33 protein-coding genes, 1 pseudogene and 1 riboswitch are annotated in these 41311 nt (G+C 37.6%); of the genes and pseudogenes, 9 read left to right on the top strand and 25 right to left on the bottom strand.

The window, feature by feature from the left end:
• Positions 1 to 159 precede the first annotated feature (159 nt).
• Together AO843_RS20375 and AO843_RS20370 are read right to left on the bottom strand one after the other, a co-directional pair.
• Positions 160 to 732, bottom strand: coding sequence for a nitroreductase family protein (locus tag AO843_RS20375; protein WP_054612906.1), 573 nt, complete (start codon positions 730 to 732; stop codon positions 160 to 162).
• 97 nt (positions 733 to 829) lie between these two features.
• Positions 830 to 1324 (bottom strand): amidase domain-containing protein, encoded by a 495-nt coding sequence (locus AO843_RS20370; protein ID WP_054612905.1) that lies wholly within the window; start codon positions 1322 to 1324, stop codon positions 830 to 832.
• Positions 1325 to 1506: 182 nt separating this feature from the next.
• Here AO843_RS20370 and AO843_RS20365 point away from each other — a divergent pair, with 182 nt between their 5' ends.
• Entirely contained in the window at positions 1507 to 2529 is a 1023-nt protein-coding gene (locus tag AO843_RS20365) for a DUF2804 domain-containing protein (RefSeq protein WP_054612907.1), read from the top strand.
• Positions 2530 to 2622: 93 nt separating this feature from the next.
• On the opposite strand, the gene AO843_RS20360 is transcribed toward AO843_RS20365, so the two are convergent.
• Complete coding sequence (locus AO843_RS20360) at positions 2623 to 3339, bottom strand: glycerophosphodiester phosphodiesterase (protein WP_054612904.1); 717 nt, start codon at positions 3337 to 3339, stop codon at positions 2623 to 2625.
• A 155-nt stretch (positions 3340 to 3494) separates the two neighbouring features.
• Between AO843_RS20360 and helD the strand changes: the two genes are divergently transcribed.
• Positions 3495 to 5723 (top strand): RNA polymerase recycling motor HelD, encoded by a 2229-nt coding sequence (helD, locus tag AO843_RS20355; protein ID WP_054612903.1) that lies wholly within the window; start codon positions 3495 to 3497, stop codon positions 5721 to 5723.
• A 34-nt stretch (positions 5724 to 5757) separates the two neighbouring features.
• Here the strand turns inward: helD and AO843_RS25440 are convergent, their stop codons facing one another.
• The 5 genes from AO843_RS25440 to AO843_RS20335 form a co-directional block, all read right to left on the bottom strand.
• Positions 5758 to 5880, bottom strand: a complete 123-nt coding sequence (locus AO843_RS25440) for a hypothetical protein (protein ID WP_255350390.1) — start codon at positions 5878 to 5880, stop codon at positions 5758 to 5760.
• A 108-nt stretch (positions 5881 to 5988) separates the two neighbouring features.
• The gene (locus AO843_RS20350; protein ID WP_054612902.1) at positions 5989 to 6855 is read right to left on the bottom strand and encodes a GNAT family N-acetyltransferase; all 867 of its coding nucleotides are present in this window, start codon (positions 6853 to 6855) and stop codon (positions 5989 to 5991) included.
• Between the two features lie 370 nt (positions 6856 to 7225).
• On the bottom strand, positions 7226 to 9058 hold the full coding sequence (locus AO843_RS20345) for an ABC transporter ATP-binding protein (protein ID WP_054612901.1): 1833 nt from the start codon (positions 9056 to 9058) through the stop codon (positions 7226 to 7228).
• Positions 9058 to 10779, bottom strand: coding sequence for an ABC transporter ATP-binding protein (locus AO843_RS20340; RefSeq protein ID WP_054612900.1), 1722 nt, complete (start codon positions 10777 to 10779; stop codon positions 9058 to 9060). The genes AO843_RS20345 and AO843_RS20340 overlap by 1 nt, the downstream gene beginning before the upstream one ends.
• 65 nt (positions 10780 to 10844) lie before the next feature.
• Positions 10845 to 11738: a DMT family transporter gene (locus tag AO843_RS20335; protein WP_054612899.1), complete on the bottom strand. Its 894-nt coding sequence runs from the start codon at positions 11736 to 11738 to the stop codon at positions 10845 to 10847.
• 186 nt (positions 11739 to 11924) lie between these two features.
• Here AO843_RS20335 and AO843_RS20330 point away from each other — a divergent pair, with 186 nt between their 5' ends.
• Positions 11925 to 13952: an EAL domain-containing protein gene (locus AO843_RS20330; RefSeq protein ID WP_054612898.1), complete on the top strand. Its 2028-nt coding sequence runs from the start codon at positions 11925 to 11927 to the stop codon at positions 13950 to 13952.
• 51 nt (positions 13953 to 14003) lie between these two features.
• Here AO843_RS20330 and AO843_RS20325 read toward each other — a convergent pair whose 3' ends face one another.
• Positions 14004 to 14471, bottom strand: coding sequence for a threonine/serine exporter family protein (locus tag AO843_RS20325; RefSeq protein WP_197278970.1), 468 nt, complete (start codon positions 14469 to 14471; stop codon positions 14004 to 14006).
• 21 nt (positions 14472 to 14492) lie between these two features.
• Positions 14493 to 15245: a threonine/serine exporter family protein gene (locus tag AO843_RS20320; RefSeq protein ID WP_054612896.1), complete on the bottom strand. Its 753-nt coding sequence runs from the start codon at positions 15243 to 15245 to the stop codon at positions 14493 to 14495.
• Positions 15246 to 15574: 329 nt separating this feature from the next.
• Between AO843_RS20320 and AO843_RS20315 the strand changes: the two genes are divergently transcribed.
• Positions 15575 to 16981 carry a polysaccharide deacetylase family protein gene (locus tag AO843_RS20315; RefSeq protein ID WP_054612895.1) on the top strand — a complete coding sequence of 469 codons (1407 nt, stop codon included), beginning with the start codon at positions 15575 to 15577 and terminating at the stop codon, positions 16979 to 16981.
• A gap of 64 nt (positions 16982 to 17045) precedes the next feature.
• Here the strand turns inward: AO843_RS20315 and AO843_RS20310 are convergent, their stop codons facing one another.
• The 4 genes from AO843_RS20310 to AO843_RS20295 form a co-directional block, all read right to left on the bottom strand.
• The gene (locus tag AO843_RS20310; protein ID WP_054612894.1) at positions 17046 to 19142 is read right to left on the bottom strand and encodes a beta-propeller domain-containing protein; all 2097 of its coding nucleotides are present in this window, start codon (positions 19140 to 19142) and stop codon (positions 17046 to 17048) included.
• A gap of 129 nt (positions 19143 to 19271) precedes the next feature.
• Positions 19272 to 20465 carry an acyl-CoA dehydrogenase family protein gene (locus AO843_RS20305; RefSeq protein ID WP_054612893.1) on the bottom strand — a complete coding sequence of 398 codons (1194 nt, stop codon included), beginning with the start codon at positions 20463 to 20465 and terminating at the stop codon, positions 19272 to 19274.
• A gap of 9 nt (positions 20466 to 20474) precedes the next feature.
• Positions 20475 to 21647 carry a saccharopine dehydrogenase family protein gene (locus AO843_RS20300; RefSeq protein WP_054612892.1) on the bottom strand — a complete coding sequence of 391 codons (1173 nt, stop codon included), beginning with the start codon at positions 21645 to 21647 and terminating at the stop codon, positions 20475 to 20477.
• Between the two features lie 26 nt (positions 21648 to 21673).
• Positions 21674 to 23152, bottom strand: coding sequence for an aldehyde dehydrogenase family protein (locus tag AO843_RS20295; protein ID WP_054612891.1), 1479 nt, complete (start codon positions 23150 to 23152; stop codon positions 21674 to 21676).
• Between the two features lie 423 nt (positions 23153 to 23575).
• Here AO843_RS20295 and AO843_RS20290 point away from each other — a divergent pair, with 423 nt between their 5' ends.
• A complete protein-coding gene (locus AO843_RS20290; protein ID WP_054612890.1) occupies positions 23576 to 24376 on the top strand; it encodes a TIGR00266 family protein in 801 nt (266 codons plus the stop codon).
• Between the two features lie 39 nt (positions 24377 to 24415).
• Here the strand turns inward: AO843_RS20290 and AO843_RS20285 are convergent, their stop codons facing one another.
• The 4 genes from AO843_RS20285 to AO843_RS20270 form a co-directional block, all read right to left on the bottom strand.
• Positions 24416 to 25378 carry a 2-hydroxyacid dehydrogenase gene (locus AO843_RS20285; RefSeq protein ID WP_054612889.1) on the bottom strand — a complete coding sequence of 321 codons (963 nt, stop codon included), beginning with the start codon at positions 25376 to 25378 and terminating at the stop codon, positions 24416 to 24418.
• 218 nt (positions 25379 to 25596) lie between these two features.
• Complete coding sequence (locus tag AO843_RS20280; protein WP_054612888.1) at positions 25597 to 26889, bottom strand: globin-coupled sensor protein; 1293 nt, start codon at positions 26887 to 26889, stop codon at positions 25597 to 25599.
• A gap of 291 nt (positions 26890 to 27180) precedes the next feature.
• Complete coding sequence (locus tag AO843_RS20275; protein WP_054612887.1) at positions 27181 to 28014, bottom strand: undecaprenyl-diphosphate phosphatase; 834 nt, start codon at positions 28012 to 28014, stop codon at positions 27181 to 27183.
• Positions 28015 to 28117: 103 nt separating this feature from the next.
• Positions 28118 to 29197, bottom strand: coding sequence for a metallophosphoesterase (locus AO843_RS20270; RefSeq protein WP_054612886.1), 1080 nt, complete (start codon positions 29195 to 29197; stop codon positions 28118 to 28120).
• Positions 29198 to 29504: 307 nt separating this feature from the next.
• Between AO843_RS20270 and AO843_RS20265 the strand changes: the two genes are divergently transcribed.
• Complete coding sequence (locus AO843_RS20265; protein ID WP_054612885.1) at positions 29505 to 30653, top strand: acyl-CoA dehydrogenase family protein; 1149 nt, start codon at positions 29505 to 29507, stop codon at positions 30651 to 30653.
• Between the two features lie 44 nt (positions 30654 to 30697).
• Here AO843_RS20265 and AO843_RS20260 read toward each other — a convergent pair whose 3' ends face one another.
• The 4 genes and pseudogenes from AO843_RS20260 to AO843_RS25625 form a co-directional block, all read right to left on the bottom strand.
• Positions 30698 to 32902 (bottom strand): histidine kinase dimerization/phospho-acceptor domain-containing protein, encoded by a 2205-nt coding sequence (locus AO843_RS20260; RefSeq protein WP_054612884.1) that lies wholly within the window; start codon positions 32900 to 32902, stop codon positions 30698 to 30700.
• A gap of 15 nt (positions 32903 to 32917) precedes the next feature.
• Complete coding sequence (locus AO843_RS24650) at positions 32918 to 33073, bottom strand: hypothetical protein (RefSeq protein WP_008176206.1); 156 nt, start codon at positions 33071 to 33073, stop codon at positions 32918 to 32920.
• Positions 33051 to 33743 (bottom strand): response regulator transcription factor, encoded by a 693-nt coding sequence (locus AO843_RS20255; RefSeq protein ID WP_054612883.1) that lies wholly within the window; start codon positions 33741 to 33743, stop codon positions 33051 to 33053. Before AO843_RS20255 ends, AO843_RS24650 begins: the two co-directional genes overlap by 23 nt.
• A 76-nt stretch (positions 33744 to 33819) precedes the next feature.
• Positions 33820 to 34563 (bottom strand): annotated as a pseudogene (locus tag AO843_RS25625) (EamA family transporter); the annotation flags it as partial.
• Between the two features lie 156 nt (positions 34564 to 34719).
• Between AO843_RS25625 and AO843_RS20245 the strand changes: the two are divergent.
• Positions 34720 to 34950 (top strand): MerR family transcriptional regulator, encoded by a 231-nt coding sequence (locus AO843_RS20245; RefSeq protein WP_054612882.1) that lies wholly within the window; start codon positions 34720 to 34722, stop codon positions 34948 to 34950.
• 60 nt (positions 34951 to 35010) lie between these two features.
• Here AO843_RS20245 and AO843_RS20240 read toward each other — a convergent pair whose 3' ends face one another.
• From AO843_RS20240 to AO843_RS20230, 3 genes are all read right to left on the bottom strand, one after another.
• Complete coding sequence (locus tag AO843_RS20240) at positions 35011 to 35997, bottom strand: homoserine dehydrogenase (RefSeq protein WP_054612881.1); 987 nt, start codon at positions 35995 to 35997, stop codon at positions 35011 to 35013.
• A gap of 473 nt (positions 35998 to 36470) precedes the next feature.
• A complete protein-coding gene (locus tag AO843_RS20235; RefSeq protein WP_054612880.1) occupies positions 36471 to 36857 on the bottom strand; it encodes a hypothetical protein in 387 nt (128 codons plus the stop codon).
• A 328-nt stretch (positions 36858 to 37185) separates the two neighbouring features.
• The gene (locus tag AO843_RS20230; protein ID WP_054612879.1) at positions 37186 to 38487 is read right to left on the bottom strand and encodes an O-acetylhomoserine aminocarboxypropyltransferase/cysteine synthase family protein; all 1302 of its coding nucleotides are present in this window, start codon (positions 38485 to 38487) and stop codon (positions 37186 to 37188) included.
• A 117-nt stretch (positions 38488 to 38604) separates the two neighbouring features.
• A riboswitch (SAM riboswitch) is annotated at positions 38605 to 38718 on the bottom strand.
• A gap of 155 nt (positions 38719 to 38873) precedes the next feature.
• Between AO843_RS20230 and AO843_RS20225 the strand changes: the two genes are divergently transcribed.
• Entirely contained in the window at positions 38874 to 39506 is a 633-nt protein-coding gene (locus tag AO843_RS20225) for a glycerol-3-phosphate acyltransferase (RefSeq protein WP_054612878.1), read from the top strand.
• A 197-nt stretch (positions 39507 to 39703) separates the two neighbouring features.
• Positions 39704 to 41185 carry a DASS family sodium-coupled anion symporter gene (locus AO843_RS20220; RefSeq protein WP_054612877.1) on the top strand — a complete coding sequence of 494 codons (1482 nt, stop codon included), beginning with the start codon at positions 39704 to 39706 and terminating at the stop codon, positions 41183 to 41185.
• Positions 41186 to 41311 lie beyond the last annotated feature (126 nt).

Below are 41311 nucleotides of genomic sequence, written 5' to 3'. Positions count from 1 at the left end.
CCCCGCCCGCGGAAAGCGTCCGCCCGTAGTGGAAATCAACGGCTTTACTATATTTCATTGTAAAAGAAAAAAGACTGTAGGCAAACTCTCAAATTTTTTGAGTTTGTCTACAGTCTGAAATCCCCTCACATTTTCAGTGAGGGGATTTTCTTTGTGTGATTATTCGCCAAAAACCGTAACAACTTCGGCTGATTTTTTACGTTCTTTTCCTTTTGGTACTTCATCAAAATAACCAACTTGTAACATTGCAATGACACGCTCACCAGGCTGCACCTTTAAGGCCTCGCGGAACTTTGGATTGTCTAAGAAGGCTGGTGTTTTCCAGCAAGAGCCTATCCCTCTATCCCACGCTAGTAGTTGCATATTTTGAATAAAAATACTTGCTGCTGCGTAATCTTCTAAACGTTCTTTTTGACGAGCATCCTCAGGCACGATAACAAAAGCATAGCCACCAGGTAATGTAAATTTCATCATTTGCTTTGCCAAATCTTCGCTTGAAAATTCCTGCCATTTTGGAATTGTTAGGTCGCGTAATAAATGATGTAGATCTTCTAATTCCTTACCACAGGCTACAACTAAACGCCAAGGCTCACGGTTACCGTGGTTGGGCGCCCAAACTGCATCGTCGATAACAGCCATTAAATCGTCACGATCTACAGGTTGACCATTAAACTTTTTAATGGAACGACGTTGAATAATTGCATCTCTAACAGATAAAAATTGTTCGCTCATATATCCATTCTCCTTCTACCACAAGACAACATATTAGAGTTTATCTCTTCTATCTTCCACATTATCATAAAATGATATGCTTTAACACTATCTCTTATTAAGCAAAGCTGTCATCTATATGATAGAAAAAGTAAGTCATACTCGGCGTATAAGCAGTGGAATCCTCGTAAAAATACGGTCGATTAATACTATCCGAAGTATGAGCATTCACATAAGGAATGCCGTTTTGAATACTTGTGACAATAACAGAGTGATCAATTTTTCCATTTCCTTGGAAATCATAAAAAATAACGTCTCCAAGCTCTAATTCTTCAGCTGTTTGAACACGTGTACCCTTCAATCCAATAGTTGATCCTTCTAAATACCATCTTAAAGAATGAGCAACAGACCAGCTAAAGCTCCAATTTCCCTGTTGAATCCACCAGCCTTTATCTCTACTGGGTGCTCCTCGCATTGGTGCCCCACCCGCAAGTAAACATTGAGATATATAGTTCGTGCAGTCTACATCAAAGTTAGGAAAAGCTGGATTGCGTCTATTCCACCATAAATTGGCGTACTGTACAGCAGCTTGCCTATTATAAATCTTTGCCATACATCCCCTCCTCATGCCATCATATGTCTCTTCAAGTATTTCTATTAGTTAGGTCCTTACTCATATTCTTGTTGAAAATAGTTATACTCAGCGTGTTCCTTTCCATTTTCAAGGACATTTTTGCTACAATAAGAATATAAGAAATGTGTGAATTTATTTTATGACCAGAAGGGATGTTAAATGTGAAGCAGCATGCTGAGAAAGAAATTTTACAGCCTACTCTTTTATGCGATAAAAAAGGTAATTTAAATCCAGCAGCCATTGGATTCGCACGTAAGCCTCTTATTAACAGTAATTTAAGCGGCCATCTCATGCGCAAAAAGAAATGGAACTATTGGTGTGTCTATGGTGACGAAATCTTATTTTCCGCTACGATTAGTCATCTAGATTATGCAGCAGTCTGCTTCGTCTATTTCCTTGAATATGAAACGCAGCGCTATTTCGAAAAAACGATTACCATTCCCTTCGGTGGTAAATTAAAAATGCCTACACAGGTTTTAGAATCCGTATCGTTTAAAAATAGCGAAATGATGATTGATATACTACATGTACAAAGTGAAACCCATCTATCCGTTTCCATTCCAAACTTTGATGGAGATATTTTACGTGCAAAGCTCATCATTCAGCATCCACCAACAGATGAAACCTTAAATGTTGTTATCCCTTGGAATCGTAAAACATTTCAATTTACAGGTAAGCACCATATACTCCCAACTTCAGGTGTTGTCACAATTGGTACTCGTCGTTATAATTTCTCAGCTGAAGAGAATTTCGCTGTCTTAGATTACGGCCGAGGGGTATGGCCACGTGAAGCATTATGGAATTGGGGAATGGCCTCTCAACGGGTCCGTGGAAGACGAATTGGACTTAATTTAGGAGGAAAATGGACAGATGGCACTGGTATGACTGAAAATGCTATTTTTGTTGATGGTAAAATGACAAAAATACATGAGGATTTATTGTTTGATTATAATTCAGAAGATTATATGCAACGCTGGAAAGTAAAAACTAAATTCTCCCATCAAGTTTCATTAACCTTCTCTCCGTTTTTTGAACGTGTAGCCTATACAAATGCTAAACTGGTTAAATCAGAAGTACACCAATTATTTGGTTATTATGACGGTTCCATTTTGCTCGACAATGGTGAAACATTGGTTATTCAACAAATGCTCGGATGTATTGAGGAACATCGGGCAAAATGGTAATGCTAACCTTATAGAAGACGCCGCTTTCCGTGGGTATTACTTAGATAGTCATTCCACGGAAGTCGAGCGCCCTTCACTCACCCTCATGTTGCTCTAACTAAGGGCTACTAACATTTTCTCCGGATCATCAGTAAATATCGCTTGTATCCCAAGCTGCTGTAGATATCGAGCATCTTGCTGCTCATTGACTGTATAAACACGTACAGTTGCTCCTTCGGCGAGCGCTAGTTTAATTGATTTGCGATACGCTGTTGGTAAACTAACATGCATAGCTTTAGAGGGAATGAGAGAAATGTAAGTAGTAAAATCCACTAAAACCTCTGCAAACAATGCAGCACTTTCAATATATGGCGCTATTTGTGAGACTGTTTGCAACGACTCATGATTAAAAGAAGAAATTATGACCCTCTCTGTCATTTGTTGAGCAGCTACTTCCTTAAGTACAAGTGCCTCAATCCCTTCATATGCAAACACATCTGTTTTTAGCTCGATGTTAATACGGTGGTTTGTACCAGCAAAAAGTTCTAATACTTCCCCTAACGTTGGGATCACTTCTCCACTATAATCTAGTGAGTACCATGAACCAAAATCAAATGTACGTAATTGTTGTAATGTAAAATCTTTTATATAGCCTGAACCATTGGAGGTACGATCAATTGTTTCATCATGAATGACAACTACCTCTTTATCTGCTGTTAAATGAACATCTAGCTCAATACCTGCGATAGGAAGCTCAGATGCTGCTTGAAATGCAACAATTGTATTTTCAGGGTAGTTAGCAGAAACACCTCTATGTGCAAAAATATCCAAAATTATTAACCTCCTTTTTAAGGTAACAATATTTCCAAACCTCAATATAATCGTAACATAATCAGCTTTTAAGCTTTCACTTGATGGTAAATATTATATATAGTAGTATGATAATCTACTTTGAAATTGTAAGTACCTAGGAGGTGCTAAAAAAAATGACTGTAAAACATCCTGATTTTCAGGCTGAAGTAGAGCGATTAGCGTATACCCAAAGTTATATGCAACAAATATTAAATGAATCACAAAGAGATTTACAATCCGCTCAAGAAAATATTCGAAAATCGATGGCAGATCTTGATTACTTAGATTCGAGTTTGAGTTATTTAAACATCTTAACAAATGCACGATTCTTTGAAATGGCTCGTCATCAAAAAGAAGGATTAGAAGCTGTTCAAAAGAAGCCTTATTTTGCCAGGATCCATTTTCAAAAAACAGGTGATCCTCAAGAATTTCTTTACATTGGGAAAACCTCGTTGTTTCATCGTGAAACACATGAGCCAATTATTGTTGATTGGCGTTCACCAGTAGCTAATGTCTATTATGACGGTCGCCTTGGTGATATGGAGTACGATGTCCGTGGTGAAATTCATAAAGGGCATCTGTTTGCTAAGAGACAATATAAAATAGAAAATGGCGAGTTACTCGATATACGTGATATTGACTTAACTACGAACGATGAACTCTTGCAAGAAGCATTGGCTGGAAAAGCAGATGTCCGTCTAACCGAAATTGTCTCGACAATCCAAAAAGAGCAAAATGAAATTATTCGCGCACATCTTCGTCAACCAATTATTGTCCAAGGAGCCGCAGGTAGTGGAAAAACCACCATAGCCCTACACCGAATATCCTATTTCCTCTACACAATGGGCGAACATTTTAATCCTGAACAGCTCATGATTTTAGCACCGAATAGGTTATTTATCGATTATATTGGTGATGTCTTACCAGAGCTAGGTGTCGATAAAATATGCCAAACTACTTTTACAGACTACGTCCTTTCCGCCACTAAATTAAAACTAAAACTTCAAAATCCTAATGAGCAATTAGAATCACTTGTTGCTGGAGGAAATCATCAGCCATCAGCCTGGATTGCTGAAATGAAGGGCTCTCTATATTATCGAGATGTTATCGAACGCTACGTTCAGAAGCTAGAGCAAGATATTGCAGAGCAATTTGAAGATGTTTATATTGAAAGATACTGTATTATGAGAGCCTCTCATCTTAAGAAGCTGTTTTTATATGAATTTTCTTATATGCCTATCGAAAAACGGCTTGCACATATAAAAAAAGTGTTAGCAAGCCATGCTCGTCAGAAAAAGCAGGCTGTCTTAGCTACACTGCATAAAAAATATGACGAAGCACTTGGTAAGGCTTTAAATGGTATTAGAGATGATGAGAAACGTCGACGTGTCGTAACAAAATTTATCGATGAACGAGATGAGCGAATTCCTGCCATTGAAAAAGAAGCAAAATCAACCGCAACTGTGTATATGCGCCGCTTTTCCAAACATAACATTAAAACGCTCTATCGTTCGCTTCTCACCAATGCGGAACTCTTAGCCGAGCTGGCTCCTGAATGGCATTACCTAGAACAACAACAATTTTTACTGGTACATCGTAAAGAACAATGGGTACTTGAAGATCTAGCTGCACTTTATTATTTACAGGCACGCATAAAAGGCATTGCGGATGAATGGAAAATGCGCGTTGTCTTTATCGATGAAGTACAAGACTATAGTCTATTTCAGCTTGCTGCTTTAAAAACAGGTCTTGATACAGATATGTTTACAATGGTTGGTGATTTAGCTCAAGGAATTCATAGCTATCGTTCATTAACTGCTTGGGAGCCTGTCCAAAGTTTATTCCCCCGAGCAAGCTTTCGAACTTTGCAAAAAAGCTATCGAACAACCATCGAAATTATGGAAGTTGCCAATCGAATTTTAGCAAAAATGGATGAACAACTTCCTTTAGTAGAGCCAGTTGTTCGTCATGGCAATGTACCAAGCTTTATTCAAGCGGATCAATTTGATGCCTTAAAAATTAAAGAAATATTTGAAACGATTCGTCAGTACGGACATCGATCAATTGCCTTGATATGCAAAACTACCGCTGAAGCAATAACTATGCAACAAGATTTAAAGGCCAACCAACTGCCTTCACAGCTATTAACTGAAAATGAATCTATTAATCAGGAAATGTTGCTGGTTGTTCCAAGCCATCTAGCTAAAGGACTTGAATTTGATGCCGTTATCGTAGCTGCGTTTGATACTCCCTTTTACGACACGGCCATTGATCGAAAGCTACTTTATGTAGCACTCACACGAGCAATGCATGAACTTTACTTAATAGGTCCATCCAAAAATACATTTTTATTAGAAAATTAAAAAGTCGCTATTGGGCGACTTTTTTTATACATCATCAATTTCTTGGTGGTAATCGATAGAACTTCCCTTTTGATAGATAGGCCTTAACCACTTTCCACCATGAACTAGGCGCTTCCTTCGGAGGAGACTTCTTTTTAGGCAATGCTGGCATGCGCATGATCACGACTCCTTTCATAAAGCTTATTAATACTATATGAAGATAGTACGCAATTATGCTAAAAAGGGCGCTGAATTGATTTTAAAATTCACTCCCCCGCCCTTGTTACTATTGTTTTACATAATAATCAATTTGCTGTGCCTTCATGAAACCTGCCTTTTCATAGACAGATATCGCTTTTTTATTGTCTACTTCAACATCTAACATCACGAATGCTGCGCCTGTTTTACTCGCATAATCCTTCGAAAATGAAAGTAATGCCGTTCCAATACCTTGGCCTTCACAATTTGGATGAACAGCAAGTGCGGTCACCCATTGTATTTCATTTTCCTGAGCTGTCGTCACAGTTCCAACAACTCCTCCATCTCGATAAGCAACCCATAGCTTTCGTCCATTAGTGGACGTATTAAAAGCGATAAGTTCTGTTGATTCTTCTGGTAAATCACCAAAAGCCTCACTATAGATAGTAATCAGCTCAGCCTGTTCGCCGTCATAGGGAAGAATGTTAATATCGGTTTGTAATGTTACAGGCTCTGCTTTTGTTTCTAAGGTTGCTTCAGAAAAGCTGTAAACATAATCTTTATTTTCAATAAATGTGTGTCCATATGGGGAACCGTCAATAATAACAGCCAATTGCCCCTCTGCTGCTCGTTCCTTTAGCCCAACTTGTATACCTTCAACTAATGCAGTTCCAATCCCCTTTTGGCGGTATGCAGGTGTCACCACTAGTGACCACTCATATGTATGGAGCCCTATCATATCAATGGCACTTGCAGCCCCAACTAACAAATCCTGCTCATCCTCATACGCTAATACCATAAAGCCTTTCGATTCGAAAGAGCTAGCCATCGGCACATTCATAATAGTCTCGTATACTCGATAATCATGGATTGTCGCTTCTTCACATAATAATTTTACTTCCTTTAATGTTTCTCCATCCAATGGGAAAGACACTGTCATCACTGAAATATTCATTGTTTACTCCGTTCCTGTATCAGACTATTGCCCTATTGTAGCAATAATAAAAATAAGCTGGCAACTAAATAAATTGATACCCTCTATTAATCAGAATTTTACTTCAAATAGTCAAATAATAAAAGGATTTTTACTATAAAAATTCATTAAAACGACTAAAATTTACTATGAATTCTAGATATAAAATAATCTAATAAACACTTTAAATTGTCATTACTTAATCTTTTTACCTAGTTACTTTCAAACTATATACTATTCCCTACTTTTTTATATTAATTATACTATTTATTCAAATTAATAACATTTATTAACGCTACTAAAAAAGAGTAATTTCAAATGAAATTACTCTTTTGATAGTAGTTATTAATCGCTATTCTTCTAGATGATGAGAGGAAGAGTGAAGCATTTGAGCATACAAACCACCTGATTCGATTAGTTTTTGCTGTGAACCAGCTTCCACTAACTCTCCTTTATGCATGACTAAAACCATATCGGCATTATGCACTGTATTTAATCGATGTGCAATAACAAAGCTTGTGCGGCCTTGCATTAGTGTGTCGAGTGCCTCTTGAATCGCCATTTCTGTTACTGTGTCAATACTGCTTGTCGCTTCATCTAACAATAAAATTTTCGGGTCTGCAATTAGTGCACGTGCTATTGATAGTAATTGTTTTTGGCCTTGAGAAATCTCTCGTCCATCTGCAGCGAGAATGGTATCGTATCCATCCTTGAGCTTCATGATAAAGTCGTGTGCATTAGCACGCTTAGCTGCTTCCTCAATCGCTGCATCACTTGCATTCAATTGACCATATCGGATATTATCTCGAACTGATGCCTCAAATAAAAACGGATCCTGTAATACAAAAGCCATTTGGGAACGCAGTGATGGACGATCAATGTCCTGAACATTAATGCCATCAAACAATACTTCGCCCTTTGTCACTTCATAGAATCTTGCAATAAGTTGAAGGATTGTCGTTTTTCCAGCTCCTGTTGCTCCTACGAGCGCTACCGTCTGTCCAGGCTCTACTTTAAAATTAACATTTTTTAATGTGTAAGATTCTTCTTCTTGTTCATATTTAAAATATACTTGCTTAAATGCTACATGTCCCAACAACTGATGCTTTCGTTCTGAGGCAGATTCTACTTCAGGTTGTTCATCCAGTAACGCAAATACTCGCTCAGCACCCGCAATAGCTGATAGCACCGTATTAAATTGATTCGCTAGATCATTTAATGGGCGTGTAAATTGCCGAGCGTATTCAGTGAATATAACAATAACCCCTATCGACACATGCCCATATAAAGCAAGCACGCCCCCTATACCCGCTACAATTGTAAAGCTCATATTATTTAAGAAGTTCATGACCTTCGGAATATAACCTGAATATGTCTGTGCCCAAAACCCTGTTCTTTTTAATCGCAAGCTTTTTTCCTGAAACTCTGCTTTCATTCGTTCTTCTTGAGAAAAAGCTTTTACGATTCTTTGCCCGGAAATGGTTTCTTCTATCATGCCGTTCAGTGCCCCCATAGCAGCTTGTTGTTCCTTAAATAAAGGAGCGGTACGACGCGTAATCCAACGCATCGCCCAAAACATAATGGGAATAATGGTCATCGTTAATATTGTTAACAGTGGACTTAAACTCAGCATAATAATAACTGTTCCCCCAAGCGTTAGTACACTTGAAAACACCTGGATAAAAGAACTATTCAATGTTGAGCTAACAGCTTCAATATCATTTGTCATACGACTCATCAATTCGCCATGCTGACGACGATCAAAGAACGCAATTGGCAGTCGTTGAAAATGCGCAAATATACTTGTTCTTAGCCTATATATCGTTTGCTGAGCAATACCAATCATCCAAAAATTTTGAAGGAACAGTGAAACTGCTAACAGCATATAAATGCCAATCAATAAAACAATCCCCTTACCTAAGCCAGTAAGCTCACCATGCATAACATAGTTATCAATCATTTGGCCGATTAAATATGGGCCAACCAAAGCCAAAATCGAACTAGTCATAACTAGTAAAAGGACTACGATCAGAAGTGCTCGTTGCTCATCGACTATTTTCCATAACCGTAGCAATGTACTTTTCCAATCACTTGCACGTGGCCCTTTCTTTTTCTTCATAACCTGTTGGAGATCGTCCTTAGTCAAAATCGGCTCATAGCCAAAAGGTTTCTGGAAAAATCCCATTATTCCTCGACCTCCTGTTGAGAGATTGCAATTTTTTTATAAAGCGTTGAGGTTTGTAAAAGCTCTTCATGCGTTCCATATGCAACCACTTTTCCAGCATCAATAAGTAAAATACGATCTGCACCTTTAGCTGTACGAATTTTTTGTGTAACTACAAGCATCGTAGCATGCTCTTCGCTCAGTGCCTCCCACAGTGCCTGTTCTGTTTTGACATCTAGTGCACTTGTACTATCATCGAGCATTAAAATATGTCCTCTTCTCAAGAGTGCTCTTGCAATGGATAGCCTTTGCTTTTGCCCCCCTGATAAGTTGACGCCTTTTTGCCCAACCTTTGTAGCATAACCATTTGGGAAGTCCTCGACAGACGCATGTATTTGAGCTTGCATTGTAGCCTGTAGTACTGCATCCATTTCAGCATGTTCATCTCCCCAACGCACATTGTCCGCAATACTGCCTGTAAATAACAAGGACTGTTGAGGGACATAACCAATGACTTCACGTAAATCTTGCAAATCCCACTGTTGAACATCCCGTCCTTCCACTAATATCCTCCCTGCCGTTACTTCATAAAAACGCGGGATAAGCTGTAATAAAGTGGATTTCCCAGCACCTGTCGCCCCCATAATCGCTAATTTTTCACCGGATTTAACTTGGAAATTGACGTCAGACAGGACCGGAGATTCTCCTCCTGGATACGTAAAACTAACATGTTCAAATGTTAACTCACCATATCGCATATCATGGCTAATTTCTTCTGAAAATGAAGTATCCTCAACCTCATTTTCCGTAGAAAGCACTTCTGCCATACGTTCAGCCGAAGCCTTTGCGCGCGCATAAAATATAATTATAAAAGCAAACATTGAAAATGAGCCTGTCATACGCATCGCATAGTTGACAATAGCTACAATATCTCCTAGTGGTGTTGTCCCTGCAGCAATCTGCTTTGTGCCGAACCATATTACGGCGAGCAGGCTCATATTCATAATGAATAAAAGAACTGGCATAATATATTCCATTATGCGTAAAGCCTTTACAGTATCAAATTTCAAACGAGATGCAACTTCATCGAAGCGTGTAGACTCATATGTCCCCCGTAAATAAGCCTTTACCAATCGAATAGCCTGTAAATTCTCCTGCAAAACCCTATTTAAACGGTCGACTCTTTTCTGCACACGTCCAAAATATGACACACCCTTTGCCACCATAAAAATAAGAAAAAGAAATATAATAGGTGCACCTATGACTAAAAACAACGCTAATTTGGCATTCACAAAAAATGCCATTACAATACTCCCTATAACAGCTAGTGGTGCACGAAGCATAATACGTAAACTCATAAATAGCACCGTTTGAACTTGTGTAACATCATTCGTTAATCTCGTAATTAGGGATGCCGTAGAGAATTTTTGATAAGTGGCTAGTGTAAAGGATTGAATCTTATCAAACATGGCATTTCGTAGATCATAAGAAAAGCTCTGGGCTGTATGGGATGAAAAGTATGAATTAATAATGCCTGCCATAAAGGCAACAAATGAAAGTCCAAGTAAAACAGCGCCCCATTGCATAATCATTCCGTGATTTTGAGCCCTTACCCCATCATCAATTATTTTTGCCATAATGAGTGGCTGTACAAGCTCTACAAATAATTCTAATAACATTAAACATAAAGCAAAAATAGCCGTCCATTTATAGGGTCTTACATAGGAAAAAATTTCTTTCATATTCTTTCCCCCTTATCTAGAGATAAATTATAAGCTAGTTAAAAAATCCTAACACTATAGTATATTTATGCTTTTTCACCAGCAATCGATAGCCACGTTACACACACAAGCATAACGAATACCCCAATTAATTGCCAAAAACCTAAAGAAGTACCGAAAACAATAACTGAAATAATCATAGCTGTTAATGGCTCAATGCTGGAGAGAATACTCGTCTCTACAGCTGTTATATATTTCATACTACTTAAAAACAATATGAAAGCTACCGTTCCAAAAAATATTAAAGCAATCATCAACATAAGAATCTTAAAATTCATAAAGACTATCCATTGGTTGGACAGCCAAACACGACTCACTATGCCTAATGTAAGTCCACCTATTAGCATTCCCCAGCCAACTACTAACAGCACACTCCATTCTTTCATTAGGCGTGCAGGATATAATGTGTAAAAGGCAAAGGTTAAGCCCACTGCAATACCCCACAGCAATGCTTTTGGACTAATAAGTAAACTATTAAATGAGGCGTTCGTTAGTAATAGAAACAACCCCATAAGGGTACCAATAATTCCTATTACTTGATATTTTGGTGGCCATTTCTTTAAACTAAGAGAGACATATGCCACAACAAATATTGGCGCTAGAAACTGTAGTAAGGTAGCTAGCACAGCATTACTTTCATGAATCGCTGCTACAAATGCAAATTGAACACCTAGCATACCTGCAATACCGAATACAATGAGCTGTCTACCCCATAGTTTGTGCTGCCAAATACAGAAGATATTTTTTCCCGTTAACAATAAATATGTAAGTAGTATGATACCTGCAACCGATAAACGGATTGTTAACATAAAGGAAACTGTCAATGGTGTGTGGTTAAGTAACCACTCCATCAAGGGACCCGTTGCTCCCCATAACATAGCACCCGAGACGATAAATATTATTCCTTTTAAACGTTGCATACCAATCCTGCTTCCTATATACGTACTAAAAAATGTTATTTTTCTTCAAATCTTTTCTTAAACATCACTAGAAAAGTCCTATTTTTTCTCATTATCAAATATTTACAAATATATTCATAATGACTAATTCCATATAATTATCTATAATATTAGTATATATTGATTACCCAAGGAGATCGAAAACTCATGAGTCATATGCATAAATCATTTACGATTGATGAACATTATTTAAATTCACTTCCTTTTCCTGCAATTATCATAAATCAAGATGGACAAGCCACTATCTGGGGAAAGAGCGCTGAACATCTGATTGGTTTATCAACTAATGATATTACAGGAAATACTACTCCATCTATACACGAAAATCTACTACGTCAGCTTCCAGTAGAAACTTTTCAATCTATCTTACAGAATGAGGACAGTACGTATATAGAAAAAATTCAATTACACACATCTTCAAAAACAGAAATGCCGACAGCACTGCTTGCCAAGCCTTTTACAGAACAAGGAGAACGTTTTATTTTAATGATTTTTATGCTGCCAGAACTAATGACTACTGCTGTCTCTCATTGCAGTACATTTGTAGATCTTAAGCAAGGATTGGATGCTACATTTATGACTGTAACACTCGATCACGATGGTTTTATCTTAGAATGTAATAATGAGTTTCTAAAAACAAGCCAATGGACACCAAAGCGTGTTATTGGCAAAACATTTTGGCAGCTGTTCCCGGATAATGAAACAAGTGAAAAAGTAACAAATACTATCTGGCGTAATTTAAACAACGGTCATACGTGGCAAGGTGAAGTTGAAAAAATGACGAAAGCAGGACAATCCTATTGGGTACTGCTAACGGCTATCCCAACCTTTAATCTGGAAACAAATGAACAACAATTTTTCTTAATTGAAAAGGATATTACTAAATCAAAAACTATCCAACACCAACTTGAGAAAATAGCTTATATCGACACAGAAACTGGGCTGATGAATGCCCATCGACTTGAAAAAGTGATTAGCAATATGATTGAGGATGACAGACACTTTTCTTTTGTCTATCTAAGTATTGATAAATTTTATACTTTAAAAGAACTGCACGACCAACAAATCGATCAAAGTTTGATTATTGAATTTACAAATCGTATAAAGATGTATTTCCAAGACAGCACGATGGCTCGTATTAATGAAAATGATTTTGTTGTCATCACACCTTTAAGTGAATGGTTTATTCAAGGCTTTTTATCATACTTGCAGCAACACCCTATTTATAGTGGCAATATTGCTGTACCCATTTCTATTAGTGGTGGTATCACAAGGTATCCAGAAGATCAAACAACCTTCTCTCAGCTAATGAAAGCTTCTATTGCTACTATTTCAACCGTGCGTGAAGCTGGCGGAGATAAAATTGTGTCACTATCAACAGCAACACATAAGGCTTTAAATCGTAAAGCATTAATTGAAAAGCGGTTACTACAAGCGCTTGATCAAAAGAATTTAAAGGTCCTTTATCAGCCACAAATTGATGTATACTCTGGCAAAATCACAGCTGTTGAGGCACTTGTACGTTGGGAAGATGAAGTAATTGGTGTTGTTTCACCGGATGAATTAATTCCGATTGCTGAAGAAACAGGACTAATTAATAATATTGGATCCTTTATGTTAGAGAGAGCTTGCGAACAGGCGTTAATTTGGAAAAAAGCTGGCCATGATTTAAAGGTATCCATCAACTCTTCTGTACGAGAGTTCCGTGATAAAAATATGGCTAAATCCATTCTTGAAATGATTGCCAAAACAGGTTGTCCAGCAAATCTTTTACAAATTGAGATTACTGAAAAATTTGCTTTAGAGGCCGAAGCAGCCACTTTTATTGCTCAGCAAATGCGCAAACTTGAAAACGAAGGCATCTCCTTTATTTTAGATGACTTCGGCACTGGCTATGGATCCTTTAGATATATGCAAATCTTACCAATAGATACAGTGAAAATCGATCAAACATTCACGAATTCTTTGTTAAAATCCGAAAAGAGCCAAAAGCTTATGAACGGTATGGTACAGCTAGGTAAATCTATGGAGCTTAAAGTCGTAGCTGAAGGTGTCGAAACGGCGGAACAGGCCGATTTGTTAATTACTTATGGTTGCGATGCTATTCAAGGCTACTATATTAGTAAGCCTATTACATCAGATGAAGTTGAAGCATTGCTAGTGAAGAAATTATAATTTAAAGAAGGAGGCAGCGTATAATATCATATACGTTGCCTCCTGTTATTTTTATTTTTTATAGACCTTTTGTATTTTCACTTTACTTGAACGGACTGAACGGAAAATGAGTTGAATAATTACTTCCGCAAAGACAAGTCCAATAACAATAGCCCCTGTTATTAAAAATGCTTTTAAGCCATATTGTAAGCCTTGTAAGTAATCATCCTCTACAACATTTCTCATTGCATTATAAGCCATGCCCCCTGGCACTAACGGAATGATTCCACCAACAATAAAAATAATCATTGGTATTTTAAAACGTCGCGCATATAAATGGGCCACAATTGCAATGACAAACGAGCCAAAGAAAGAGGCCTTTACAACGTCCATCCCTTGCTCTGTTAAAATATAATAAATAATCCAGCCAATTACCCCAACAAGACCACAATGAAGTAGTGTCTTTCTAGGAACATTAAAAATGATGGCAATCCCTGCCGTGGCAAAAAAACTAACAATTAATTGTATGATAATGTCCATTATATGCATGCCAATTGCCTCCTAAAATCCTAGGGTGACGGCAATAGCTGCCCCTATGGCAAAGGCAGTTAAAAAGGCCTCTGCTCCTTTTGCCATCCCTGACATAAAATGACCTGCCATTAAATCACGAACTGCATTCGTAATCAAAATTCCTGGTACGAGCGGCATAACAGAACTAATAATGATTTTATCGAGCTCTGTCCCGTAACCATACTTTACTGCAAAGAAGGCAACAAAGCCGAGGACGAGTGATGCTGTAAATTCAGAGAAAAATTTTACTTTTGTTAAATGATTAGTTAATACAAGCATTAGGAAGCCTAACCCCCCTGCTAAAACAGCGATAGGAAAATCGGACCACCCTCCCTTAAACATAATAAGGAAACAACCACTCGCAAGAGCAGCTGCAAAAATTTGTAAATAGGTTGGTAAAAAATAATTTGTTTTTTGTATCGACTTTAGCTCGTCATAAGCTTGTTCTAATGTTATCATGTGAGATGTGAGTCTCCGAGATACTGAATTTACCAAGGCTATTTTTTGTAAATCTGTAACCCTACTGGAAATTGATGATATTCTCGTCGGCTGTGTCTTGCCTAACGAAAAAATGATTCCAGTCGGTGTGGCATAACATTGAGCATTTGGCATATTTTGAGAATGTGCCATCCTCAGCATTGTATCCTCCACACGGTATGTTTCTGCACCACTTTCAATCATAATACGCCCTGCAAGCAACAAACAGTCAATCGTAAGTTCATTATCCGCTTCTTGTAAGACCATTACTGCTATCTGCCTCCTTCAAAAGGTTCCTTGCCAATAGTATCGAACTGCCAATAAAAACACAACTGAAAATTTCAGCAAAAAATTTGGTTTTCTTTCAATTTTATTTTTACTTAAATTGATCTTGGATTGTTCTATTTTAGTAACGTTTTTATACCCGCTAACAAAGAAGTATAACCACGTTTGATACACCACTTCAAGAAGGAAAGTTGGCTTGCGATAATTTCTATAAATTCACAATAAAAGTTTATAGATATTGTATAACTTTTTTGATGTCTGGCACGTCTGATTGTATAGAAAATAAAAAAGAGGGGAGCGTATCCAACACCATGCAGGAACGCAGAAAAAGACGCGGTCCAATAATAGATTTCTTATTACTTGGCCTCATTGTTACTTTAACAACTATTATACTTGTTATTATCCTATCAAAGGATGAATTTAAGTTTCAAAAAATTAGTGCTTCAAAAGAAACCGACACAGAATCGGTTAATAGCAATTTATCAACAGAAAGTTCTGCGTTTCCAGGGATACGAATTGTGACAGACGTTTCAAATGATAAACGTATACCATTTGCTATTCATTACCCTCAAACAGATAACGAAGTTTTTAATGATGCCGTATTACAATACATAACGGATTCAAAAGAAAACTATATAGCGTCTATGAAAAAAGATAAAGAAGCTATGGGTGAATTAAATATTAGTCTTGAAACGTTCCCATATCGAGAGCATTACTATTCCTTTGTGCTAACAAAAATGCTGTACCTAGGTGGAGCTAACCATGAGGTCACTACAAAAACATTCTTTATTAACAACGAAACTGGCGAGCAAATCACTATTCAAACATTATTACAAAATGACGAGAATAATTTGTCAACATTAGCTGCTAATGTGCGAAAAGATTTGCAGAAGAACCTCCAAATAAAGGATGAGCTTTTAACTGACGAATTATTGAAAGCTACTGAACCAAAATGGTCTAACTTCAATCGCTTTGCTATTGTAGATGATTCATTACAATTCTATTTCGATGAATATGAGATTGCTAGCGGAGCAGCAGGTGCCCCAATAGTGAAATTACCCCTTTCGCTAATTAACCCATTGTTAGCCTCTGATTTTCAAATCGCTATGGAGAATGTAAAACCAACAAATCCACCACCTACAGGTGATCCAAATAAAAAACGAATCGCGCTGACTTTTGATGATGGTCCACATCCAAAAGTGACTGAACAGATATTAAACATTCTCGATAAATATCACGCAAAAGCAACCTTCTTTATGCTTGGTAGTCGTGTACAATATTATCCTGATATTGCAAGAGATGTACTTGCACGTGGCCATGAAATAGGAAATCATTCATGGAATCACCCTGTTTTAACAAAACTTACGCAAGAACAAGTGATGAAAGAGTATAACACTACAGCCTCTGAAATAGAGAAAGCGATTAATCACGGTGCCACTGTTTTTAGACCACCATACGGAGCAACTAATGATACGATTAACGCTGAGATCCCTGTTCCGGTTGTGCTTTGGACGATCGATACATTAGATTGGAAGCATCGCAACGCTCAGCAATTATTGCCGCATGTAAAAAATAATTTACACAACAATGCTATTGTTTTAATGCATGATATCCATCAATCTACTGCAGATGGTCTCGATGCTGTTCTTGCTTATTTACAAGCACAAGGCTATGAATTTGTAACAGTTTCAGAGATTCTGCCCTATCGTCAAAAGTAAGAATTCCTGACGTCATTAATAAAAGTCCAATGAATTTCACATTGAATTCATTGGACTTTTTCTGTTATTTAATGATTAATGTATCCAGAGGCTTGAAGTCTTTTAGCTGATAACTTTTCACTTCATTGCGCGCTACTGTATAGAGAGCATTATCTATATAGACTACTCGTTGCACAACCTGCTCCCAACTTTCATATGGCTCACCATTATTACCATTCACAATATTTCCTTTTAAAACAATTCCTTCATCTGCAGTAATTTCATAAATTTGGGCACCTTGACCTTTGTAAATAACGTTATCCCCTTTGCCCGCGTCGTATAGGACAACTGGGAAGCCAAAGTAGTTGTATTCCTTATTACGGAATAGCGCTTTGGGATTGTATTGTACCTCAGAATATGAACCTTTCCCGCCAATTTTTACTGTGGATTGCTCTTTTGGGTTTTTAAAATCAGATACATCAAACAATGACATCTTCATATTGGTTGTCACTGTAAAGTTACGTTTTGTATACGTATCATAGCGTTGCTCAGTATCATACCCAATGCCAATTAAATGTGTGTCATCTAATGGATGTAAGTAATTACTAAAGCCTGGAATCTTCAACTCCCCTAGGACAGCTGGTTTTTTCGGATTCGCTACATCAATGACAAACAGTGGATCAACTTGTTTAAATGTCACCACATATGCCTTATCTCCCATAAAGCGAGCAGAATATATTTTTTCCCCAGGCGCCATATCTTTCACTGAACCAAGTGCTTTTAAATGTTCATCCAAAACAAAGAGATGGTTATATGAAGTGCTTTTCTCATCCCATGTATTACCCTCTGTTGTAAAGATTCTGAAATTACCCTTATATTCATCCATTGAATACTGATTTAACACAGTCCCTTTTACTTCAGTACTACCAGCGAAATTCAATGTTGTTCCATCTATATTCCACTTGAAAATTTGCGTGTCAGCTGCTCTTGGTATCCATATCATATCCAGAGCACGTTTTTCTGATGAAATGACGTTATTATTATCATAAGTTGGTGACGTTAAATATAGCGCATTTTCTGACATATAAAGTCCGCTGCTACCACCCAAATACCCTTTCGTATTAGCAGTTGTTGTAGCACCATTTTTTAAATCGACGGCTGTAATTAAACTATACATGCCATCCATTGTATTAGGTAAAATTGAGATTTTTTCTAGAGGAAGGCTGTTGAACTCTTTGTCTGTCAAACTATCAAATGTTTTCGGTTTTAAGTCTGCTGTTGGCTCTTGTTGTAGTACCCAATAATTCGGATACATATTACCAATTAAATATAATGTGTCCTTTGTAATCCGGATATCCTTTAAATATCCTTCTTGCCCTACATCGCGTATATGTTTCGGATTACTTGGATTGGAAATATCGTAAAACGAGGCTGTGACCATACTCGTGCCTGCTTTTTCAATATATTCATCCCCAATCACTATTAATAGATTGTCATATAGTGCTAGTTTAGAGATATATTTCGACTCTTTCATTTTAATGTTTGTAGCCATTTTCAAATGCTGAGGGTCTTTAGCATTTACAACTGTAATGCTTTGATCCTTTGCTGTGAAAATAAAGCCATCTTTTACAACAACAATATCACCCTCTTCTACACCTTCAACTTGATTATTAGTTGTAGACTCGTTATTGGCTGTTGCTTTATCTTCACTTTGTGTACTAGCAGCCATCTCTTCCTCTCTAATTTCAACCCTTTGAGTCGTTAACAATTTTTTAAAATATTGTTGTAGTTCTTTTTCAGATTTGACGGCTGTTAACGTTTCAATGATGGTAAATGGAATAACTTGTGAAGCTACATTAAGTCCACCCTGTGCAAAGGCTTCTTTTTTTACATGTAATTGATAACTACCTGGTACAAGCTTCTTTACTACTAATGTTTTCTGATCTTCTAACAATACAATTGTTGCAGATACTTTTTTGCCTTTTTCCGTCGTAACATAGACATGGTCCTCAGTAATTTTATTTTTCTTTAAACTTACGGAGAAAGAAGCTTGCCAACTTTGAGTAGACATACTCATACTAGCAGCCTTGGCAGTCACCTCTGTATTTATTGCCCATGTGAAAATACCAGGCACAATCGCTAAAACGACTATCAGCATTATTGCCAGCCATTTACTTTTCATCATTTTTCCTCTCTTTCATATACTTGTTTATCCATTAGACTATGAAAGTGTCGGAAAGTTACATTTTTCTGAAATTTTTTTAAAGATTGGTTATGACTAAAAAAACGAGAGGGAATAAATCCCTTTCGTTTATTTTTCAAACGTCCATTTTGGTAACATTTTAGCTAATGGTTTATCTTGACGTCTTCCCAATACATAATCCGCCTGCATAATGGTATGAATTTCTCGCGTACCTTCATAGATAACGGGTGCTTTCGAGTTTCTCAGATATCGAGCAACTGGATATTCATCTGAATAGCCATAGGCACCATGAATTTGTACCGCATCATCAGCAGCCTTATTGGCAAAATCACACGCCTGCCATTTTGCTAAAGATGTTTCTCTGGTATTACGAACACCCTTATTTTTCAACTCACCTACACGATAAACCAATAGACGGCTCATCTGGTAACCAGCTTCCATATTAGCAATCATTTGGCCAACAAGCTGATGCTCTCCTATAGGCTTGCCAAAGGTTTCTCGTTCATGACAGTATTTCACACTTGCCTCTAAACAAGCTTGAATTAAGCCTACAGCCCCCGCTGCCACTGTAAAACGTCCATTGTCTAGGGCAGACATAGCGATTTTAAAGCCTTCGCCTTCTTCACCAAGACGATTCTCAGCTGGTACACGTAAATCTTCAAAGAAGAGCTCACCTGTATTGCCAGCACGAATACCATATTTCCCTTTGATAGCCTTTGATGTAAAGCCTGCCATTGAACGTTCAATAATAAATGCACTAATACCATGATGTTTCTTCGACTTATCTGTATATGCAAAAACAATAAAGTGATCTGCTATATCACATAAGGAAATCCATGTTTTCTGCCCATTGATGACATAATCATTGCCATCACGGACAGCTGTAGTAGACATAGCTGCTACATCAGAACCAGCTCCAGGCTCTGTAAGACCAAATGCACCAATTTGTACCCCTTTTGCCTGTGGAACAAGATAGCGCTGCTTTTGCTCTTCAGTACCCCATTGCATTAAGGTCATACTATTTAAACCTGTGTGAACAGATACTGCCGTTCGGAATGCTGTATCTCCTCGCTCAAGCTCCTCACACACGATGGCAAGAGCGTTATAATCCATACCACTCCCACCGTACTGTTCTGGAACACAAACCCCCATTAAGCCAAGCTCCGCTAGTCTCGACCAAATTTTAGCATCAAAGCTACCTTGGGCATCCCACTTTGCAATATAGGGAATAATCTCTTCATCCACAAACTGCCTTACCGTTTTTCGTAGCATCTCCTGCTCAGTGGACATGTCAAAATTCATAGTCAACACCTACCATTTCACAATCATAGCAGACTTATGAGATGTCTCTTTTATCACTACACCACGTTTGGCCATCTCTTCAATATACGTATCGCCAGGCACTATCGATTCAGGTGGGAATACACCACGCTCGGTAATATCGCCTGCACCTATCATCTGCGCTACAACAGAGATTGTGTTAGCTGTAGCACGAGCCATTGCCGTTTCATTAATGGTCATATCCTTACGCACAACCATTTCATATTCATAGGTCACTTGTTGCTGCGCTTTCTCACCAGCTACAATGACACGTAACAGAACCGCATCGGGTTTTGTTCCCAGCTCTAGTTTCTTTTTAAGCGCTTCACGCACTACGGAACGAACTGGCACTTCTTGATTATCCACTTCTACCTTATTCGCTGAATCAAGGAAGCCTAAATCTGCTAATAGCTTAAATTTCTCCGCATGCCCCTTATAACGAATTGTTTTATACTCCAATGTGCGGACATTTGGGAATGTCTTATACAATGTGGAAATGCCTCCAGATGTATAAAATGCCTCAAGCACACCGAAACCGTCAAAATAAATAGGTTCAACACCTGAAAGGGAAGGAACTTCTTGTAATTTGCCCTTTTGAATCGTTTTTGAAGGCTCCGTATAATGATCAAAAACGCCATCTAAAGAAAATACACGTGTATAGTGAAGCGGAGGCTTTGGTTCAGTTGGAATGCCGCCCACAAATAGCTTAATAGACTCAACATCATCTAATTTAGAGGCACCATAGCCCGCTAGAATATTGATCATACCTGGAGCAACACCTAAGTCTGGGATAATTGTGACACCTTTTGCTTTTGCTTCCTCGTGAAGATCTAATATATTCTCAGTAACCCCACCAATATGGCCACCTAAATCTACAGAATGTACACCTGCTTCAATGGCTGCTCTCGCAACTCGCTCGTTGAAGGAATAAAATAGTGCGTTGATAACAACATCACCTTTAGAGATGACCTTCATTAGCGAATCATCGTGTTCTGCATGAAGTTCTACAACTTCAACCTTATTTGTATTTAAAGTATCCACAAATTCCTGTGCCACTTTTACATCGATGTCACCTAAAAATACATGCTCAACTTTATCGTTTTTTATTAAGTCACGAGCTACCTCTTTACCCATCAAACCTGCACCTAATACAACAACTTTCATCAAGAACATCCCCTTTCGTTGATCTGTTACTCTGTATCGATTTGTGCTCTTTGTAATTTACCGCTGTAGTCTACGTAAATGCTCTTCCATTCTGTATATACATCTAAGGCTGCAACACCTGAATCTCGATGTCCATTTCCAGTTCCTTTGGTACCACCAAATGGCAAATGGATTTCAGCACCTGTCGTGCCAGCATTTATATAAACAATACCTGTGTCTAAATCACGCTGTGCGCGGAAAATAGTATTAACATTTTGTGAGAAAATTGAGCTCGATAAGCCAAATTTCACGCCATTATTTACTTCAATTGCTTCCTCTAAACTTGCTACCTCAATTAGAGAAACGACAGGGCCAAAAATCTCTTCTTGGGCAATAATCATGTCAGGCTTCACGTTCGTAAACAATGTAGGCTCGTAATAAAACCCCTTGTCATATGGTGGCTCATTTAAAATTCTGCCGCCTGCTAACAACGTGGCACCTTCCTGCTTGCCTATTTGTACATAGTGATTAATCTTTTCCAATGCAGCTTTATTAATCACTGGTCCAATTTTAACTGCCTCGTCTAATCCGTCCCCAATTGTTAACTGTTGCATTTCATCTAAGAGACGCTGTTCTAATTGTTCTTTTACATCTTTATGCACAATCACTCGACTACATGCTGTACATCTTTGACCAGCTGTACCAAAAGCACTCCATAAAATTCCCTCTGTAGCTAGCTGTAAATCTGCGTCATCCATAACAATGACAGCATTTTTCCCACCCATTTCTAAAGAAATCTTTTTCAAATGCTTACCGCCAAGCTCCGCCACTTTACTGCCCGTTGTTGTTGACCCCGTAAATGAAATCACCTTAACGTCAGGGTGTTCAATTAGTGCAGTCCCTACTGTTGGTCCTGTACCAAATACAATATTTGCGACACCATCCGGTAAACCCACTTCCTCAAAAATTTTCCCCATTTCATAAGCCATCATGGGTGTCTCATTTGATGGTTTCCAAATGAAAGTATTTCCGGCTACCATCGCAGGGAATGATTTCCACGTTGCAATTGCCACAGGAAAATTCCATGGCGTGATAAGCGCCACAACTCCAATAGGTGCCCTAACACTCATAGCAAACTTATTGGCGAGTTCAGACGGTGTTGTTTCACCAAACAACCTACGACCTTCACCTGCCATATAGTAGGCCATGTCAATGCCTTCTTGCACCTCTCCTCTTGCTTCTTCAATTACCTTGCCCATCTCTTTTGTTAAAACGGTCGCCAAATATTCCTTTTTTTCTTTCATTTTTTGACCGATGGCATATAAATATTCTGCACGTTTTGGGGCTGGTACAAGCGCCCAGCTCTTTTGTGCTTGTTTGGCAGCTACTACAGCCTCATCTACCTCATTGGAAGTAGAACGCGGTATGGTAGCAAGCTGCTCACCATTTGCAGGGTTCGTCACTGCTATACTTTGTAAATGCGAATGTGTGATCCATTTACCACCGATATAGTTTTTAATCTCCACTACATACACCCCCTGAAATACTCTATGATGCCTCGGCTATTGTACCAGTCGTATTCCTTAGGTACAGAATCTATGAATCTTAGTAGAATGAAATATGTCAATATTCCGAATTTTCAAGATGTGATATACCCTGTCATACTATTATTCAAATTATTATCGGTGACAACTGCCAGAGGCTTTATTTCCACTTAACTACCTTCCTCCGTATAGAGGATAACTCCAAAAAAGAGGAGTCGCTTAGAGTTATGTATATTCACAACACCCCTAGTTAAATGAAAATAAATAATACACATTCTAGTTTTTTATATTCGACATTTTCTAACTAATTCCCTTTTTTTCTAAATTATTTAATTTCTTATTGAAACCAATGTGATTTATAATCGTATACAATATCATTAAATTTACTTTTGGAGGAATCCCTTTATGAATAATCATGAAATTGACTACAAGTTATTTGGTGACGACATGCAATATGTGCAAGTTGAGCTAGATCCTCAGGAAACAGTTGTTGCTGAAGCAGGCGCTTTAATGATGATGGATGACGCAATCCAAATGGAAACTATTTTTGGCGATGGTTCAAGAGGCGGCTCGCAAAGTGGTCTAATGGGAAAATTATTAGGCGCTGGAAAACGTATAATTACAGGTGAAAGCTTATTCATGACGACATTCACAAACGTTGGCTCAGGTAAGAAACATGTTTATTTCGCTTCTCCATACCCAGGTAAGATTATCCCTATGGATTTAAGTCAATTAAACGGGAAAATTATTTGTCAAAAAGATGCGTTTTTAGCTGCAGCTAAAGGTGTTTCTGTAGGCGTAGAATTTCAGAAAAAAATCGGTGTAGGCTTCTTCGGAGGCGAAGGCTTCATTATGCAAAAGCTTGAAGGGGATGGCATGGCATTTGTACATGCAGGTGGAGCCATTCACGAAAAAACATTACAACCTGGTGAAGTTTTACGTGTAGACACAGGGTGTTTAGTAGCGATGACTTCAAATGTAAATTACGATATTGAGCTAGTTGGAGGCGTAAAAACTGCACTGTTTGGTGGCGAAGGGATTTTCTTTGCTACATTACGCGGTCCAGGAAAGGTCTGGGTACAATCATTACCATTTAGCCGTTTAGCAAGTCGCGTCTTTGCAGCGGCACCAATTTCACAAGGCGGTGGCGGCCAATCGAAAGGTGAAGGCGGTATTGGTGGTTTATTCGATTTATTCAATAAATAAAAAAACGGAGCATATCTACCAGTGATATGCTCCATTTTTCTAATCAATTCGATTTGATATCGCCTTGCCTTGCCCATAAGCAATCAATGCATTCACATTTAACATCAACATAGCGGTCCTGGTTTCTAAGGACGCACTTCCGATATGAGGCAGTGCCACAACATTCGGAAGCGTTAACAATGGATGATCCATAGCAACGGGCTCTTGTTCAAAGACATCCAGACCAGCCGCCCAAAGCTTTCCACTTCTCAAGACATCATATAGGGCACCCTCATCAATAATTCCACCGCGTGAAGCATTTATTAAGACAGCATCATCCTTCATTAAAGCTAATTCTTGTGCACCAATTAGCCCCTCTGTATCATTATTATAAGGTGTCATAATAACAACAAAATCAGATTGCTTTAAGAGATCCTCCAATGATGCATACCGGAAACCGTACATTTCTTCCGCTTCATGTCGACGTCTCCGATTATTATACAAAATCTTCATATCAAAGCCTTTTGCCCGTCTAGCCACAGCCTGACCAATTCGGCCCATACCTATAATTCCTATTGTCGCTCCAGATACATCTTTACCAACCAATTGCATGGGGTACCAACTTTTCCATTTACCCTCTCGTAAGTATCTTTCACTTTCTGGAAGTCTTCGTGCCGTTGCAAGCAGTAAGCCAAATACTAAATCTGCAGTCGTATTCGTTAAGACACCAGGCGTATTTGTCGCCATAATGCCTCTTTTTCGTAAAGCTTTCACATCAATATTGTTATAACCAACTGCTAAATTCGTTACTAACTTGAGGTTTGGTGCTAGGGAAATTAATTCCTCATCCACTTGATCTGCGATCGTTACCCACAGTACCTCACAATCAGCGACAGCTGCAAGCAGTTTATCACGTGGGATGACAATCTCCTCCTCTTCCCACTGTGAAACTTCATAATACTCCTGTAGTGGCTCAACAATATGTGTAGGAAACTTACGTGTAATAAATAATTTCTTTTTCATGTTCCAAACACCTCTCTACTCATTTCCCTAATTCGCCTATAGCGTAACACTTAAAACAGGCATTTTCTAGAGGTTTCTAGTTTGCATTCATCTATAATAATTGGTAATTGACCAATTCATCAGCCTTATAACTTGGTTTATCCGTGGAATTAATCATTTTATCCCCTTCATAATGAAAAAAAAACTATGCATAACCTGTATGCATAGCTATATCTCATTTAAAATTCTCTGATAGTTGTATTTAAACGATTGGCAACCCGCTCTAATTCTTCAGAGGATTCACCAATAGTTTCAATAATATTTGCTAAATCAGATATTTGCTTCCCTACATTTTGGAAATTTGAAATTGAATCTTCCACGGAGGTAGATATTGCATCAAAAGCTTTTAAAGACTCGGCATTACGTTCAATACTACTATTCACGAGTTCTTGTATTTCTTGAATAGCCTGAACTACCTGTGTTGTAATCCCATTAGACATCTGAATCAAATCAGCAATTTGTTCAACAGAACTTTTCGTCTGATCCGCAAGCTTTCGTACTTCATTCGCTACGACTGCAAAACCTTTACCATGCTCTCCGGCACGGGCTGCTTCAATTGCCGAGTTTAGTGCTAGTAAGTTTGTTTGACCTGAAATGCTTTTAACCATTTCAACAACCACATTAATTTTTGAAGAAGATTGGTCTAGCTGCTCAACCATATTTGCCATTTCAAACGTCTTATGATGAATTTTTCCTGTTTGTTCATTGATTGAAACTATTTTTGCATAGCCTTCACTTGATACTTTTTGCATAGATTCTGCCTCATGAATACTATTCATCAGCGAATCGTTCACCTTCTGGGCACTATAAACAAGTTCCGTTACTGTGTCAGATGTATTTTGTGATTGAACCTCCAAGTGAGTAGAAATTCCGCCTATAACATCCTTTACATGTTCGCGAACGCTATTGCGTTGTTCCTCAATTAATGTATTTGCATAGTTATCGTATTCTTCTAAAACAATTTGCTGTTCGAAATTACATATTTTACTGATGGCATCACAAAATTTTTCTTCCTCGCCTTTAGATAATCGAAGTTCGAAAATTATCTTACGTAGAGATTTCTCTAGAATTTGAAAGGCTGCTAAATACCACTTCGGATATAAGTTAATCTTCACATGCATTTTTGCCACACGTCTTCGCTTTTCAAGGAAAGCTTCATCTATTCGCCCCTCAAACATTTCAATAATATGATGGCGTAATGTTTGACGTAGGCGCTCACTGGAACTATGCCTTTGAATAACCTCTCGTAATGCTGGTACACTTTCAATAGCATGATAAAATGCCGCTACAACTTCCACAACGTTTCTTTCTACATATGGTTTTAAACTTTTAATTAGTTGAAGATCATGTACACTTAATTCCACAAGATTCAACTGCAATAAACGATCTGGATCTTCAATAAAAATGCCTACATTTGTTTCATTACTCATTTCAATTGTATTTTTCTTAGATCTATTTACAATTTGAAACATTTTCTCCACCTCATATTATAATCATATACCGAACTAATCCTATTTTCCTATTTGTCATTAAAAAACAACAAATAAATAGATATTTTATGTATCAATTATAATCTTAAACCTATCATTTGAACAATATATGGGTAAATATTGTTTGTTTTTATTATGTTATGCAATCCTTTTATACCAAAACAGATACTTTATACCTATTTTTATTCATTTTATTTGAAAGATGGACTGATAAATCAATAAATTTAATGCAAAAAAGCCACTGCTTCTTGTGAAAGAAGAGTGACTTTTTGTTTACATAAAAATAATCACGCAAAGAACTGCTGCTAAAACTAAACGATAAATAGCGAAAGGCATTAGTTTCACTTTTGAAATAAGCGCTAAGAAAAACTTGATTGAAAGTAATGCAAATATAAATGAACTAATAAATCCGACAGCATAAAATCCGAAATAGTCCATGGACAAAGTATCCCAGTTTTTTAAAACGGATACTAGACTAGCCCCTGCCATAATAGGTACTGCCATAATGAATGTAAAATCAGCTGCAACACGGTGGCTCATACCAAATAATACCCCACCAGAAATGGTCGCACCTGAACGTGAAAAACCTGGCCATAAAGATAGACATTGAACTAGCCCTACTTTAAAGGCCAAACCATAAGAAATCTTATCTAAAGAATCTACCTTTGGTTTTCTCGGCGCAAATTTATCCGCTACAATCATCAAGATTGCTCCTGCTACTAGCGCATAAATAACATGCTCTACTTTAAAAAGGTGATCGTCAATAAAATCCTTGAATGCAAAACCTAAGACAACCGCTGGTAGCATCCCGACAATAACATGCAATAAGTTAAACCGTCTATTTATAGACTGAGATTGACCCTCAATATTGTATAAGCCTACTAAGCTTAACATACGTTTCCACATCACAACGATAACGGCTAAAATGGAGCCAAGTTGTACTACAATTTTAAATGTGTTCGCAGGATATTTCCCTAAAAACTCCTCTGTCTTTAACCACATATCGTCAACAATAATCATATGACCTGTTGAAGAAACCGGTGCGAATTCCGTCATACCTTCAACAAAGCCCAAAATCAATGCTTTTAATAACTCTATAATTTCCACTTTGTCACCTTACCTTTATTAATCAAATACTCACTTATTATAAATTACTCCATTTTCATATACTACTGCTATTTCACCAAATAGTCATTCACGGCTATAACCGTTAACGGAATTTCATGTCCACTACCCAAAGCTCTGACCTACTACCGATTCTCATAGGCGGACCCCAGAAGCCATAGCCTGATGAAACAAGTGTATGCATTTGCTCTTTCAACTTATAACCATAATCCAGTTCAAACACTCGAGCTGTAATATATTGATTCGGCCAAAGTTGACCTTTATGCGTATGACCTGACATATGTAAATCAACCCCCAGTTTCGAAGGTGTTAACAAATCGTCAGGAGTATGATTCATCACAAGCCATGGTAAGCTCTCGGAAGACTTTAATTCTTCTAGTGACTTTCTATCTTTATTCGTCCTGTCCTCTTGCCCTGTTAATATAAACGCCTCATCTATACGAATTGTTTCATCTAGTAGTATTTTTACATTGGCATTTTTCATTTCTTCTATAAACTCAGGTATTTTTTTACCGTAATATTCATGATTACCCAATATACCATAAGTACCATATGTAGATGTTAATTGTTTCATGACATCAGCCATTCCCTCTTGAACAAACCATTTTGGATCATCGTCTACAATATCTCCAGCTAACAACACAATATCTGGCTGTGCTTCATTAGACAAGTTAACAAAACGTTGCAAATGCCTTTTATGCGATAAAACACCTAAATGAAAATCAGATGCCACAACAGCTCTCAATGACTTTAGTTCACTATCCTTTTTATCGACTGTTATTTCTAAATGACGTACAACTGGAGAATAAGCTAAATAAGAACCAATGATACTTAACATAAATAGTGCAGCAACCGCTATACTACCAATTATTTGTACATTTTTAAAGGGTGTTAGCCAAAAAATCAATTGTGCTGCTAAACATAGCAATAAGCCATATTCAAAAATAAACATCCAGTAGTTACTGATAATTGAAAAGAATCGTAATGACTCATGTAATCTTCCGATAATAATACTGAAAGCAACAAGATACAGTATTAACCAAAATAGGACTGGATAACGGAACCATCCCATAGCCCCTAGCCACTGCTTTACCCCCCACCCTAAATAGAAAGTCAACGCACTATAAATACTAATTAAAAGTATACCACTGATTACTTTTGGCATATCTTTGTCCTCTACTTTCCTATATATTTAGTTGATTATATCATTTATAGTTAACATTCATATTGCATGAACTACTTGAATAATCTTCTAAAGAAAATAGGAACTAACTACTTTAACGATTGCAATTTAAAGCATAGCTTATATTTTTCTATCTTTCTCTTGTTTTACATGACATTTCACTGTACGTAAATGACATTTTCGTCATTTATGCACTAAAAGCCACTTTTATTTTCACAAATCTTCCAGTAACATAATATACGATAGAGAAAATTTACGCATTTACGAGCAAAAAGGGGTGCTAATTCAAATGACACGTTATAAATTTGAAACAACAGAGCATGAGTTATTTCGTAAAACCTTTCGTAAGTTTTTAGCAGAAGAAGCTGAGCCACATTATACACAATGGGAAAAAGATCATCTAATCCCACTTACATTTTGGCGGAAGCTTGGTGATATGGGCTATCTTTGTCCACAAGTAGAAGAGCAATATGGTGGACTAGAACTTGATTTTAGTTTTGGTGTTATTATTCAAGAAGAGCTGGAACGTATAGGTTCAAGTCTTATCGGGATTGGCCTGCATAACGATATTGTCGTACCTTATATTGAGTCTTATGGTACACAAGAACAAAAATCTCGGTGGCTGCCAAAATGTATTTCAGGTGACTATATCACAGCAATTGCCATGACTGAGCCGGGTACAGGTTCAGACTTAGCAAATATTCAAACAACAGCTATTCGTGATGGTGACCATTATATTGTTAATGGACAAAAGACCTTTATTACCAATGGGATTCATACCAATTTAGCGGTTGTCGCAGTGAAAACAAATCCACTTGCTGAGAAAAAACATCATGGCATCAGTCTACTTGTCATTGAAGATGGTACACCAGGCTTTACTAAAGGGCGGAAGCTTGAAAAAGTGGGCATGCATGCTCAAGATACAGCCGAACTCTTTTTTGAAGATTGCCGAGTACCAGCACAAAACATACTTGGTGAAGAGGGCAAGGGCTTTGTTTATATGATGGAAAAACTTCAACAAGAGCGATTAGCTGTAGCTATTGCTGCACAGACAGCAGCTGAGGATATGCTTACCTTAACGCTAGACTATGTAAAATCACGCCAAGCATTTGGCAAATCAATTGGGGACTTTCAAAACACACAATTTAAAATAGCTGAAATGGCCACTACAATAGAACTTGGAAAATCCTTATTAGAGTCCTTGATTGAAGAACATATAGCAGGAAAAGATGTTGTGACCAAAGTATCCATGGCAAAATATTGGATAACGGAAAATGCCCGTGAGCTTGCTACACAATGCATGCAGTTGCATGGTGGCTATGGTTATATGGAAGAATATAAGATTGCACGTAGGTACAGAGATATTCCTGTTATGTCCATCTATGCAGGCACCAATGAAGTCATGAAAGTAATTATCGCTAAAAACTTAGGCTTGTAAACAAAAGAAGATGGGGGCAATTCTCTGCCACCATCTTTTCTCCTTTATACTGCTGAAATTCGAACCGTCACTTTAAATAAATCGCCATCTACATCAATGGTCATTCGAGCTCCATGCAAATCGACAATGGATTGCGCTATGGCTAATCCAAGTCCAGATCCCTCTGTATGGCGAGAAGCATCTGCACGTTTAAAACGCTCGAAAAGCTCCTCAGCATCTTCGCTAATTTCATACTTCGCTACATTTTTCACTGTTAGTTCAGCATCACCATCTGCTGTACGTTTTAGCGTCACATATACACGTGTGCCCTCTAGCGCATACTTCAAAACATTAACAATTAAATTATCAATGAGTCTCCACCATTTTTGACCATCAACATATGCATGAATAGGATCATGAGGCATAGTCATACGTAAATCTAAACGCGACTGTGATAAATCCTCCTTATGTTCTCCTACTGCTTGCTGGATAAGCTGCGTCAAATCTACACGACTTCGTTGAAGCTCAATATTCCCACTTGCCATTTTCGATACTTCAAAGAGATCTTCAATCAGCACTTTTAAACGTTCAGATTTTTTATCTAGAATATGAATATATTGTTGACGTTCTTCATCCGTAAGATTAGGTTTTTTTAGAAGATCCGTATACGTAATAATGGAAGTTAAAGGAGTTCGTAAATCATGACTCACATTTGTAATAAGCTCTGTTTTTAAACGTTCACTTTTCGCCTGCTCATGCATGGACGTCCGAACACCTTCTCGTAAATGGTTAAGATTTTCGGCATGACGAGCAAGTGGAGACTTCCCTTTCACCTTCACATCACGATTCAATCGTCCTTTGGCCATATCTTTCGTATCCTTCATAATACGATTTAGATAACCCATTCTCGACAGGAAAACAACCAAGGCTGGGAATCCTACGAACATACACATACCAAGAACAAGAACCGGAAATGCTCCTCCTCTTAACATGGAAGCGACAAGGCTACCTCCCCCAAAAAAGGCTGCAGCTAACATGACCAGTGAATGCAATGCAATTGAGCGATTGATAAATAAATCAGTCATCGAATCCCCAAGTGACCATAAATAACTTGATTTCACATTTTCTTCTAGCTTTTTCAATGTATCCACTCTTGTATACAACCATATTAATTGCACAAAGAAAGCACTACCAATAACAAATAACACACCTAATTTAAATGCTAGATCTAGTATAGAGCGTACATAATTAAATTGATAATTGTAATCGGAAGTGTATTCGATAGATTCGAAAACAACTTGGGAAGTAATCAGATACATAAATCCTGTGATCAACACTAAAATAGCCTGAAAATCGAACTTCACCTTAGTTAAAATCTCTTTTTCCTTCATACCCTTAACAGTTTGTAGTACATCCTTACGGCCTCTCCACGCAAAGACCGCCGTTACTATACTAATGAACCACACAAAGAAAAAGGTATATTGATTACGATGAAAACGATTATAATCTTGCATAACACCTAATGATTTAACTGCTTTTTTTGAGATGGTTAAGACACCCGTATATTCCGCTGTTTCATATAAATTATCTACATTCACATATGTTTCTGTACGGTAAAAAATATCCCTTAAATTATTACTAATATTTCCTATATATAATGGGTTTCGCTCCGAATACTTTATTTTATAGGCACTACTTTCCGAAACATTACCTGCACGGTACGTTTCACCTGTTTCAATATTCGTCAACTCATAAGACCAGTAATCATAAGACTTTTTAAAACTTTTAGCTTCCGCTTGTGCTGACTTGATATATTTATCGATAAGCGCTTCTTCTCCAGCACGAATCTTCTTTCGTACATGTTCATCATTTTCAAAGTTTGCCGTAATATCTTTAATCTTATTATCACGTTCAGTCTCTAACTTTGTTTTTAATTCCGCCGCATTAGCATCTGCTGCTTCCTGAATTCGCTGCTCGTATTGTTGTTTAATATTATCGATTTGCTGCCCTAATGTACCATAGTAATTACGATGTTCCTCTATATCTGATTGCGTAATCTCTATTTTCCCTTTCAAATCTTCAGCATTTGGTAGATTTATCACTAACGGCCCTAGTTCTGCAGTGAAATTATCGATTTCATGCTGGAAATTCTCTGATTGGAAATAGGATTTTCCAATATACTGATAACCCACATGCCAAAATGTAAAGATACCGAAAATTGTCCAAATGAGACTTAATAACACCAGCAAAGATTTCCATTTTTTTATCATACCTCTAACACTCCTCTAAAAAATTCTCTCTAGTAACTGTAAAACCTCTGAGGAGCGAGAATCGACGATTTGATAAGCATAAACGCCAAAATAGATGAGCCCAACAACACCTGCTATGAATCCTGCAATCGTCATATACTTCTCTATTTTATTTTTCCATTTTATAGCCAACGCCCCATACCACCTTTAGATAACGTGGATTTTTCGGATCAGCTTCAATTTTTTCTCGAATCTTGCGAATGTGAACTGCTACAATATTTTCAGCATTGTAGGCTTCCTCATTCCAAACTCGTTCATAAATTTCACGAATCGAAAAAACACGCCCTACATTTTTCATTAATAATTCCGTAATTTTATATTCTATTGGTGTTAGTCGAACCGGTTCTCCTTCTAATATGACCTCTTTTGCATCTTCATCAAGAACAAGTCCGTCAATTTCTACTTTTGTCGCACCTTCACTATACGTCCCTAGTTGCACATAGCGTCTTAGCTGAGATTTTACTCGTGCCAATAGCTCTAATGGATGGAACGGCTTTGTCACATAATCATCTGCTCCTACTGATAATCCATGAATTTTATCGCCATCCTCAGCCTTTGCACTTAGCATAATAATAGGTATATTGCGCTCTGCTCTAATTTTAAATGTCGCTGTAATACCATCCATATTTGGCATCATAATATCTAAAATGATTAAATGTACCTCATTATTTTCTAGCTTTTCTAATGCATCTAAGCCGTCTGCTGCTTTAATGACATTATAGCCTTCATTTTTTAAATAGATTTCAATACCATCACGAATATCTTGATCATCATCTGTTACAAGAACTGTTAGTTTCGTCATGATAGACACCTCGCTCTCAAATATAAGTGTACCTTTCAAATCTTAAAAACCAGCTAGCAAAAAAATGAAGAATTTCTTAAGGTTTTAGCTTACTATGTAGCTTGCTTTGTCTCCCACCTATCGTCAAAGCAACAATGCCGCCTAATAGCATTACTACACCAAGCCAGGATACGCCACTTAATTGTTCTCCAACTAGAAAGACGCCAAGAATTGCGGCAGTCAATGGCTCCGCTAACGAAAGAGTTACAGCTGTTGATGAATTTATTTTTTGCAAACCATTTAAGAACAATAAATAAGCTACGCTTGTACACATAATCCCCATAAACAGCATTGTCCATAAATTATGCATACTTCCTAACCAATCAAATCCATTGTGCAGTGAAAAAGGTAGTAAAAGTATAGTACAAAGTGAAAATGTCATAGCAACTGCTGGTAAAGCGTCCTCCTGCACCATTAATTTTTTACTAATATTTGTATAAAAGGCAAAAGACAGCCCTGCACGTAATGCTTGACCGAAGCCACCTATATGTACAGCTTCTTCACCATTATTCATAAATAATAAAAAACAACCGATAATCGCCATCAATGTAGCAAGTCCCCAAACAGCAGACGGTCGTGTTTTCCATATAAGCCATTCTATAACACCAGAAAAGACTGGTGCACTTCCAATGGTTGCAACAGTTCCAATCGCTACACCCGTTAGACGTATGGACGAAAAGAAAAGACCTTGGAATAGGGCAATACTAGCTGCAGCCAAAATGGTCCATTTCCATGACCAATTTAGAAAATTAATTTTACGTAACAAAATCGTGATAGCTAAAAGAAGCCCTCCCCCCGCCTTATTCCTTCATTAATACTAATAATACAGATTTATCCAAAATCAAACAATTATCATTTTTACTATTTCATTCATTTATCCCAGTATGCATTCGATTCAATGGACGTTATAATGAATACAGTAAAAGGAGCGAATTGTATGTACAAAACAATAGAAGAGACAGCTATTGACCTGGGTATGCCTGAAGATCAAATATTACGCCTAATCTATGAGGGACGCATCCGTTCTGTTTTCGATGGAGATCAGATACTCATAAATAGTGGTCAATTCAGTACTTATTTTAATCAATTGGAACGTATCAAAGAGGAAATTGAAATATGGCGATCTACCCCTATACCAGAAGATATTGATGTAAAAGACGAGGATTAAAAAGCCCACCATTCAAACAATAGAACATTGTTGAATGGCGGGCAACTTTAAAAAATATTATTAAATCGTTACAACAAACCCTGCTCTCTTCCCGATGATTTCAGCATAATCTTCTACCATTACACTAGCTGTTGGGTACATTCCAGCACCAGGTCCTACTAATGTTAATGTGCCAATATAATTGGTTTCTAGTGCAACTGCATTGAACACATCATCGACTGGATAAAGCGGGTGTTCTTTATCGACCAATTGCGGACCAACCTTAGCTACAATTTTCCCGTTAGTCAATTTTTCAACTTCAGCTACATGGCGATATCGTAGACCTTTTTCGCATGCTTCACGGACCTGTGAAGCCGAAATGCTGTCTATTCCAATAACATCTACATCCGCCCAATCAGGTTGCTCTCCAAATGCTAAGGCACTTAAAATCATTAATTTTTTAAAGGCATCCTGACCAGAAATATCATTATATGGATCTGCCTCAGCATAGCCTAAACTTTGTGCTTCCTTTAAAGCAGTATCAAATGACCAGCCCTCTGCACGCATTTTAGTTAAAATATAATTACAAGTCCCATTTAAAACACCTTGTATACGACTTACATCGTTAACAAGTAAAATATTTTTCATAGTTTTAATAACAGGTACCCCTCCAGCAGTAGTGGCCTCAAAGCCTACAAAAACACCATTTGCTTTTGCAAGATCTTGCAACTCTAATCCACGTTTTGCAAACATTACTTTGTTGGCTGTAATAACGTGACATTTATGCTCCACTGCTCGCTTTAAATAGCTATATGCAGGTTCTTCATTAACAATTGCTTCAAATACTACCTGCATGCCCGATTCTGCTAATACTTCTTCCATGCTTGTTGTCATCAAATGTGCTGTACCTGGTACACGTTCGCGGCTAGCATCTGTCACTAAAATCTTTGCTACTTCTAACTCAATACCTAATTTATTTTTAAGCTCTTCTCGCTTTTCATTTAATATATGATAGATCCCTTGACCTACAGTTCCAAACCCTAAAATCGCTGCCTTTATAGTTGCCATTCTCGTTATTCCCTCCAACTTACATTCCGCAGTTTCATCAAAGCCAAACTCCCCCGGGGTTGTGCCAATTCATATGACACCCACCGCAGGCCTTAGCCAACAACTTATTTGGGATAAGTTTTGTTTTATCAGTACGTGTTAGTACACATACAAATTCAAATAATTCAAAATTTAACTTAAAGAAAATTGTAACGCATATATATACTTTACACAAGAAAAATCTTTCTAGGAAGGACATTTGTTTTCCCTAGACGTGCAAAAGAAATCGGTTTCATTCCCTTTATTATACGTTTTTTTAGTTTAACTATAAGATTTGAACAAATATTGACTCTTTGTATTTAAAAAATGAATGTCTTTCTTCTATTATATATGTATGTTCAGACACCCATAATCCTGCTAAAAAATCAAACCGCTATAAAAAAAGCTCATTCCCTGTAGCAGCAGAGAATGAGCTTAAATATATGAGGGATTTTTTAGCTCGCTTTTGAAAGCAATTGATAACGATATTGTGTTAAAGCTTGTTGAACAAGACTGATTTCTATTTCAGTAAAATTTGGTATTGCATACGTACGTTCCACTAATTGAAATGTACCATACTTTAAATAAAATTCTGTTGCTGGAAGTGGAATGTGGCACACACCATACATTTCATAAGCCTCATAAACTTCCTTAACAGTATGCCCCTTCTCATCAACATAAACCTGTTCCTGATATGCTGAATGACCAAAGGCTTGTTGCCATTTACGTTCAACTGATGTAAGTATGTGTTGAATGGATTTATTGTTGACAAATACATGACCTTCATTTAGTTCATAAATTAGATATGATGCAATGTTTTGCGCACTATAGACATTACCCATTTAAACACTCCTTTATCATCAGTTTTTTGAAGAGTAGTCACTGGCTATGCAACTACTCTCCTATATATTCAAAAGTGGGGGAGCACTTATGAAAACATTTACCTTTTTTAACGAGTTCTTTCGTACACTTAACTTATATCCAAGTATATAGCAAGGTTTTAATTAAGTCAATAATACATATAAAGATACTTGGTATTATTTTTTAAAAGGTTCTGACAATTACCAGATGAGTTTGTGATTCATGTAGCAACGTTTAACGTATTACCAGATGAGGCCTTTCGAATGAGAAAATACGTAAACGCTACAACATTCTCTTGTATATTCTATATTAAGCTTCTATTGTTTGTTCAGTTGCTGTTGCTTGCGTAATAGCCTGTTCTAAATCTGCAATGATGTCCTCTATTGCCTCTAAACCGATTGATAAGCGAATGAGCGATTCGGTTACGCCAGCTTGAATTAGTTCATCTGCTGATAATTGTTGATGTGTAGTAGATGCTGGATGGATGATTAACGATTTGGCATCTCCTACATTCGCAACATGTGAAAACAGCTTTACATGATCAATAAGATTTCGGCCTGCTTCACGTCCACCTTTTATGCCAAATGTTAGCACTGAACCGAAGCCATTCCTTAAATACTTTTTCGCCAATTCATGGGTTGGAAAATCCTTTAGGCCATTATAATTTACATACTCCACAGATGGGTGGTTGCGTAAATATTCAGCCACAGCTAATGCATTCTCGTTGTGTTTAGGGATTCGCAAATGAAGCGTCTCTAAGCCTTGTAATAGATTGAAGGCTGCATCTGCACTTAATGTTGGGCCAAAATCACGTAATAACTGGACACGTAGCTTTGTAGCAAATGCAGCAGAAGCAGTATCGATTCCATAACGTAAACCATGGTAAGAAGAATCCGGCTCTGTAAAGCCTGGGAAGCGTCCTCTAGTCCAATCAAACTTACCAGCGTCTACAACAACGCCTCCTAAAGTTGTACCATGACCACCTATCCACTTAGTTGCTGAATGAACAACGATATCTGCACCGAATTCAATAGGTGTAGAACCATATGGAGAAGCAAACGTACTATCAATAATTAATGGTAAGCCATTGTCATGTGCAATTTTAGCCACTGCCTCAATATCTAAAACTTTTAAACTTGGATTCCCATAAACTTCAGCAAAGACAGCTTTTGTTTTATCTGTGATGGCAGCTTTGAAATTCTCTGGGTTTGTTTCATCTACAAAAATTGTTTTAATACCGTAGTTTGGTAGTGTGTTAGCGAATAAATTATAAGTACCACCATATAAGGAACTCGCTGCTACTATTTCGTCTCCGGCTCCCGCTAGATTCAAAATAGAAAATGCGATTGCTGCTGCACCAGATGAAAGTGCTACTGCTGCTGTTCCGCCTTCCAATAAAGCCACACGTTTTTCAAATACATCAACAGTCGGATTTGTAATACGTGTGTAAATGTTCCCAGCTTCCTCTAAAGCAAAAAGACGTTGCGCATGAGCAGTGTCTTTAAATACGAATGCTGTCGAACGATAGACAGGGACTGTACGAGATCCTGTCACTGGGTCTGGCTCTTGCCCGCCATGTAACAACAATGTTTCTGGTTTAAAATTGGTCATTGTGTACCTCCAAAATGGTTATTTTTTTACGATGGTACCGGAGATGAGGAGGATTTTTTCTGAGAAAACAAAAACCCCCTTCAGCTAAGAAGAGGGTTGCGGTTGCAAGTTTTCCTCCCCTTATCTGCCAGATCCAAGTAAGAATCTGTAGGAATTAGCACCTTAGTAAGTTCATCACTTACTGGTTGCCGGGCATCATAGGGCCTATCCCTCCGCCGCTCTTGATAAGAGTATGAGATTCAATTTCCATCGTTGTTACACAGTATAAACATAGAGTTTTTTTCTGTCAACATGTAAATTTTATTTTTTCCGAAACTTCTGTCTGCTCTTATACGTAAGAAGAACGCATACACTATTTTAGAAAAAATTTTGAAAGGAGTATTTTTATGGTAAAAGCCGTGATTCTTTTTCTAGTTGTTGGCTACTTAATTGGCTGTATTCACGGCTCTAAAGTGGCACAATTTTTATCCGGGGTTGATTTAAAAAAAGCGGGCCACGGCAACGCTGGTGCCTCTAATGCTACGCTTTCCCTCGGCTGGAAATATGGCGTTTTAGTAGCTCTTATCGATATTGGCAAAGGCATTGCAGCCATCCTTGGTGCACACTTTTATTTAGCAGATGCAACACATTTAACCGAAGAACAAATATGGCTTCTAACATACTTGATAGCTGCAGGGGTTATTTTAGGGCATAATTTCCCATTTTATATGCGCTTCAATGGTGGAAAAGGAACTGCCTCCATCATCGGAATTTTACTAGCGGTCGACTGGAAGATTGGTTTATTTGCACTTATTCTATTTGTTATTTTATCTTTTGCAACAAACTATTTAATTGTCGGTGTATTAGAGTTTTATCTCGTTTTTTGTACTGCAACTTATTTATGGATTCCCGGACTCGGCCCAACCATTATTGCCGTTCTTCTTTTTGGTTTAGCTATTATTTTACACACAGAAAATATCAAACGGCTAATCAATGGGACCGAACCTAAAGTGACGTCTGCGTTTAAGAAAAAGCGATAATATTTTTAAGGATATTTTTGTATTTTTTATGACCACAAATTATCTCTTTAACTACTATTAAAGCTGTAAAACGGACATTTTTCACATTCCTAAACTCTTTATAAAAAAACAGACTAATTCTTATCTTAATAAAACATTATACTGACCGATGTTATGGATAATAATCGTCATGTTTTTCGTAGAAAGGATGAGAAAATATGTCTTCACCTAAACAAGCAACGACGAAACGTAATTTAAAGCCATTATGGATTGGCTTGGCCTTTGCGTTACTAATTATCATTACTTTTTTACCTAATAACGGTGAGTTACCTGTAGCAGGGCAACGTGCTTTAGCCATCTTAGCTTTCGCGGTTATCCTTTGGGTAACAGAGGCCGTTTCATACCCTGTAAGCTCTGCAATGATTATTGCACTCGTAACTGTTTTACTAGGACTCGCGCCATCAATTGATGATCCCACAACACAACTAGGTACCGCTGGCGCCTTAAAACTATCATTAAGTGGTTTTAGTAATTCCGCCGTTGCCCTTGTAGCAGCGGCTCTTTTCCTAGCGGCTGCCATGCAAATTACCAATTTACACAAACGACTTGCTCTGTGGATTCTTTCACTTGTAGGAACTAAAACAAAAGCTATTGTATTTGGTGCTATATTAGTTTCAATAGCCCTCGCATTTTTTGTTCCTTCTGCCACTGCGCGGGCGGGCGCAGTAGTCCCTATACTTCTTGGAATGGTCGCAGCATTTGGTCTACCACGCGATAGTCGTCTTGCTGCTTTACTTGTTATTACTTCCGTCCAAGCCGTTTCCATCTGGAATATTGGTATAAAGACTGCAGCAGCGCAAAATATGGTTGCATTAAATTTCATTCAAGAGCAATTTAATGTGAATATTTCCTGGGGTGCTTGGTTACTCTATGCCGCCCCATTCTCGATCATTATGTCTGTAGCTTTATTTTTCATTATGATTACATTAATTAAGCCTGAGACGAGCAATATCGAGGGTGGTAAAGAGGTCATCAAGAAACAGCTTGCCGAACTAGGACCATTAAAAGCACCTGAAATTCGATTAATCGTTACATCATTAGTTTTACTATTTTTCTGGGCAACGGAAGGCAAGCTCCACCCATTTGATACGACAACTGTCACAATTATTGCTATTGCTATACTACTAATGCCTAAAATCGGGGTTTATTCTTGGAAGGAAGTTGAACCTCATATTCCTTGGGGAACAATCATTGTCTTCGCAGTAGGCATTATGTTAGGAACTATTTTATTGAATACAAAAGGAGCATCATGGTTATCAGATAAAGTTTTTGGTTCACTCGGTCTAGATACTATGCCAATTCTTGCTACAATTGCACTCGTAACATTATTTAATATTCTTATTCATTTAGGTTTCGCCAGTGCAACAAGCCTAGCATCTGCACTTATACCAGTGTTTATCGTGTTAGCTTCCACATTAACGACTAATGTAGATCAGGTTGGTTTCGTAATCGTACAACAATTTGTCATTAGTTTTGGCTTCCTTTTACCAATTAGCGCACCACAAAATATGCTTGCTTACGGTACAGGCGCGTTTACAACAAAGGATTTCCTGAAATCGGGTATTCCATTAACGATTATCGGCTTCCTCCTAGTTCTTCTGTTCTCAGCAACTTATTGGAAATGGATTGGGTTACTATAAGTCGCTGATAGACTCAGATAAACATATACACAAAAAAAGCCTTGAAGGAATATACTAACTGCGCACTGACCTAGAAAAGTGAGACAAATAAAAACACCTTTCGTTGAAAAACGGGTATAAGCATAC

The organism is Lysinibacillus sp. ZYM-1 (genome assembly GCF_001308875.1).
Lineage (GTDB): Bacteria > Bacillota > Bacilli > Bacillales_A > Planococcaceae > Lysinibacillus.
Note: the sequence above shows the minus strand (reverse complement) of the source record. Positions and strands in the feature narration are given on the sequence as shown.

Bases quoted from the DNA above. Each gene is read 5' to 3' on its own strand.
- AO843_RS20280 (WP_054612888.1), bottom strand. From the start codon at position 26,889: ATGTTTCAAATTGTAAATAGATCTAAGAAAAATACAATTGAAATGAGT.
- AO843_RS20300 (WP_054612892.1), bottom strand. From the start codon at position 21,647: ATGAAAGTTGTTGTATTAGGTGCAGGTTTGATGGGTAAAGAGGTAGCT.
- AO843_RS20305 (WP_054612893.1), bottom strand. From the start codon at position 20,465: ATGAATTTTGACATGTCCACTGAGCAGGAGATGCTACGAAAAACGGTA.
- helD (WP_054612903.1), top strand. From the start codon at position 3,495: ATGACTGTAAAACATCCTGATTTTCAGGCTGAAGTAGAGCGATTAGCG.
- AO843_RS20345 (WP_054612901.1), bottom strand. From the start codon at position 9,058: ATGGGATTTTTCCAGAAACCTTTTGGCTATGAGCCGATTTTGACTAAG.
- AO843_RS20260 (WP_054612884.1), bottom strand. From the start codon at position 32,902: ATGATAAAAAAATGGAAATCTTTGCTGGTGTTATTAAGTCTCATTTGG.
- AO843_RS20375 (WP_054612906.1), bottom strand. From the start codon at position 732: ATGAGCGAACAATTTTTATCTGTTAGAGATGCAATTATTCAACGTCGT.
- AO843_RS20230 (WP_054612879.1), bottom strand. From the start codon at position 38,487: ATGACCAATTTTAAACCAGAAACATTGTTGTTACATGGCGGGCAAGAG.
- AO843_RS20265 (WP_054612885.1), top strand. From the start codon at position 29,505: ATGACACGTTATAAATTTGAAACAACAGAGCATGAGTTATTTCGTAAA.
- AO843_RS20235 (WP_054612880.1), bottom strand. From the start codon at position 36,857: ATGGGTAATGTCTATAGTGCGCAAAACATTGCATCATATCTAATTTAT.
- AO843_RS20245 (WP_054612882.1), top strand. From the start codon at position 34,720: ATGTACAAAACAATAGAAGAGACAGCTATTGACCTGGGTATGCCTGAA.
- AO843_RS20240 (WP_054612881.1), bottom strand. From the start codon at position 35,997: ATGGCAACTATAAAGGCAGCGATTTTAGGGTTTGGAACTGTAGGTCAA.
- AO843_RS20335 (WP_054612899.1), bottom strand. From the start codon at position 11,738: ATGCAACGTTTAAAAGGAATAATATTTATCGTCTCGGGTGCTATGTTA.
- AO843_RS20270 (WP_054612886.1), bottom strand. From the start codon at position 29,197: ATGCCAAAAGTAATCAGTGGTATACTTTTAATTAGTATTTATAGTGCG.
- AO843_RS20285 (WP_054612889.1), bottom strand. From the start codon at position 25,378: ATGAAAAAGAAATTATTTATTACACGTAAGTTTCCTACACATATTGTT.
- AO843_RS20255 (WP_054612883.1), bottom strand. From the start codon at position 33,743: ATGACGAAACTAACAGTTCTTGTAACAGATGATGATCAAGATATTCGT.
- AO843_RS20220 (WP_054612877.1), top strand. From the start codon at position 39,704: ATGTCTTCACCTAAACAAGCAACGACGAAACGTAATTTAAAGCCATTA.
- AO843_RS20370 (WP_054612905.1), bottom strand. From the start codon at position 1,324: ATGGCAAAGATTTATAATAGGCAAGCTGCTGTACAGTACGCCAATTTA.
- AO843_RS20225 (WP_054612878.1), top strand. From the start codon at position 38,874: ATGGTAAAAGCCGTGATTCTTTTTCTAGTTGTTGGCTACTTAATTGGC.
- AO843_RS20340 (WP_054612900.1), bottom strand. From the start codon at position 10,779: ATGAAAGAAATTTTTTCCTATGTAAGACCCTATAAATGGACGGCTATT.
- AO843_RS20315 (WP_054612895.1), top strand. From the start codon at position 15,575: ATGCAGGAACGCAGAAAAAGACGCGGTCCAATAATAGATTTCTTATTA.
- AO843_RS25440 (WP_255350390.1), bottom strand. From the start codon at position 5,880: ATGCGCATGCCAGCATTGCCTAAAAAGAAGTCTCCTCCGAAGGAAGCG.
- AO843_RS20320 (WP_054612896.1), bottom strand. From the start codon at position 15,245: ATGGTCTTACAAGAAGCGGATAATGAACTTACGATTGACTGTTTGTTG.
- AO843_RS20330 (WP_054612898.1), top strand. From the start codon at position 11,925: ATGAGTCATATGCATAAATCATTTACGATTGATGAACATTATTTAAAT.
- AO843_RS20290 (WP_054612890.1), top strand. From the start codon at position 23,576: ATGAATAATCATGAAATTGACTACAAGTTATTTGGTGACGACATGCAA.
- AO843_RS20325 (WP_197278970.1), bottom strand. From the start codon at position 14,471: ATGGACATTATCATACAATTAATTGTTAGTTTTTTTGCCACGGCAGGG.
- AO843_RS20310 (WP_054612894.1), bottom strand. From the start codon at position 19,142: ATGAAAAGTAAATGGCTGGCAATAATGCTGATAGTCGTTTTAGCGATT.
- AO843_RS20350 (WP_054612902.1), bottom strand. From the start codon at position 6,855: ATGAATATTTCAGTGATGACAGTGTCTTTCCCATTGGATGGAGAAACA.